This is a genomic window from Actinomadura sp. NPDC023710, assembly GCF_040639875.1.
GTDB lineage: Bacteria > Actinomycetota > Actinomycetes > Streptosporangiales > Streptosporangiaceae > Spirillospora > Spirillospora citrea.
The window spans coordinates 1-57671 of the sequence record NZ_JBFAGB010000040.1 but is presented as its reverse complement, the minus strand read 5'-3'; the positions used below and the strand labels follow the sequence as shown (position 1 = coordinate 57671).

Annotated in this window: 47 protein-coding genes and 6 pseudogenes (1 of these 53 running past the window's edge); 30 read left to right on the top strand and 23 right to left on the bottom strand. The window is 70.3% G+C overall.

Features of this window, described 5'->3' with window-relative positions; translation table 11 throughout:
* Both AB0H37_RS35355 and AB0H37_RS35350 read right to left on the bottom strand, forming a co-directional pair.
* Positions 1-191, bottom strand: the 5' end (the start) of a protein-coding gene (locus tag AB0H37_RS35355; protein ID WP_329092043.1) for an SDR family oxidoreductase. Its footprint begins 568 nt before the window's first position; 191 of the gene's 759 nt are visible here — the first part of the coding sequence; it begins with the start codon at positions 189-191; the stop codon falls past the left edge of the window.
* A gap of 262 nt (positions 192-453) precedes the next feature.
* Positions 454-741, bottom strand: a complete 288-nt coding sequence (locus AB0H37_RS35350) for a hypothetical protein (RefSeq protein ID WP_360617054.1) — start codon at positions 739-741, stop codon at positions 454-456.
* 634 nt (positions 742-1375) lie between these two features.
* Here AB0H37_RS35350 and AB0H37_RS35345 point away from each other — a divergent pair.
* Positions 1376-1645 (top strand): hypothetical protein, encoded by a 270-nt coding sequence (locus tag AB0H37_RS35345; protein ID WP_360617053.1) that lies wholly within the window; start codon positions 1376-1378, stop codon positions 1643-1645.
* Between the two features lie 1011 nt (positions 1646-2656).
* Here the strand turns inward: AB0H37_RS35345 and AB0H37_RS35340 are convergent.
* The 14 genes from AB0H37_RS35340 to AB0H37_RS35275 all read right to left on the bottom strand — a co-directional run bounded on the left by AB0H37_RS35340 (position 2657) and on the right by AB0H37_RS35275 (position 18381).
* Positions 2657-3925, bottom strand: a complete 1269-nt coding sequence (locus AB0H37_RS35340; RefSeq protein ID WP_360617052.1) for an MmgE/PrpD family protein — start codon at positions 3923-3925, stop codon at positions 2657-2659.
* Complete coding sequence (locus tag AB0H37_RS35335; RefSeq protein ID WP_329092035.1) at positions 3922-4926, bottom strand: LLM class flavin-dependent oxidoreductase; 1005 nt, start codon at positions 4924-4926, stop codon at positions 3922-3924. Before AB0H37_RS35335 ends, AB0H37_RS35340 begins: the two co-directional genes overlap by 4 nt.
* Positions 4923-5774 carry an alpha/beta fold hydrolase gene (locus tag AB0H37_RS35330; protein WP_329092033.1) on the bottom strand — a complete coding sequence of 284 codons (852 nt, stop codon included), beginning with the start codon at positions 5772-5774 and terminating at the stop codon, positions 4923-4925. The genes AB0H37_RS35335 and AB0H37_RS35330 overlap by 4 nt, the downstream gene beginning before the upstream one ends.
* Complete coding sequence (locus AB0H37_RS35325; protein ID WP_360617051.1) at positions 5771-6724, bottom strand: hypothetical protein; 954 nt, start codon at positions 6722-6724, stop codon at positions 5771-5773. The genes AB0H37_RS35330 and AB0H37_RS35325 overlap by 4 nt, the downstream gene beginning before the upstream one ends.
* Positions 6725-6818: 94 nt before the next feature.
* Positions 6819-7505 carry a TetR/AcrR family transcriptional regulator gene (locus AB0H37_RS35320; protein WP_360617050.1) on the bottom strand — a complete coding sequence of 229 codons (687 nt, stop codon included), beginning with the start codon at positions 7503-7505 and terminating at the stop codon, positions 6819-6821.
* Positions 7506-7562: 57 nt separating this feature from the next.
* Positions 7563-8885, bottom strand: coding sequence for a peptidase dimerization domain-containing protein (locus AB0H37_RS35315; protein ID WP_360617049.1), 1323 nt, complete (start codon positions 8883-8885; stop codon positions 7563-7565).
* Complete coding sequence (locus AB0H37_RS35310; RefSeq protein ID WP_360617048.1) at positions 8882-12244, bottom strand: molybdopterin cofactor-binding domain-containing protein; 3363 nt, start codon at positions 12242-12244, stop codon at positions 8882-8884. The genes AB0H37_RS35315 and AB0H37_RS35310 overlap by 4 nt, the downstream gene beginning before the upstream one ends.
* Positions 12241-12720, bottom strand: a complete 480-nt coding sequence (locus tag AB0H37_RS35305; protein WP_329092022.1) for a 2Fe-2S iron-sulfur cluster-binding protein — start codon at positions 12718-12720, stop codon at positions 12241-12243. Before AB0H37_RS35305 ends, AB0H37_RS35310 begins: the two co-directional genes overlap by 4 nt.
* A 40-nt stretch (positions 12721-12760) precedes the next feature.
* Positions 12761-13720: a substrate-binding domain-containing protein gene (locus AB0H37_RS35300; RefSeq protein ID WP_329092020.1), complete on the bottom strand. Its 960-nt coding sequence runs from the start codon at positions 13718-13720 to the stop codon at positions 12761-12763.
* Positions 13721-13769: 49 nt separating this feature from the next.
* Positions 13770-14777 carry an ABC transporter permease gene (locus tag AB0H37_RS35295; RefSeq protein ID WP_329092018.1) on the bottom strand — a complete coding sequence of 336 codons (1008 nt, stop codon included), beginning with the start codon at positions 14775-14777 and terminating at the stop codon, positions 13770-13772.
* Positions 14774-16270, bottom strand: coding sequence for a sugar ABC transporter ATP-binding protein (locus AB0H37_RS35290; protein WP_360617047.1), 1497 nt, complete (start codon positions 16268-16270; stop codon positions 14774-14776). The genes AB0H37_RS35295 and AB0H37_RS35290 overlap by 4 nt, the downstream gene beginning before the upstream one ends.
* Complete coding sequence (locus AB0H37_RS35285; RefSeq protein ID WP_329092014.1) at positions 16267-16395, bottom strand: hypothetical protein; 129 nt, start codon at positions 16393-16395, stop codon at positions 16267-16269. The genes AB0H37_RS35290 and AB0H37_RS35285 overlap by 4 nt, the downstream gene beginning before the upstream one ends.
* Positions 16383-17273 carry an alpha/beta hydrolase gene (locus tag AB0H37_RS35280; RefSeq protein ID WP_360617046.1) on the bottom strand — a complete coding sequence of 297 codons (891 nt, stop codon included), beginning with the start codon at positions 17271-17273 and terminating at the stop codon, positions 16383-16385. The genes AB0H37_RS35285 and AB0H37_RS35280 overlap by 13 nt, the downstream gene beginning before the upstream one ends.
* Positions 17274-17433: 160 nt before the next feature.
* Complete coding sequence (locus tag AB0H37_RS35275) at positions 17434-18381, bottom strand: PDR/VanB family oxidoreductase (RefSeq protein ID WP_360617045.1); 948 nt, start codon at positions 18379-18381, stop codon at positions 17434-17436.
* A 104-nt stretch (positions 18382-18485) separates the two neighbouring features.
* Between AB0H37_RS35275 and AB0H37_RS35270 the strand changes: the two genes are divergently transcribed.
* Positions 18486-19637, top strand: a complete 1152-nt coding sequence (locus tag AB0H37_RS35270; protein WP_329092007.1) for a Rieske 2Fe-2S domain-containing protein — start codon at positions 18486-18488, stop codon at positions 19635-19637.
* Between the two features lie 42 nt (positions 19638-19679).
* Positions 19680-20327, top strand: coding sequence for a TetR/AcrR family transcriptional regulator (locus tag AB0H37_RS35265; protein ID WP_329092005.1), 648 nt, complete (start codon positions 19680-19682; stop codon positions 20325-20327).
* A gap of 69 nt (positions 20328-20396) precedes the next feature.
* On the opposite strand, the gene AB0H37_RS35260 is transcribed toward AB0H37_RS35265, so the two are convergent.
* The gene (locus tag AB0H37_RS35260) at positions 20397-20702 is read right to left on the bottom strand and encodes a hypothetical protein (protein WP_360617044.1); all 306 of its coding nucleotides are present in this window, start codon (positions 20700-20702) and stop codon (positions 20397-20399) included.
* A gap of 100 nt (positions 20703-20802) precedes the next feature.
* On the opposite strand from AB0H37_RS35260, the pseudogene AB0H37_RS35255 reads away from it, so the two are divergent.
* From AB0H37_RS35255 to AB0H37_RS35225, 7 genes and pseudogenes are all read left to right on the top strand, one after another.
* Positions 20803-21396: pseudogene (locus tag AB0H37_RS35255) on the top strand (dihydroxy-acid dehydratase); the annotation flags it as partial.
* An 80-nt stretch (positions 21397-21476) separates the two neighbouring features.
* Positions 21477-21677, top strand: coding sequence for a hypothetical protein (locus AB0H37_RS35250; protein WP_360617078.1), 201 nt, complete (start codon positions 21477-21479; stop codon positions 21675-21677).
* A pseudogene (locus AB0H37_RS35245) lies at positions 21664-21762 on the top strand (ketoreductase); the annotation flags it as partial. The gene AB0H37_RS35250 and the pseudogene AB0H37_RS35245, both read left to right, overlap by 14 nt.
* 115 nt (positions 21763-21877) lie before the next feature.
* Positions 21878-22225: an SDR family NAD(P)-dependent oxidoreductase gene (locus tag AB0H37_RS35240; protein WP_360617077.1), complete on the top strand. Its 348-nt coding sequence runs from the start codon at positions 21878-21880 to the stop codon at positions 22223-22225.
* A pseudogene (locus AB0H37_RS35235) lies at positions 22177-22317 on the top strand (transposase); the annotation flags it as partial. The gene AB0H37_RS35240 and the pseudogene AB0H37_RS35235, both read left to right, overlap by 49 nt.
* Before the next feature lie 823 nt (positions 22318-23140).
* Positions 23141-24324, top strand: a pseudogene (locus tag AB0H37_RS35230) (IS110 family transposase).
* A 35-nt stretch (positions 24325-24359) separates the two neighbouring features.
* Complete coding sequence (locus AB0H37_RS35225; RefSeq protein ID WP_360617043.1) at positions 24360-24731, top strand: DUF6086 family protein; 372 nt, start codon at positions 24360-24362, stop codon at positions 24729-24731.
* A gap of 854 nt (positions 24732-25585) precedes the next feature.
* Here the strand turns inward: AB0H37_RS35225 and AB0H37_RS35220 are convergent.
* Positions 25586-27907, bottom strand: coding sequence for a hypothetical protein (locus tag AB0H37_RS35220; RefSeq protein ID WP_360617042.1), 2322 nt, complete (start codon positions 27905-27907; stop codon positions 25586-25588).
* 638 nt (positions 27908-28545) lie between these two features.
* A complete protein-coding gene (locus AB0H37_RS35215; RefSeq protein ID WP_360617041.1) occupies positions 28546-31827 on the bottom strand; it encodes a BTAD domain-containing putative transcriptional regulator in 3282 nt (1093 codons plus the stop codon).
* A 106-nt stretch (positions 31828-31933) separates the two neighbouring features.
* Here AB0H37_RS35215 and AB0H37_RS35210 point away from each other — a divergent pair, with 106 nt between their 5' ends.
* The 10 genes and pseudogenes from AB0H37_RS35210 (at position 31934) to AB0H37_RS35165 (ending at position 43955) form a co-directional block, all read left to right on the top strand.
* On the top strand, positions 31934-32389 hold the full coding sequence (locus AB0H37_RS35210) for a DUF4267 domain-containing protein (RefSeq protein ID WP_360617040.1): 456 nt from the start codon (positions 31934-31936) through the stop codon (positions 32387-32389).
* Positions 32390-32440: 51 nt separating this feature from the next.
* Complete coding sequence (locus tag AB0H37_RS35205) at positions 32441-32590, top strand: hypothetical protein (RefSeq protein WP_360617039.1); 150 nt, start codon at positions 32441-32443, stop codon at positions 32588-32590.
* A 183-nt stretch (positions 32591-32773) separates the two neighbouring features.
* Positions 32774-34069: an FAD-binding oxidoreductase gene (locus AB0H37_RS35200; protein ID WP_360617038.1), complete on the top strand. Its 1296-nt coding sequence runs from the start codon at positions 32774-32776 to the stop codon at positions 34067-34069.
* 225 nt (positions 34070-34294) lie between these two features.
* Positions 34295-34513: pseudogene (locus AB0H37_RS35195) on the top strand (hypothetical protein); the annotation flags it as partial.
* A 117-nt stretch (positions 34514-34630) separates the two neighbouring features.
* On the top strand, positions 34631-35428 hold the full coding sequence (locus AB0H37_RS35190) for a hypothetical protein (RefSeq protein WP_360617037.1): 798 nt from the start codon (positions 34631-34633) through the stop codon (positions 35426-35428).
* Between the two features lie 82 nt (positions 35429-35510).
* A pseudogene (locus AB0H37_RS35185) lies at positions 35511-35771 on the top strand (3'-5' exonuclease); the annotation flags it as partial.
* Between the two features lie 64 nt (positions 35772-35835).
* Positions 35836-37383: a TIGR02677 family protein gene (locus AB0H37_RS35180; protein WP_360617036.1), complete on the top strand. Its 1548-nt coding sequence runs from the start codon at positions 35836-35838 to the stop codon at positions 37381-37383.
* Positions 37380-38609: a TIGR02678 family protein gene (locus AB0H37_RS35175; protein ID WP_360617035.1), complete on the top strand. Its 1230-nt coding sequence runs from the start codon at positions 37380-37382 to the stop codon at positions 38607-38609. Before AB0H37_RS35180 ends, AB0H37_RS35175 begins: the two co-directional genes overlap by 4 nt.
* A complete protein-coding gene (locus AB0H37_RS35170; protein ID WP_360617034.1) occupies positions 38606-42724 on the top strand; it encodes a TIGR02680 family protein in 4119 nt (1372 codons plus the stop codon). The genes AB0H37_RS35175 and AB0H37_RS35170 overlap by 4 nt, the downstream gene beginning before the upstream one ends.
* Positions 42711-43955: a TIGR02679 family protein gene (locus AB0H37_RS35165; RefSeq protein WP_360617033.1), complete on the top strand. Its 1245-nt coding sequence runs from the start codon at positions 42711-42713 to the stop codon at positions 43953-43955. The genes AB0H37_RS35170 and AB0H37_RS35165 overlap by 14 nt, the downstream gene beginning before the upstream one ends.
* A 104-nt stretch (positions 43956-44059) precedes the next feature.
* On the opposite strand, the gene AB0H37_RS35160 is transcribed toward AB0H37_RS35165, so the two are convergent.
* The 3 genes from AB0H37_RS35160 to AB0H37_RS35150 all read right to left on the bottom strand — a co-directional run bounded on the left by AB0H37_RS35160 (position 44060) and on the right by AB0H37_RS35150 (position 47534).
* On the bottom strand, positions 44060-44683 hold the full coding sequence (locus AB0H37_RS35160; protein ID WP_360617032.1) for a hypothetical protein: 624 nt from the start codon (positions 44681-44683) through the stop codon (positions 44060-44062).
* A gap of 70 nt (positions 44684-44753) precedes the next feature.
* Positions 44754-46277, bottom strand: a complete 1524-nt coding sequence (locus tag AB0H37_RS35155) for a hypothetical protein (protein ID WP_360617031.1) — start codon at positions 46275-46277, stop codon at positions 44754-44756.
* Between the two features lie 267 nt (positions 46278-46544).
* Positions 46545-47534, bottom strand: a complete 990-nt coding sequence (locus AB0H37_RS35150) for a serine hydrolase domain-containing protein (RefSeq protein ID WP_360617030.1) — start codon at positions 47532-47534, stop codon at positions 46545-46547.
* Positions 47535-50025: 2491 nt separating this feature from the next.
* On the opposite strand from AB0H37_RS35150, the gene AB0H37_RS35145 reads away from it, so the two are divergent.
* Together AB0H37_RS35145 and AB0H37_RS35140 are read left to right on the top strand one after the other, a co-directional pair.
* The gene (locus tag AB0H37_RS35145; protein WP_360617029.1) at positions 50026-50949 is read left to right on the top strand and encodes a hypothetical protein; all 924 of its coding nucleotides are present in this window, start codon (positions 50026-50028) and stop codon (positions 50947-50949) included.
* 73 nt (positions 50950-51022) lie between these two features.
* On the top strand, positions 51023-51856 hold the full coding sequence (locus AB0H37_RS35140; protein WP_360617028.1) for a hypothetical protein: 834 nt from the start codon (positions 51023-51025) through the stop codon (positions 51854-51856).
* A 56-nt stretch (positions 51857-51912) separates the two neighbouring features.
* Here AB0H37_RS35140 and AB0H37_RS35135 read toward each other — a convergent pair whose 3' ends face one another.
* Positions 51913-52578, bottom strand: coding sequence for a GntR family transcriptional regulator (locus AB0H37_RS35135; protein ID WP_360617027.1), 666 nt, complete (start codon positions 52576-52578; stop codon positions 51913-51915).
* 166 nt (positions 52579-52744) lie between these two features.
* Here AB0H37_RS35135 and AB0H37_RS35130 point away from each other — a divergent pair, with 166 nt between their 5' ends.
* The 8 genes from AB0H37_RS35130 to AB0H37_RS35095 all read left to right on the top strand — a co-directional run.
* Positions 52745-52891 (top strand): hypothetical protein, encoded by a 147-nt coding sequence (locus AB0H37_RS35130; protein ID WP_021593495.1) that lies wholly within the window; start codon positions 52745-52747, stop codon positions 52889-52891.
* A gap of 6 nt (positions 52892-52897) precedes the next feature.
* A complete protein-coding gene (locus AB0H37_RS35125) occupies positions 52898-53317 on the top strand; it encodes a WhiB family transcriptional regulator (protein ID WP_360617026.1) in 420 nt (139 codons plus the stop codon).
* Between the two features lies 1 nt (position 53318).
* Positions 53319-53786 carry a transcriptional regulator gene (locus AB0H37_RS35120; protein ID WP_360617025.1) on the top strand — a complete coding sequence of 156 codons (468 nt, stop codon included), beginning with the start codon at positions 53319-53321 and terminating at the stop codon, positions 53784-53786.
* On the top strand, positions 53786-54043 hold the full coding sequence (locus tag AB0H37_RS35115) for a hypothetical protein (protein ID WP_360617024.1): 258 nt from the start codon (positions 53786-53788) through the stop codon (positions 54041-54043). The genes AB0H37_RS35120 and AB0H37_RS35115 overlap by 1 nt, the downstream gene beginning before the upstream one ends.
* Positions 54040-54453 (top strand): RRQRL motif-containing zinc-binding protein, encoded by a 414-nt coding sequence (locus AB0H37_RS35110; protein ID WP_360617023.1) that lies wholly within the window; start codon positions 54040-54042, stop codon positions 54451-54453. Before AB0H37_RS35115 ends, AB0H37_RS35110 begins: the two co-directional genes overlap by 4 nt.
* Positions 54450-54731: a hypothetical protein gene (locus AB0H37_RS35105; RefSeq protein WP_360617022.1), complete on the top strand. Its 282-nt coding sequence runs from the start codon at positions 54450-54452 to the stop codon at positions 54729-54731. The genes AB0H37_RS35110 and AB0H37_RS35105 overlap by 4 nt, the downstream gene beginning before the upstream one ends.
* Complete coding sequence (locus tag AB0H37_RS35100; protein ID WP_360617021.1) at positions 54728-56023, top strand: DUF2637 domain-containing protein; 1296 nt, start codon at positions 54728-54730, stop codon at positions 56021-56023. Before AB0H37_RS35105 ends, AB0H37_RS35100 begins: the two co-directional genes overlap by 4 nt.
* A partial coding sequence (locus AB0H37_RS35095; RefSeq protein ID WP_360617020.1) for a cell division protein FtsK occupies positions 56020-57671 on the top strand: 1652 nt, incomplete at its 3' end. The genes AB0H37_RS35100 and AB0H37_RS35095, both read left to right, overlap by 4 nt.

Here is a 57671-nt window from a genome sequence, read left to right as displayed (position 1 = left end):
TCGAAGGACGGCGAGTTGGACACGTCGATCACCACGGACGCGCCCTCCAGCGCCTCGGCCAGCCCCTCGCCCGTGAGCGTGTTCACGCCCGTGTTCGGCGCGGCCGGCACCGCCTCGTGCCCGTGCTGCCGGAGCATCTCCACGGCCTTCGAACCGATCAGGCCGGTGCCGCCGATGACCACGATCTTCATGAGTCCCCTCCCTGTCCGCCGGGCCGTCGGTCACCGCCCGGTCGCCAGCTAAGACAGGGCACCCGTCCGGGCTGTGACAGCTCCGGCGAAGATTCCCCGGAGGCTGCCCGCTTCGGACCGCAGCCGTCACAAGCCCCGGCCTTCGGTCGTCTTCGCAGCCGGACGAGCCATGCGACGAGGAAACCAGAACCATGCGGCCAAGCAGGTCCCGCATGTATTGCTACCGGGCCCCTGGCCGCGTCGATGACTCGCCGCGTTCTCGTTAACGCGCGGGGCCGGGTTCGCCGGCCGCGACGAAGGCGCTGTTGAGCCCCTCCTCGAAGGAGGCACCACCGGACTCCCGGGTGCGGACGACGGCTCCGAGCACCGCTACGCCGAGGACCGCGCCGATCTGCCGGGTGGTGCTGCTGACGCCCGACGCCAGGCCGCCCTCCTGTGGGCTGACCGACTGGATGGCGGCGCCGGTCAGCGGGGACATGGTCAGCGCGAAACCGATACCGACGACGGCCAGCCGCCACCAGACGTTCGCGTAGCCGGTGTCGGCGTGCACGAAGCCCAGGGCCAGCGTCCCAGCCCGGCCAGCGTCAGGCCGATGGTGACCATGATCCGGAAGCCGTACCGGGCGGCGAACCGGCCCGCGAACGGGCTGATGACGACCATCGCGAGCGTGGCGGGCAGGGTCTGCACCCCGGCTCGCTGGGCAGGGCCCTGCGATTGCCAGCGTGGCCCGGCTGGGACGCAGACGGCCAACAGCGCGGATGTCGGGCCGCAAAACGATGAGCTCCGGCCTGCGGCCGAAGCCCCCTTTCCCTCCCGACCCGAGGCCGGACGGTCCGCGGGCCGCAGAACCCGTCAAAGGTGCATGCGGCGTCGCGAAGTACGGGCGGCCGAACTGGGAAGCGATTCGGCGGCGGAACGCTCGCATTGCTGATCCGCGCACGTCACCACTGAGACATCGTATTGGTCAGGGAACTGCTAGGTCGAATGAAATGGCCGTCGACGCCGACGAGGCTGTGACCGGCCGGAGAAGAAGTTTCATGTCTTCCAGGCACCTCTTGGCTGGGCGTCCTGATGTAGTCAGCGACCGAAACTTTTGACACGATTGCTACCAAGTGCCCCCACCAGGTGGGGCGCGCCCTCGCATCGCGCGAAAAAGACAAAACCAGAACGAAGGTGTGAGCAAGATGCCCGAGCCCGCTAAGAACGACTCACCGAACAACCCCGACGAAGCCTTGATCTATGCCATCTTCGGCATCTGGATCGGTGGATTCGTCTGCGGCGTCCTCGGCGTCGTGATCGGCATCGTTGGTGTTGTCGGCGGCTTCATCACGCACCCCCAAGGCCCCGAGACCGCCATCGTCGCCTACGGGATGACGGGCACCTTGGTCGGCGCCCTCATCGGTCTGATCGTCGGCCTCCTGAGCGGTTCACGAGACCACCCAGGCCAACGCTGAACAAAGGTCTTCGCCGAACCGGCGAAGACCTCCGACATGAAGCGGCCTCTCAAGAGAGGCCGCTTCTTGCTCCCTGTTCCTGTACCCGCAGATCGTCCAGGCCCTGGACCGCGCCTAACCGGCGCTGCGCAACCGGGTCCGCGCCGAACTGGCCGAGACCGACGCCGAGAGCGCGGCCGAGTACGGCGAGGAGGACCAGCCGCGGCCCGACCGGTTCGTGCCGGGGGTCTGGCCGGCCCTGGTCGCCGACGTGATCAGTATGTCGAGCCAGGCCGCCGAGCGGCCCGACCAGCGCCCGCCGCTGCAGCATCTCAGCGGATCGTTTGTGATGCTGCCCCACTACATGCGCGGAGATCGGCAGCGACCTGAACCCCCGATGACGTGGTCTCGACCCTGGAGTGCGGACTAGAACTACTGCCGCCCCTGCTACGCGCCCCCGTACTCAACACGCACCTGGAGCGGAGCAGCGTCGGCAAACCGTCTCCACCATGCCCCTGCCCGCACCCGGCCCCAGCGTGGTGATCACTGACACCGATCCGCAACCGACCATGAGCGGCCAGGACGAGCCGCACTCCGGTCACCCCGACGACTTCCAGCCGATCACCCCCGACGTCCCGTGGGCCTTGGACCCGGTTCCACCGGGAGAGCCAGAAGGGTAGGCCCCCGCTCGCGCCACGACCGGCCGACAGCCCCGCCGGGCACATGCACGGGCTGGCCGCGATCGAAGCCTCCCGGCGGCCTATCGCCAGGTCTTCGAGAACGCGCGGCGCAGGGCATCGTCCGGCGCGGGAAGGTACTGACCTGGGTGTCCTCGGTGGGAGGAGCGCGGGCGCACCCTCGTTCTTCAACGACCTCACTGCCTGGGAGTGCTCCGACGCCTCCTTCCACCTGGATGTCTTTGGCCTGCTCGGTCAGCCGCCGAGCCCGGCTGGGCTCTCCAGCCTCTATTAATTCCCCGGCCGGCACGGCCGGCATCCTCGCCCGACTCGGCGGATATGCCACAGGGGAGGCTCAGGTCGACTGGCGGCCCCGGGGTTCTGTGGCTCGTGCGATGTCCTGGGTCAGCGCTGCTGCGTCGGCGAGGTCGTCCAGGGCGAGGCACCGGTCGCGCCAATCGGTGAGCGCACATGCGGTCAGAGTGTCGAACTTGCTGAGCACCGCCTCCCGCGAAAGGGGGCGTGCCGGGGAGCCCAAGGCGTCCACCACGCGCCGGGAGGCCCGTCCGGAGGGCGTTTCGACCGTCACGCGGGCGGCCCAGTGGTCGGGGAGGAGGGTGTCCAGAGCCGGGTCCGGAACCAACGTCACGGCCGGGACATCGTCGGCGATGCGGGCCCGGCGGAACGTCGACACGTCCTCAGGGGTACCGGAGAGGGCGGCGGCGACCGCGAAGGCCGCTCCGGCGGAAGCCTCGGCCGGGCCCGGCACCTCCCGGTCCGCGTTGACGAACGACATCAGACCGGACGGGAGCGCCACCTCGACGTGGGTGGCGTTCCGGGCGTCCAGTGCGCGCAGCGCGTCGATCACGGCGTGCAGTGGACGGGCGCACGGGTACGGTTTGAAGCCGCATTGCTCCAGGTGGACGCCCGCGGCGGGAGGGGCCGGTGCGGGCGGCCGGGCGAGCGCGAGCGCGGCCGGGCGGTCCAGCAGGGCGGGGCTGCCCGTCGCTCCGGCGCGGGCCAGGTACGCCGCCTCGACGCCGTCGGCGGCGGCCCGGCCGGGGAGCAGGTAGTGCGCCTCGCCGAAGCGGCCGGACGAGAGCAGCCCGCCGAGACCGGCCGCCGCCACCGCGAGCGCCGAGGCCGTCCGCTCCTCGTCCAGCTCCAGCAGGACGGCGGTCGCGGCGGCGGCGCCGATCGGACCGAACAGGGCCGTCGGCCACCAGCCGGACGCGTACAGCGCGGCACCGCCGAATCGCAGGCCGGCCTCCACCACCGCCTCGTAGCCTGCGAGCACCGCGTCGACGACCGCCGCGCCCGGCCGCCCCTCATTCTGAGCGACCAGCAGGGCCGCGGGGACGACGACCGCCGCGGGGACGACGGCGGCTCCGGCGTGCAGTGCGTCGAACTCGTCCAGGTGCGCCTGGGTCGACCAACGCAGCACGCGGTCTCGCAACGAGTCGCCGAAGTACCGGGCCGGCGGCCCGGCGATCGGGTGCGTGGCGCCGGAGACCACGCAGCCCAGCGTGTCCAGGACGTGCAGGGCCGCGAGCCCGCGGGCGTCGGGCGTCGCCGCCCGGGGGGCCCGCGCGGCCCGGGCGGCGAGGTCGTCGAGCGTGCTCACAGGCGGGGGAGGACGTCGCCGCCGACCGCCTCGATGAGGTCGTGCGGCGGGTCGTAGGAGCCGACGTGCTGGAGGAACACGCCGGACGCTCCCGCCTCGAACGTCTCCCGGAGCCGGGTCGCGACCTCCTCGGCGGTGCCGACCAGGCAGAAGGCGCGGGCGAAGGCGAGCGCGTCGTCGTCGGTCACCCAGCGGTCCGCGACCTTGACGGCGCGGTCCCAGTCCTCGGCGTGCCCGATGTCCGGGTACACCTCGTCGATCCGGTCGGGGACCCGGAGATGGATCCCCGCGAGAGCGAGGAAGGGGGCGCCGCCGTTCTGCGCGATCGACGCGCAGATGGGCTTCAGCTTCCGGGCAGAGGCGAGGACGTCGTCGGTCACCTCGCAGAACGCCGACACCGTCAGCGGCACGTCGCCGGACCGCCCCGCCTCCCGGGCGCCCTCGCGGACCTGCGCCGCCGCAGCGGCGAGGGTCTCGGGCGAGACGCCGCTGAGCAGGACGACGCCGTCTGCGACGGCCCCCGCCAGCCGCAGGTTGCGCGGCCCGCTCGCGGCGAGGTGGACGGGCACGGACGGCGCCGGGTCACGCAGCCGCGACCGCACCGGGCCGTAGTCCCATTCCTCTCCGGCGAGCAGCACCCGCAGCTGGGCGAGCCCCTCCCGAAGTTCCGCGCGGGTGCTGGCGCGCAGCCCTATCGGCACGACGGAGCTGTTCCCGACGCCGAGGCCGAGGGTGAACCGTCCGGGCGCCAGCTCGGCGACGGTCCGTGCCGCGGAAGCCACCACGGACGGGTGCCGGGTCGCGACGTTGGTGACGGCCGTTCCGAGCCCGATCCGCTCGGTGCGCAGCGCGGTCACCGACAGGACGGAGAAGACGTCCCGCCACAGCAGCTGCGAGTCGGGGAACCAGACCTCGTCGAACCCCAGCGTCTCGGCCCTGGCAGCGACGGATGCGAGCCGGTCCGGACGGTCGCAGGCCGGGACGCGGATGCCGACCCTCACCGCGCCTCCCCGAGGAAGTCCAGGTTGAGGCGGTTGAAGCGGGCGGCGTGCTCGTGCTGGGGCCAGTGCCCGCACTCGCCGAAGATCTCCAGCCGGGAGCCGGGGATGCTGTCGTTCATCCGGTGCGCCTCCGGGATGTCGCCGAACGGGTTCTGCGCTCCCCACACGATCAGCGTGGGCGCGGCGATCCTTCCCATCTGCGCGGCACTGAGAAGGTCGGGCTCGCGGTTCTCCATCTCCTGGAGGCAGAGCAGGTTGTCGACCCGCTTGACGAACTCGGGCCGGTGGTAGATCGCATGCCGGACTTCGACCAGTTCCTCGGACACGTCCTTCGCCGGGTCGTGCATGAGGAGCTGGAGGCGCTTGCGGGTGAGGCCGATGTCGTCCTCGGCGACGGCCTTGCGGGTGCTGGTCTTGATGCGTTCCATGACCTGGGGGTTGGCGACGGTTCCGCCGGGGGCCACGAGCGTGAGCCGGCCGACGCGGTCGGGGTGGTCGGCGGCGAGGCGGCCCGCGACCCAGCCGCCCAGCGACTCGCCGACGAAGTGGGCGCGGTCGATGCCGCAGGCGTCCAGGTAGGCGAGGACGTGGTCGACGTAGCGGGGGATGCGGTACGGCTCGTCCACGCCGTCGGTGTAGCCGTGCCCGAGCATGTCGACGGCGTGGCAGGCGTACCGTTCGGCGTGCGCAGGGATGTTGCGGACGAACGCCTCCAGGTGGCCGCTGGTGCCGTGCAGGAACACCACGGCCTCTCCCGTCCCGGCCTGGAGGGCCCGGGTGCGGACGCCGCCCGCGTCGACGAAGCGGATGGCGTGGTCGACGCCCGTGAGGTCGGTCCAGATGCTCATGCTTTCTCCTTCGTTGTTGCGGGCTCGACGACGGCGACGCCCATTCCGGTGAGCCATTGGGGGACGGCGGCGTAGGCGAGGGTCTCGCCGCGCGCGCCGGGTCCGAGGGCGGCGAGCATGGCGATCCAGGAGCGGATCTCCTGTGCGCCGTTGCCGGCCTCCTCGTCGATGTCGGTGGTGGTCCGGTCGAGGAGGGGGCCGAGGTCGCCGTTCTCGACGAGATCCAGGAAGGCCGCGTCGAACGCGGGGTTGAGGTCGGCCTCGGCGGCGCGGATGATCTGCCGTCGCCGGACCTCGTAGTCGCCCCACGATCCGCGCCCGTTCAGCCACGCCTCGACGAGGAAGCGGTCGTCGTCGGAGAGGGTCTCGAACCACTTCGGCCACGGCAGGCGGTGCGACAGCCCGCCGGACGCGATGACGGCGACGCGCTTCCCGGCGCCGTCGGCGGCGATGGCGCGGCCGAGTGCCGCGCCGAGATCGTGGCAGCGCCGCAGGGACGGCAGCGGCGGCGCGAACATGTTGATCACGATCGGGACGATCGGGACGTCGAGGTCCGGCACCAGGTGCTGGAGCCCGTGGGTGATGCCGTGGTCGACGGTGAGCCGCAGGGAGAAGGCCGGGTCGAACCCGTCGTCGACGAGGGACGTGGTCAGATGGCGCGCCAGGTCCGTGTCGGCGGGCAGCGGCCCCCTGGGCGTCAGGGCCTCGCCGGCTCCGAGCACCTCGCCGACGCCGATCGTGAACGCGGGCATCATGTCGAGGAAGAATCCGCGGAAGTGGTTCGACCCGATGATCACGATCGTGTCGGGGGCGGCGGCGCGCAGCCGCTCGGCGGCGCCTTCCAGCCCGTCGCGGAAGCGGTGGGCGTCCTCCAGGTGGTCGACCTTGGCCCAGTCGGTGTTCATCAGCGTGCTGTGGGAGGCACCCACGCCGAGCACGATGTCGCTCATCAGTTCCTCCAACGCAGGGCGGACGAGGCGACGGCCCGCCCCGTCCTCGGGGTGGTCGTCGCCGTCCGCCCGCGGAGGGCGGCCGGAACCGGGGTCAGGGCCGCTCGGCCGCGAGCCCTCTCAGCAGGACGTCGAGTCCCGCGTGAAACTGCCGGTCCGTGGGGAGCCAGGCCAGCTCCGGAGACAGCTCGATCATGTTCGGGAACTCGTCGGCGGGCAGCGCCGAGTAGAAGTGGGCCCGCTGCCTGCGCAACTCGGCGGCCTCCTCGTCGTCCCCGCCCCACGGGCGCGGCATCTGGTAGGCGGCGAAGCCGAGCGTGTACGTCAGCAGGAGGCCGTAGACGCAGACGGCGTCCGCCGGGGGCAGCCCGCTCTGCCGGAGCCGTGCCAGGACGCGTTCGAACGCGCCGCCCAGCGAGGTGCGGCTCGCCGTGGTCCGGGTGGACAGCAGCCGGACCACGCTCGGGTGCTCCCGCATCATGGCCAGGAGCGCCTCGGCGATGCGGCGCGCCTCGGTGACGGGGTCGGGTCCGATCTCCTCGGGAAGCCGCAGGTTGCCGAGCACCTGGTCCGCCATCCCGTCGAGGATGTCGTCCTTGTTCTTGAAGTGCCGGTACAGGGCCATCGTGCTGAAGCCGAGCTCGCCCGCGAGCCGCCGCATGGTCAGCCCGTCGAGGCTCTCCCGGTCGCCGATCGCGATGGCGGCGTCCACGATGTCCCGCGCCGTGAGCGCCGCCTTGTCCGGACGGCGTCCTCGGGGCGGGGGCCGCCGTGTCGTCACTCTTCGCTCCGTCTCGCCCAAGGTCCTGAACTCTCCTCCACTCGATCTTCTCCCGGATCACAGGCCCACGTCCGCCGTTGCCCGGGTGCAGGTGTTGATCGTGGTGCGCATCACGTGCCGGGTGAGACGGACCATCTCCCTGAGGTCGACCACGTTCATCCCCATGGGGAAGTCGACGGGCAGCGGCGCCTCCGCCCCCGCCCTGGCCATGCCGATCCGAGCCGTGGGCAGACCGCGGTTGCGCAGGATGTTGGCGTCGGTGGCGCCGCTGTTGCCGAGGATCGGCTCGTGCGCCCGACCCTCCTCCGCCTCCCACGCCTCGATCGCCGCGCGGACGATCCACGCGTCGGGATCGGTCGCCGTCCCGGGGATCGCGAGGGTCATGTCCCAGCCGATCTCCAGCCGCGGGTGCGCGGCGGCGATCCGCGCGACGGCGGCGGCGAACTCGCGCTTGACGCTCATCGGCGTGGACGCCGGTGACGTGCGGAGGTCCAGGACGAACCGGCACGAGGCGGGGGAGACGGCCGGCATCCGCATGAAGCCGCCCTCGATCGCGCCGATGTTGCCCTGCGGGGCGACCGTTCCGGACGTGTGCCGGGCGGTGTACTCGGCGAACCACTCCTCCAGGGCCGCGGCGACGGTGCCGGCGCCGAGGATCGCGTTGCGGTAGTCGATGCGGTGACGGCTGCCCGCGTAGGAGTAGCTGCCGCCGACGGTGACCTCGAACCAGCACAGGCCGACCTCGTCCCACGAGACGGCCCATCCGGGCTTGGCGATCAGCGCGAAGTCGGCCCAGACGCCCTGTTCCAGCATGAACGAGGCGCCGTTGCCCTGGCCCGCGTTGTACCGGCGGACGTGGGGGGCGGTGCGCTTGTTCGTCGGCATCCCGCCCGCGCCCAGCCCGAGGACGACGTCGCCGCGCAGCGGCGTCCCGGCCCGGTGCAGGATCTCCAGCGCGGCGACGAGGCACGCCGCGTGGCCCTTCGGGTTGCTCGCGCCGAGGCCGATGACGTAGTCGCCGTCCCGGACCGGTTCCGGGACCATGTCGTAGCGCAGCGTCGTGCCGACCCGGGGCAGGTCCTCTTCGGGATTCCCCGTCGTCAGCGTGTCGATCGGGGCGTAGAGGAGTAGGTCGGGGCCCGTTCCGTCGCCGTGGAGGCGGGCGACGGCGTTGCCCTGGGCATCGTCGATCGGCTGGTAGACGGCGTCGATCCCGGAGGCGGCGAGGGTGGAGACCGCCCAGCGGGCCAGTTCGCCCTCCTCGCCGGTGGGGCTTGGGATGCCGGTCATGCCGGTGACGAGTTCGGCGAGGCGCTCGGGGTCGATGAGCCTCTCGGCGTCCCGCAGCAGTGCCAGACGCGCGTGGTCCAGCGCCGTCATACGGATTCCTCCCTGTCATGGGTGAGTCGTTCGGCGGCGCGTTCGGCGAGTCCGGCGGCGGCGTCGAGCTTCCAGGCGTTGCCGGGCAGGGGGTGCCCGTGCCGGGTGAGTTCGGCGTCCACGGCGTCGCGGAGCGCGGCGGGGTTGAACGGCCTTCCGTTGAGGGCGCGTTCGGCGTCGGCTGGCCGCCACGGCGTCGGGGCCAGCGCGCCGAAGACGATCCGGCAGTCGTCCCACCGCTCCGCCGACCGGCTGGACGCGGCGACGGACACCACGGCGAAGTCGCCCTGCCAGAGCGCGAGCTTCTCGAACACGCAGGGCCGGCCCGGCTCGGGGATCCGGACGGCGACGACCAGGTCCGTGTGCTTCAGGGCCGTCTCACCAGGGCCCGTGTAGAGGTCGCCGACGGGGATGCGGCGCCCGTCCGACAGTTCGACGACGGCGTCCAGCGCCGCCAGCACCGTGGCCAGGTCCGACGGCGTGACAGCCTGGCAGCGGTGCCCGTCGACGGCCGCGTGGTAGAAGCGGTGGTCGCCGAGGATCGCGTAGCAGGGGCTGGAGGCGCCGTTGCGCTTGTAGCAGGGGAACTCGTTGCGGAAGAACCAGCAGCGCTTGGCCTGCAGCAGATTCCCCGCGACCGTCGCCGCGTTCCTGACCTGCGGCGACGCGATGGAGTCGGCGGCCTCCGCCAGCGCCGGGATCGACTCGGCGAACCAGGCGGACAGTTCGGCCAGCGTGACGGCCGCGCCGATGACCGCGGTCCCGTCCGGCTCCTCGGTGATGTCGCGCAGGCCCGGAAGCAGCGCGGTGGAGACGAGGCGTTCCGGCGCGGCCAGCCGCTGCCGGCGCTGGAGCAGCACGTCGGTGCCCCCGCCCAGGGCGGCCCCGCCCCGCAGCGCGGCGCCCGCCTCCGCCAGGCTCTCCGGACGGACGATCTCGGCGATGTCCGGGACGGCCGGCGCCAGGCCCGGGTACCGGCCCTGCCGGCCGAGGTGCGTCCCCCACCGGTGCAGCAGTGCGTGGACGCCGCGCGGGTAGGCGGCCCGCATCAGCGCGATCCACCAGCGCGTGGGGCGTCGCCGCAGCCGGTGGTCGCGGACCCTGCCCTCCTTCTCCGCCAGCGCCCGCAGCACCTTGTCCGGAGTGATCGGCAGGTCGCGGATGCGGACGCCGACCGCGTCGTGGACGGCGTTGGCGATCGCCGCGCCCGGCGGGACGATCGGGATCTCGCCGACGCTCTTGGCGCCGTACGGCCCCGCGTCGTCGTGGCCCTCGACGATGAACGGCCGGACGCGCGGGACGTCGGCGGCGCGCGGCAGTGCGTAGTTGATGTAGGCGGGGTTGACGACGCGCCCCTCGGTGCGGATCAGCTCCTCGCCGAGCGCGGCGCCGATCCCGTGCACGGCCCCGCCGATGATCTGGCCTTCGACCATGACGGGGTTGATGGCCCGCCCGACGTCGTGCGCGGCGACGTAGTCGAGCACGGTGACCTTGCCGGTCCGGACGTCGACCTCGACCTCCGCCCCGTGCGCGGCGAAGGAGTAGGTGGGCGACAGATTGGCCTTGTCCTCGCCGGGCGTGATCGTCTCCGTCCCCTCCAGTTCGTAGCGGGACTCCAGGCTGAGACCGCCGTGCGCGCCTGCCAGGTCGCCGAAGCCCATCGCGGCGTCGCCGTGGCGGGCCGCGCCGTCGCGCAGCTCGACGTCCCCGGGGGCGCAGCCGAGCTTGTCGGCAGCCAGCTCGCGCAGCCGGTGGGCCATCTCCCGGGCGGCCTGGCCGGTAGCCGTCCCCGACATGTGCGTGGCGCGCGACGACCAGGCGCCGAGGTCCAGCGGCGTCAGCTCGCCGTCCATCGACAGCACGTCGACGTCCTCGGGGGCGACGCCGAGCTCCTCCGCGGCGATCTGCGCGAGGATCGTCTTCTGGCCGGTGCCCGCGTCCGACCCGCCGAACCGGACGCGCACGCGGCCGTCGGCGTCGACGTCCACGCCCGCCTCGCTGACGTTCGACAGCGGGTAGGCGTAGGCGCCCGACCCGTGCGCCGCGCTGGACACGCCGACGCCGCGGCCGTAGGTCCTCGCGGCCCGCTTGGCGTCCCAGTCCAGCTCCCGCCGGACGGTCTCCAGGCAGTCGACGAGCCGCGCCGTCGTGAGGCGGTACCCGCACAGCGTCTCGGTGTCCGGCTCGACGGCGTTGCGGACGCGCAGGTCGATGGGGTCCATCCCGAGCCGCTCGGCGATCTCGTCGAGCTGGGACTCCATGGCGAGCGCGACCTGCGGCGTTCCGTACCCGCGGTACTGCCCGCCGGGCTGCGTGGCGGTGTCGACGAGCCGCGCGTCGTAGCGGACGCCGTCCGCCCGGTACACCGACCCGAGGGCGATGACGCCGACGCGCATCACCGACGAGCCCATGTGGGAGTAGGCGCCGTTCTCGACGTTCAGCTCGGTCTCGAACGCGCGCAGGTTCCCGTCCGCGTCGGCGTAGGTGCGCAGCCGCGTCTCGAAGCGGTGCCGGGGCTTGTTGGAGGCGAACTCCTCCTCCCGCGTGAGCGAGATGAGTACGGGTGTCGCGGTCTTGCGGGCCAGCGCCGCGGCGAGGATCTCGTGTTCGGACGCCTTCGACTTGGAGCCGAAGCTCCCGCCGGTGGCGACCTCGCGGCACACCACCTGGTTGTGCTCCAGCCCCAGCAGGTGCGAGACCTCCTTGGCGATGAAGTAGGGCGCGTGCGTGGAGGTCCACAGCTCCATCACCTCGCGGTCGGCGTCCCACCGGGCGAGCGTGACGTTGGGCTCCATGCATGCGTGCGCGACGCTCGGGTAGACGAAGTCGCCCTCGACCATCACGTCCGACGCCGCGATCCCGGCGTCCGGGTCGCCCCACACGCTGTTCCACCGGATCGCGACGTTGTGTTCGGACGGGCGTTCGTGGAGCGCGCGGGAACGCGGCGCGAGGGCCTCGGCGATGGTGAGCGGTGCCCGGAGCGGCCGGATGCGCAGCCGGATCGCCGCGACCGCCGCCCTGGCCTGCTCCACGGTGTCGGCCGCGACGGCCGCGATCTCCTGCCCGACGTAGCGCACCACGCCCGCCGCCAGGGGCGGCCGGTCGGACATGTGCCCGCCGCGATGGAGGTAGGTGATGCCGGACGGGAAGTCGTCGGCGGTGATGACGCCGCGCACCCCCGGCATCCGCAGCGCGGGGGCGGCGTCCAGACGGGTGATCCGCCCGTAGGGGACGGGGGAGCGCAGCACCGCGGCGTGCAGGTGCGGCGGCTCGGTGAGGTCGTTGACGTAGTCAACGCGTCCGAGGGACCGGTGCTGCCAGTCCAGCGGCCTGATGCTGCGCCCGATTCGTTCGGTCATAGCGAATCCCCCCGCGCCCCTGCCCGCGCGCGGGCCGTCGCGCACACCGCCTCGACGATCGCCGCGTAGCCGGTGCACCGGCAGATGTTGCCGGACAGTTCCGCCCGCGCCCGGGCCCGCGCCCGCTCCGCGTCGGCGGGGAGGCCGGCGCGGAGCAGGGCGGTGGCGTGGACGACCTGGCCGGGCGTGCAGAATCCGCATTGGAACGCGCCCAGGTCGGCGAACGCCGCACGCAGGTCCTCGGACTCCTCCGCGAGGCCCTCCGCCGTCGTGACCTCGCCGTCGACCAGTTCGACGGGTGTCACGCAGGACAGCCTGGGGCGCCCGGCGACGAGCACGGTGCAGGCGCCGCACTCGCCGCGCTCGCACGCGAGTTTGACGGACGTCGCCCCGAACCGCTCGCGCAGGAGCGTGGCGAGGACGGTCCCGGGAGGCGCGGCGGCGTCGCCGGTCCGCCCGTTGACGGTGATGTTCATGAAGGACCCCAGACGGAGGAGGTGCGGACGGGACGGCGTGCTACTCCAGGTCGGCCTCGGTGAGGTCGCCGGAGTCGTTCTTGTCGAACGGCCGGGTCTCGATGTTGACCACGCTGGGGGTGTCCTTCCCGCCGAGCTTGCCGACCATCGTCTGGAGCGCCGTGGCGCCCCACTTCTTCGGCTGGAGCGCGATCTCGTAGCCGACCCGCCCGTCCCGCACCATCGCGAGCGTGGAGGGGATGCCGTCGAAGCCCGTCACGGTGATCTGGCCGGTCTTGCCGGCTTCGTTGATCGCCTGCACGACTCCGGTGAGGAAGTCGTCGAGGTTGGCGTAGACGACCTTGGCGTCCGGGACCGCCGACAGCGACGCCTTGGCGGCCTTCAGCCCCTCCTCGGAGGTGAGGGCGGAGACGTTGACCTCGTGGGCGACCGACATGCCCGGGCACTCCGCCGAGCCGACGACCGCCTTGTAGGCCTTCGTCATTTCCTGGACGTAGGGCGCCGCGGACGGTCCCTTGATCATGATGATCTTGCCCTTGCCGACGTTCTTGCAGGTCCACTGGGCGATCTGCGTACCGGACTTGCCCCAGTCGTTGCCGATGTAGGACGCGCGGCTGGACTTGTCCTCGACGTCGCGGGCTACGGTCATGACCGGGATGTGCGCGGCCTTCGCCGCGTTGAGCGGCGCGACGACGGCCTTGGCGTCGATCGCGGAGACGAGGATGCCGTCCACGCCCTTCGCGATGAGGTCGTTGATGTCGTTGGCCTGCTTCAGCGGGTCGCCGCCGGCGTCGGTGAAGACCACCTTGACGCCGAGCTTCTTCGCCTCCGCCTGGATACCCTTCTGGATCCCGGCGTACAGGGCGATCCTGGGGGCGGCGAAGCTCACGCCGATGGTCTTCCCGCCCTTTTCGGACGCGTCCGAGCCTGTGCAGCCGGTGGCTGCCAAGCCGATACACAGCGCCGCCGCGGCGATCCCGCGAAGTCGGGTCATGCGCATGATGGGTCTCCTCTTGCGGGTTTCGGTGAAGGCGGGGGGCTGAGCGCGGTCAGGTGACGGTGGCCTTGGCAGGGGCGTCCGCGACGGTCGTGCGCGGCGGTGCCTCCTTTCTCCCGGTGCGCAGGCGGGAGAACCGGCGCAGCAGCTCGGCCGACATCGCGAGGATGAACACGATCCCGACCGCGACCTCCTGCCAGGCGTCGCCGACGCCGTTGAGGTTGAGGCCGTTCTGGATCACGGAGATGACCAGGACGCCGAGCAGGGTCCGCCACATCGCGGCCCGCCCGCCGTGCAGGGCGCTGCCGCCGAGCACGACGGCGGCGACCGAGAACAGCTCCAGTCCCTCGCCGACGGTCGGCTGCGCCGACTGCAGCCGCGCGGTCGTCGCCATGCCCGCCACGGCCGCGAACGCCCCGGCGAGCACGAAGGTGGCGACGATCGTCCGCTCGACGCGCAGGCCCGCGAGCCGTGCCGCCTCCCGGTTGCCGCCGCTGGACAGCACACGCAGCCCGAACGGGCTCACGCTCAGCAGGAACGCCGAGACGGCGAAGCAGACGATCATCAACCAGACGATCCACGGGACGCCCAGCGGACGGCCGACGCCGAACCCGGCGATGCTCGCGGGCAGCCCGCCGACCGACTCGGCGTGGGTGAGGATGAGCGTGACGCCCACCCCGATCACCGACGTGCCCAGCGTGATCATGAACGGGTGGACCTTGAGCGCGATCACGAGCAGCCCGTTGAGCAGCCCGAACACGATCCCCGAAAGCACCGCCGCGGCGAGGCCGAGCGTGATGCTCTGCGTCTCCCGCATGACGATCGCGCCGACCGCGCCGTGCAGCGCGACCTGCGCGCCCACCGACAGGTCGAACCCGCCGCCGGCGATGACGAAGGTCTGCCCGAACGCGACGATCGCGAGGATCGCCATCGAGCTGAGGACGTTGAGGATGTTGCCGCTGCTGAGGAACGAGTCCGTCGAGAACGTCAGGACGACGGCGAGGACGACCAGCAGCAGCGGGACGAACGCGTCCTCCAGCGCGGGGGCGGTTCTCTTCATGAGGCAAGACCTTCCGAATGTTCGCCGAGGCACGCCGTCATCAGTTCGGCGTGCGTGACGTCGGCCGTGAGTTCGGCGACCAGGCGTCCCCGCCGGAACGCCAGGTAGCGGTCGGTGATGGAGCGGAACTCCTCGCTCTCCAGCGCCACGACCACGACGCAGCCGCGCTCGTCCGCGAACGCGCGGAGCTGGCGCAGCACGTGCTCCTTCGCCCCGATGTCGATGCCGTGCGTGGGCTCCTCCACGACCAGGACCCGGGCGCCCGCCGCGAGCCACCGTGCGATGAGGACCTTCTGCTGGTTGCCGCCGGACAGCAGCCCGGCGGGGAACGCCGGGTCGGCCGGGCGGACGTCCAGGTCCGCGATCAGTCGGAGCGCCGTGGCGCGCATCTTGCGCCGGTCCAGGGCGCCGAACCGGCTGAACGCCCGCACGTCGCCGAGCGCGATGTTCCGCTCGATGCTGAGCAGCGGCTGCACGCCGTCGCGCTTGCGCTCCTCGGGCACGAACCCGATCGCGGCGGCGACGGCAGCGACGCGGTTGAGTGGCCTGACCCGCCGTCCGCCGACCGTGACCTCGGCGCGCTCGCGCCCGGGCGGCCGGGCCGCCCCGGCGAGAGTGCGCGCGTAGCGGCCGGCGCCCGAGCCGAGGAGGCCGGTCATCGTGACGACCTCGCGATGCCGCAGGTCCAGCTCGGGCGCGCCGGGCAGATCCGCGTGCACGAGCACGTCGCCGGGCTCGTGCGGCTCGCGGTCCGGGGCGTTGGCGAGGGTCCGGCCCGCGACCAGCTCGACCAGCCCGTGCGGGGTGGCCTCGCCGCGGCCGAGGCGGGCGACGATCCGGCCGTCGCGCAGCGCCGTGATCCGGTCGCAGAGCAGGCGGACCTCGTCGAGGTCGTGGCTGACGAACAGGACGGCGAGGCCGTCGCCGGCGAGCCGCCGCACCAGGTCGGTGATCAGCTTGGACTGCCGCGGTTCGAGCGCCGCCGTGGGCTCGTCCAGGATCAGCAGCTTCGGCCGGGCGCGCAGCGCCCGCGCCACCTGCAGCAGCTTCTTCTCGGCGAGGTCGAGGGTGCCCGCGCGGCGTCCTGGTTCGAGGCCGGTGCCGAGCGTGCCGAGCAGCTCCGCCGCCTCGGCGTGGTCGGCGCGGCGGTCCCGCATCAGCCGGCCGCGCCGGTTCGGGGCGGCGACGACGATGTTGTCGGCGACCGTCAGCTCGGGGAACAGCTGCGTCTCCTGGTGGACGACGGTGATGCCGGCGCGTTCGGCCTGCGCGGGCGTCGCGTTGCCGATCCTGCGGCCTTCGACCTCAAGGCGTCCGCCGTCCGGCGCGTACGCGCCGCACAGCACTTTGATGAGGGTCGACTTGCCGGCGCCGTTGGATCCGATCAGTCCGTGGACCTCGCCCGCTATGAGGTCGAGGTCCACCCCGTCCAGCGCGGTGAAGGGGCCGAACCGCTTGGTGACGCCGTGCGCGGCGACGGCGGGCGCCGTCATGACGCGGGCTCCGTCCGCACCGCCGTCCCGGTGCCGCGGACGAACGCGGCCAGGACGCGGCGCCGCACCGGCGGGACGCCGAAGACGGCGGCCAGCAGGACGGCGAGGATGATCAGGATGCGCATCGGGTGGCCTCCACAGGTGCGAGCCGGGGGTCGGTGGGACGGGTGTCGGTGGGAGGGGAGTCGCGCAGGAACGCCTCGGCGAGCCGGGCGTAGTCGCGGGGCCGCTCCTCCTGGGGGTGGTGCGCCGTGTCCGGCAGCACCTCCAGGGCGGCGGCGGGCAGCGCCGCGGCCAGGCGGGTCGCGTAGCCGATGTCGGCGAACGGGTCGGCGGAGCCCCACAGCAGCAGGACGGGAGCCGCCACCTCCGGCAGCAGAGGAGCGAGATCCTCGGGCCAGCCGCGCGCTTCGATGTCCGTTCCAAAAGCAAGAGCGGTCGTAGAGACACTATTTCGGAAGCGTTCAGCGACAGTTGCCTTCGGAACGATCGCGGGATCGTTCCACTCATGAAGACTGATGAGATCGCGCATCTTTTCCGGGGTCGGGCCCTCACCGCCGTAGTACGCCGCGCGGATCTCCGCCCCGCTCACCCCGGGCGTACCGCCGAGTTCGGCGGGGCGGCTGCCGGTGAGGACGATGCGGCCGACGCGGTGCGGGTGGCGTGCCGCGATCAGCAGCGCGACCGCCCCGCCGAGCGACTGGCAGACGAAGTCCGCGCGCTCGATCCCGAGGTCGTCGAGGAGGGCCGTGACGTACCGCGCGTGGAAGGAGTACAGCGGCAGGTCGGCCCGGGGCGCGTCCGAGTCGCCGTACTGCGGCAGGTCCACCAGGACGAGCCGGCGGCCGGGCAGTTCCGGCACGAGGGCGGCGAAGTCGGTCCAGGCGGAGCAGCCGGGGCCGCCGCCGTGCAGCAGGACGGTGGGCGCGCCCTCGCCGGTCGTGCGGACCCGCAGCGCGGTCCCGAGCACGGTGTGCCAGGTGCCGGCGATCGATGCGGTCATGGAGTGTTCTCCGGTTCTCCCGGCCTCCTGGCGGAGGCTCCCGGCGGCTTGACGAGCGGGGGAGCGCTCCGAGAAAGCCGAGCTTATGCCGTGAATCACGGTGATGCGTACTATGTACACTACTTAGGCCCGGAGTCAATGCCCGGACACGGACCGCGTCTCAGAGATCCAGCACGAGCCGGTCCGAGAGGCAGCGCGAGACGCACGGCATCATCGTCGCCCCGGCCTCCCGCTCCGCATCGGTCAGCAGGCCGTCGCGATGGTCCGCGACCCCCGCCAGGACGGGCGTCTCGCAGCTTCCGCAGATGCCCTCGCGGCACGCGTTCGGAATCTGGACGCCGGCCTGCTCCAGCGCGTCCATCACGGTCTCGAAGGCGCCGACCTCGACGGTCACCCCGGACCGCGCGCAGTCCACCTCGAAGGCGGTGTCCTCGCCGTCCAGCACCTGATCGCGCGCGGCGGCGAACCGCTCGACGTGCAGGCTCCCGTCCGGCCACGCCTCGCACCGCCGCTCCACCGCCGCGATCAGGCCCTCGGGCCCGCAGCAGTAGACCGCCGTGCCCGGCTCGGGCGCGCCGAGCAGCGCGTCGAGGTCCGGACGGCCGTCGCTGTCCTCGGGGACGATCGTCACAGCGTCTCCGTACCGTGCGAGTTCGGGCAGGAACGCCATCGAGTCCCGGCTCCGCCCTCCGTAGACCAGGCGCCAGGGGATGCCGCCGTCCGCCGCCTGCGCGATCATCGGGAGCAGCGGAGTGATCCCGATGCCGCCCGCCAGGAACAGGTAGCGCGGCGCGTCCTCCAGGGGGAACCGGTTGCGCGGACCGCGCACCCGCACCGTGCGGCCGGGCCGCAACTCCTCGTGCACGTAGGCCGAACCGCCCCGGCCGTCGGGTTCGTACAGGACGGCGATCCGGTAGGCGCCGGTCCCGCCGGGCGCTCCGCACAGCGAGTACTGGCGAACCCATTTGCCGAGGTCGATCTCAAGATGGGCCCCCGGCTGCCACGCAGGCAGCGGCCCGCCGCCGGGAGCGGTCAGCGTGACCGACAGGACCCCGTCCGCCTCCCAGGTCATCGAGCGGACGACCAGTTCGCGTTCGTTCTCCACCATGGGTCCGTACTATGTACGGTACTTTGCATACCCGTCAAGGGGGCGGGGGTTGACATGGCAGAACTCGCCGTACAAAGTACGTAACATTGTTAAAGGAGGTACCGTTGACCACCAACGCCACGTCCCCCGGCCGCTCCCGGCCGGAGCGGCGCCAGCCCGGCCAGGACTGGTCGTCCTGGCCGACCTACGAGAGCGCCGCCCTCGGGTTCCGCGACCACTGGTACCCCGTCCTGTGGACCGAGCAGGTCGGCAAGAAGCCCGTCGCCGTCACCCTGCTCGGCGAGAACATCGCCCTCGTCCGCGAAGGCGAGGAGATCCACGCCCTGCACGACCGGTGCCCCCACCGCGGCGTGCCCCTCTCCCTGGGACGGCGCCAGTTCCCCGGCACGGTCTCCTGCCCGTACCACGGGTGGACCTACGACCTGAAGGACGGCAAGCTCTGCGGCGTCCTCACCGACGGCCCGGACTCGCCCATCAAGGGCCGCGTCAAGGTCCGCACCTACCCCGTCCGGCAGCGCTTCGGCCTGGTCTGGGTCTACATCGGCGACGGTGACCCCCACCCGCTGGACGACGACCTGCCCGAGGAACTGCGCCACAACGCGCTCGTCATCGGCGGCCGCACCGACGTCCGCAAGGGCAACTGGCGGTTCGCCGCGGAGAACGGCTTCGACGAGGGCCACGCCAAGTACCTGCACAACACGGCGCTGTGGCGTTTGTTCAAGGTCATGCCTGCTTGGAACAAGACCCGCGTCGTCGAACGCGGCGAATGGCTCGTCCGCGTCCAGGACGAGGTGCACTGGGAGGCCCGCATGCCCGGCCTCGGCCTGTGGACCAACAAGCGCTGGTGGAAGCGCATGCCGCTGCCCGATGCCCCCGGCAAGGCCCAGAAGGCCAACCCCGTGATCAAGGGCCTCGACCTGCCCGGCTTCGTCTCGATCCGGATGCCCGGCATCCTCCGTGTCGCCTACCCACAGTTCATTCACTACGAGTGGTACGTCCCGGTGGACGCCGACAACGTGCGCTACGTCCAGCTCATGGTGCGCTTCGAGACCGGTGCCCGCGCCGGCCTCTTCAAGCTCAAGTACCTCGCCGCCATCCGCTGGCTGTTCCACGGCCAGTTCACCGCGCAGGACGCCTGGATGGTCGACGTGATGGACGCCCCGCCGGAAAAGCTCTACCGGCCCGACCTGTCCCTCACCGCGTGGCGGCGCAAGGTCGAGCAGAGCGCTCCGAACGTCCAGCCGTACAAGCGGTAGGCACTACCCTCGCTCGAGGAGACCGACGAGACACGGAGCGGCATGGCCAAGAGGGACGCGCGGACGCTCACCCGCGAACGCATCGTCGAGACCGCTGTGCGCATAGGCGACTCCGAGAGCCTGGACACACTGACCGTCCGACGCCTGGCCGGCGAGCTCGGTGTCGGCGCGATGACCCTGTACAGCTACTTCCGCAACAAGGAAGAGATTCTCGACGCGATGGCCGATCACGTCCTCGGCGGGATGGAGGTCCCTCCCGCCGGGACGGACGACCCCATCGACCTGCTTGTGGGATGCGGGCGGGCCTTCCGCGCGATGATGCTCGCCCACCCCTGCGTCGTCCGGCTGCTCTCCACCCGCGTCACCGACAGCATCGACGCCCTGGACGGCGCCATGGAAGCCGTCCTCGACCGGCTGGAGTCGGCGGGGCTCAAGGGGGCGGACGCCACCCGCGCCTACGGTGTCCTCATCACCTACGCGCTCGGCTTCTCCGGCTACCAGACGCCCCGTACCTGGGGCGACGACCCGGAGGGCCGCCGCCAGCGCCACCACTTCTATGCCGGCCTCCCCGCCGACCGCTTCCCCAGCACGGTGAGGCTGGCCCCGGAGCTCCCCACGCTCGCGTCCTCGGAGCAGTTCGAGTTCGGCCTCCGCCTGATAGCGGAGGGGCTGGCCGCCGCCACGCACTGACGGCCCGCCGTGCCCCCGGCGCGGCAGCATCCCGCACCCTCTGGTCTGCGGGGTGCCGTTGACGGGCGGTCACCGGCCGCGGACGAGCGTGGAGTTGCGGTGCGGCCCGGTCGGCTCGCCGAAGCGCGAGTCGCGGGGGAGCCGCCGGAAGTCGCGGCGCACCAGATCGGGCGCGGCCGGCCGCCGTCCCGGCCGGTCAGCGACCGTTGCCACTTCCTTCACCCGCGGGACCACTGATCGCTTGAAGCCCTCACGCTCCATCTCAAGCTCAGCGCGTTCCTTCGGCCACTCGGCCTTCTGCCGGCGCAACCGAGCCAGCTCCTCGCGTTCGGACTCGCCCAGCGCCTGCCCCGCCCCCGATCGGCCTTCACCCAATTGTGCAGCGTGTAGGGATTGATCCCTAGCGGATAGTCACCCGTGCGTCCTTCGAGAACGCCATCAAGGTCAACGCCGCGGTCGGCGGTCGACGAACGCGGTGGTGCACCTGCTGGCGCTGGCCGGGCGGCTGGAGATCGATCTGGAGCTGGACGACTTCGACCGCATTGCGGAGGGCGTCCCGCTGCTGGGCGACCTGATGCCCGCCGGGCGGTCCTGATGGAGGACTTCCACGCGGCGAGTGGCCTGCCCGTCGTGCTCAAGGAACTGGGCGACCTCCTGCACACCGCCGCGCCGACGGTGAACGGCCGGACGCTCGGCGAGAACGTGGACGGCGCCGTCGCCTGGGACCGCGAGGTCATCCGCACCGCCGATGGCCCGCTGCTGCAAGATGCCCGCATCACTGTGCTGCACGGAACCTGGCGCCCTCTGGAGCCGTCATCAAACCCGCGGCCGCGTCGCCGCACCTTCTGCGCCACACCGGAACCGGGCTGGTTTTCGAAGGCATGGACGACTTCCGGGCTCGCATCGACGACCCGGACCTGCCGGTGGAAGCCGGCACTGTCCTGGTGCTGCGGAACGTCGGCCCGCGCGGATTCCCGGGAATGCCCGAGGTCGGGAACCTGCCCCTGCCGAGGAAGCTGCTGGAGGCGGCGTCACCGACATGGTCCGGATCGCCGACGCCCGCGTGAGCGGGACGGCGTTCGGCACGGTCGTGCTGCACGTCACGCCCGAGGCCGCAGCGGGCGGCCCTGGCCGCATCGCGACGGCGACCTGGTCTCCCTCGACGTCGCGGCCGGCACGCTGGATCTGTCGGTCGACGCCGAAGAGATCCAGCGGCGGCTCGCCGCGGCCGTGCCACCGACCGGCTACGCGAGTGTCTACGTCGAGCACGTCCTGCAAGCGGACCGGGGCGCCGACTTCGACTTCCTGGTCGGCCGGCGCGGAACGGCGATGCACGGTGAAAACCACTGACCCCGTGCGCGCCTTGGTGGCCGTGGTGACCGGCGCGGGCAGCGGACTCGGCAGAGCCGTCGCCCGCGCGCTGCTCGACGACGGCCACGCCGTCGTCCTCGCGGGCCGGACGAAGGCGTCTCTAGAAGAGACCGCCGCGAACCGTCCCCGCGCCCACCCGGTCGCGGACCGACGTCCCGTCCGCGTCGCCGGTCCACGCGCTGTTCGCGTCGCTGGCGCTGCACGGACGCATCGACGTCCTGGTCAACAACGCGGGGATCTTCGGCTCCCAAGGCGCCGTCGACGAGGTCGGAGACGCGGACTGGCACGAGGTGCTCGCCGCCAACGTCACCGGCTCCTTCCTCTGCGCGCGCGAGGCGGTGCGCATCATGAAAACGCAGCGGCCGCGCGGCGGCAGGATCATCAACAACGGCTCGCTGTCGGCGCATTCTCGACATGCGCAGGGGCGATGTCGTCCACGACCAGCACCCGTGGTCCGCCCCGATGAGCGGGGGCGTGGGGTGCGGGCTGGGTGGCGTTCCTGCACGGGCTGGTCGCCGACGGCCTGACCGGCATCCAACTGATCAACTCTGACGCGCACGCCGCCCTGGTCGAGGCGATCGGATCGACGCTGACCGGGTCGGGTTGGCACCAGTGCCGCCCCCCACTATCCGCCCCCCGCTGCGTCCCCCAGCCGTGGATCACGCGGGAGTTGGTACACCAATCCGCTGGACGTGACCGGTGGCGGACGCGCGGGCCCGTCAGCGGAGAGGGGCGTTGGTTTCTTCGCGGCCGGCTGTGCCCCGGCTTTCGAGCGTGCCAAGGTTCGCGGCGGCCATGCAGCGAGGCTGCTGGGCATGTTCGCCCAGGGGTGGCGCCAGCGTGGTGAGGTCTCACAGGGTGATGGGGGTGAGGAGTGGAGCACCATCACCTCGGTCAGGTGTTACTCGTGGTGGCCGATGATCGCACGCGAGAAGATGTCCACCGCGAACGCGATGTAGACGACGGCGGCCCAGGTGGTCACGTGCGTGAAGTCGGCCACCTCTCGGCGGTTCGGCGCAGTTGCGGTGAAGTCTCGGCGCAACAGGTGGGCCGCAGGTTCGTGCCTATCCGCGCGCACGGTGGACTACGGCATGGTGCGTCCCCATGGGCGGTGCGCGCGCCGGCTGTCCGTGGGGGACCTCCTCACCCCAATGCGGGGAATCGTGCCCCGTTACCTTTTTGATCGTCCCCGCTCGCGTGGGTGGGGAGCCTGGTCACCCGGCCCGGTATGACTCAAGCCCCCTGTCGTAGGCATGATCCGGGGGGTGTTGTCACCGGGTTCGGGTGGCGTCGGTGGACCGCTCATAGGGGCAAGGCAGCCTTCTGTGACGAAGTGATCGTCTCGCCGTAACGTGGATGCCGGCAGCCGTCGCCAGACCTTCCGTGGCCAGGCCAATCAGCTTGAACCCCGAACGAGGTAGGGCACGACGCCCGAGTACGCGGTGTTTCTGGGGCTGGATGTCGGCAAGGGCGAGCATCACGCCTGCGCTCTGGACCCCTCCGGCAAGAAGCTGCACGACAAGGCATTGCCGAACGATGAGCAGCGGCTGCGGGACCTGTTCGTCAGGCTCGGCCGTCATGGCCGGGTGCTGGTGGTGGTCGATCAGCCCGCCTCGATCGGTGCGCTGCCGGTCGCGGTCGCCCGCGCTGAGGGCTGCCAGGTCGCCTACCTGCCTGGGTTGACGATGCGGCGGCTGGCCGATGTGCATCCAGGCAACGCCAAGACCGACGCCCGCGACGCATATGTGTCGCCGATGCAGCCCGGACCCTCCCGCACACCCTGCGGCGGGTGGATGCCGGTGATGAGACTCTGGCCGAGCTGGAGGTTCTAGTCGGGTACGACGACGACCTGGCGGGCGAGGCCAACCGGCTGGCCAACCGGATCCGCGGCCTGCTGGTCACCATCCACCCTGCCCTGGAGAAGGCACTGGGGCCGCGGCTGCACCACCCCGCTGCCCTGGAGTTGCTGATGCAGTACGGCGGCCCAGACGGGCTGCGGGCCGCCACCACCGACCATTTGCTGGCCACCGCCAAGCCACTGGCACCTCGGATGGCGCCGCAGCTGGTCCAGGCGGTGAAGACCGCACTGGAGGCTCAGACCGTCGTCGTCCCCGGCACCTCCGCGGCCGGCACGGTGCTGCCGCGCCTGGCCCGCTCGCTGCGCTCGGTGCATGAGCAGCGCGCCCAGGTCGCCGAGCAGGTGGAGAGGATCCCTGATGCGCTCCCTCTCGCCCGGGTCCTGACCACGATGCCGGGGATCGTGGTCAGGATCGCCGCACGAATCCTGCTGGAGATCGGCGACATCGCCGCCTTCGCTACTCCCGGGCATCTGGCCGCCTACGCCGGCCTGGCCCCGGTCACAAAACGCTCCGGCTCCTCGATCAAGGGCGAACACCCGCCCAAGGGCGGCAACAAGGCCCTCAATCGAGCCATGTTCCTGTCCGCGTTCGCCTCCCTGTCTGACCCCGTGAGCAGGACCTACTACGCCAAGAAACACAACGAAGGCAAGAAGTACAACGCCGCCCTCATCTGCCTGGCCCGCCGCCGCAGCGACGTCGTCTACGCCATGTTCCGCGACAAGCAGCCCTACCAACCCGATCGCAAACCTGCAGCCCAAGCGGCATGATCCACCCAAGGAGCTGACACTGCTCAAGGAGGGCAATGAGCCAGTACTTCCAGATCGGCGAACGAGTCCTCTGGAATCCCGCCACAGGCGTCGCTCAAGTCTTCCTGCGGGCAGCAGAGTCGCTCGCCACGCTCACAGGCCTTCCACCAGGACTGGGCCCGATGCAGGCAGACGAGTGCGAGATCGACCTTGAGGTCTTCAGCACGTTCGTCGACACCCTCATCGACCGATACGCGCGCTCGAACCACGTCATCCTCCGGTCCCTTATGGAGGGATTCACCGCCACCGCCATCGTCCTGGTCGACCGCGGCGGTGGTCAGCTACCAGCACTGGAATCCTCGAACGACCCCAGCATCACAGCGCTGGTCGAGCTCAGCCGACGCCACCACGTTGCGATGGTCACCTGAGACAGCCCACCCGAAGCTCGGCGAAGTTGACGAATCCCATAGGGACACCCCCCGCAAACAGCCCCGCCCGAGGTGGCCGGGGCGCGCGAGCGCGAGCCGCCGCAGATCGTCCTGAACTCGCAGGCGCCGCATCGCCCTGTCAGCCCGCATCAGCCAGGCCGCGATCACAACACATGGATGCGAACGGGCGACGCCCTCGCACCCCATCGCCCCCTGGACGCTCAGCGCTTCGTGGTCTTTTGAATCGATATATCCGGCCAGGGCGGCCGACGTAGTACCGCCGCAGTCGCCAGCCCCGCGGCGATGAGCCCGATCAACCCGCCCAGTAGCGCCGTCCGAGTTCCGTCGACCGCTGGCGTCCAGGACGCCTTGCCGTCGCGGACCACGAAAACGCCGAGGGGCGTGGCCCGCGGGCGCCTGCCGCCTCTGACGTTGGCGACCGGAATCACCGTGGCACCATCGGGCCTGTCATATGGCTCACCGAAGACACGCTGCGCAGCCTCACGGCTGCGCAGCCGTTCCAGGTCTTCTCCTGCTCCCATTCGGCCTCCCCGCCTCGCGCCCACGCTAGTCGAGCCCTGCACATCTGGTCCCCCGTATCCAGGACGCTCGGAGGCGGCGCCAAGCTCCGGGCTGAGAGCGGTCGATGAGGGGTGGCTTGATCACAAGCCGGAGACACCCGCAGTGCGACTCGCCGCGCCACGTCAGCATGGCAATGGCATGGGGCGGGCCGACCGAGGAAAAGCTTCAGCGGGCACTCGATATGACAAGTTCTGCGTCTGACGCCGATGACGATTCGGTGGGGTGGAGACCCCGGTCAGAGCCGAACGCCGTGAAGATTGCGAATAACCGCATCAGGACTTCACCTCGTAGGCGCGAATGAACGTCTGGGTCACGGTGTTGCCGTCGGCATCGGTCGCCTTGATCCGCAGGGAGACGAACCCGGGGGCGTCCGGGTTGCTCACGGTCGCGGTCCAGGTGCCGTCCTCTTCGGCGGACGAGGCCGTCTGCCAGGTGTTGCCGTCGTCGTCGGACGTCTCGACCGACATCGAAGTGATCTCGGGCGTCGGCAGGTCTTGAACCGGCTGCACCTTCACGGGGATCCGCAGTTGGGAACCCGGCGCGGCGGCATTCGCGTCGTTCAGACCGGCGATCGCGAGCCGCAGCAGGTGCAGCGGAAGGGTCTGCTCCTCCCAGTCGATGTGGTGCGATTCGAACGACCACTCGGTCTTGGTCGCGGTGGAGAACTTGGCGATCTCGGTGTTGGCGGTGCGGTCCCAGGTGAGGGTATAACGCTTGGACTCGGGCGGAAGGTCGGCATACAGCTGCCCTGTACCGGTGGCGATCGTCTGGCCGTCGGCGGCGAGGGTGAGCTCGTTGGTCGTGCGGTCCATCGAACCGGTCCGTCCGGACGAATCGACGTACCCTCCTGGGGCGATCACCGAGAGCTGGCCGCCAGAGGTGCGCCGCGGTTCCGCTCCCACGCCGAAGTCACCCGTGGTGAGGACCGCGCCGTTCCAGACGTCGTCGCGTTCCCCCTGTTGTGCGGCGGTCCGGTAGTCGGCGATCTGCGCCCAGTTCCCGTAGCCGATTCCGTAGCCCAACTCTCGGCTGTAACTCAGTCCAGGCTCGATGTAGGTGGTGACCGTCTGCGGGAAGGTCACGTTCATTCGCATCTCGTCGACGTAACCGCCCGTCACGTTGAGGCCGCCGGACCTGGAGAGATTCACCGAGCGGAAGTGATTGCGGGTGACACTCAGCTCGCCCGGGCTCGGGTGCCACACCGTGGCCGGCGGTATACGGCCCGCGAAGTACCGGCTCAAGATGTAGGCCGCGCCCGGCCCATCGGTCGCGTCACGCTTGCCCCACCCCGTGACCTGGAAGCCGACGTTCTCCTCGACCTCGTCGGGACCGTGCCAGACGGCGAAGACCGAGCCTTCGGGGCCCTCGGCGGTGAACCGGTACCACGGGGTGTCGTACCAGGCCTCGACCATGCCGGAAACGCCGATGCCCTGCGGACTGAGCTCGACCGGCTCGCCCTCGCGGGCGTCCATCCTCAGGTCGAAGTCTCGGTCATCGACCGTGATCCGGTGGTTGATCAGGGTCTGGCCCGCACCGGTGGCGATGGCAGTGGTGACGTCGTAGGTACCGGGCGGCAGCTCGAAGACGCCGCTGCCGTTCTCGACCTTGCGCTCCCAGCGGCCGCCGTCCGAAATGCTCCAGGCGTAAACCCAGGTCGGACGCGTTGGAGCGGTGCCGTTGCGGTCGATCAGATTGACCGCAACGTTGTATTGCTCCTGGCCGACCTCGGCCCCAAGCGTGGTGGTCACCTTTGTTGCGCCGTCGGTTCCCGTGGCCACCAGCGCCCCGAGATAGCGGCCTTGGGGGATCCCGGCACCCCGAAAGGTCAGTGTCACCTGCGCGCTTCCCTGGGCGGGAACGGTTACATGGTCAGGCACCTCGAAGAGCCCGGCGTGGGCCTTGGTCGCTTCCCCGTCGGGACCGTTCAGGGTGGCGGACAACCGCAGTCTGACAGATGTGGTCCCGGTGTTGCGGTAGGTGAGGGTGTGGCGCCGTGTCAGGTCGGGGATGCCGGGCGAGGCCAGGTCGGCGTTGACGGAGTCGGCGGAGGCGGTGACGGACCCGACCGGAGGAGCGGGGGCGGGGGCGGGGGCGGGGCCATGGAGGTCGACCGATACCGCCGTGGAGCCCAACGGCTGACCTGCGGCGGAGGTGACCTGGACGGTGCCGTGATACGCGCCGGGTTTGACCCCGTGGCCCCGCAGTTCCAGGTTCGTCCTGGCCTCTCGACCGGCGCGCACGGTCACGGAACCCGCCGACAACTTCGCCAGCGCGGCAGGGGCCGCGTGTCCGGAACGGTCTCGCAGCGCGACCCTCAATCGGATTCTTAGGGTACTGCGTGTGTTGTTGCGGTAGGTGATGGCCCGGCTGACCGGCTCGACCGTGGTTCCGGACCAGGTCAACGGGACGAACATGCGACGCGGAGCGACCGTGAACGGGGCCTTCGAACGTTCGGAGGTCACTTCGTACGGTCGCGGCGTACGGTCTGTGGAGGTCGTTCCCGCGACGGCCGGACTCGCTCCGGAAACGGCCGCCAACGTGTTCACCACCAGGGTCAACGTGACCGAGACGGTAATGCTGGCACGACTTTTCACGCCATCACCTCATCGGGGGAAAGAAGCCCAAATGATCAACGTACAGAAAGCAGGACGCGGGAGTGAATACTCCGGTTTACAGCGGATTTAACCTGCTTCCAGGTGGCCTGTTAGGGCGCGATGAAACAGGCGTCCCCCGGCACCTGGCGGCGGGCTTGCGCTGGTGTTGCTCCGTTCCTGACAGGCCGCAGCCTGGAGGCCTGGACGAGCTATGGTCCGGCGCATGGCATCTCGCTGCTCGAATGCCCGCCAAGCCCGGTCAGCGCCTACCTAGGGAAAGCGGGCCTCTTTGCCCTGCTGCCCTACGCCAGCGCGTGACAGTTCCTTTCGGAACCGCTGAGCCGACAACGGGCCGACACTGACCGTCGACGACCTTATGGCTTCATCTCCAGCGACCCGACCTGAGCTGCGTGGACGGAGTCTTTCGGCATGCGCGGGCTTCGTAGGGCCGCTCGTCTGCGTGCGCGGGGGTGCTGCCGCGCTCGTCCTGGTGACAGCAATGATCCCGCGTCCAGGCGAGACTCCGAACAACTGGTGAGCGAACAGCGGGCCGCTCCGCCCCGCGAATCCCCGCCGGCCCGGCCTCAGCCCTGATCTGGGCGCCGGACGCTGTGGATGTGCGGCGGCGGCGGGCAGAGTCAGGCGGTCGCTCGCGAGCGTGCTTCGGCGGCCCAGTGGGGTGCGTTCCATTGGTCGGCGATGGCGGCGGCCTGGGCGAAGTGGTCGGCGGCCTCGTGGTCGCGGCCGAGGAGGACGGCCAGCTCGCCGAGGGTGTGGGAGACCGGTCGCAGCGCCACCGCCGTGCTCTCGGCGCCCGCGGGGGGACCGTTGCGGTGTGGGAGCAGCGTCGCGTAGACCTCCTCGGCCGCGTCGCGGTCGTTCAGGGCGACGATCGCCATCGCGCGCAGCGTTGTGAGGAAGGTGAAGAAGAAGTCGGGGCGGATCGGGCCGGATGACGCGCGGACCTCGCGGGCTTCGGTGTCCAGGCCGTTGGCGTGCAGGGCGAGGGCGAGCAGGTCGGTGGTCATGGGGTCGAGCACGGCGTGGACGGCGCGCACGTCGTCCAGATGCGCTCCGAGCGTGCCGTCGTTCAGCCAGATGACGGCCAGGGCGAGCTGGAGAAAGCCCGCGGCGTGCACCGATCCGGTGCGCCGCATGCCCTCGCCGGCCTTGTTGTAGAGGTGTGCGGCGTCGGCGAACCGGCCTTCGATGACCGCCAGGGCCGCCAGCGTGATCTCGGCGACGGCGATCGCCTCGGGCATCCGGTAGGTGTGTGCGAGCTCCAGGGCCTCGGCGGTCACCCGGCGCATGGTCACCGGGTCGTTGGCGGCGGCGGCGACGGCGGCATGGTTGAGCCGCCCGGTGACGCGGTACACCGGCAGGTCGTGCTCCGTGCCGATCTCCACGAGCTCCTGGGAGAGCTCGGCGTCGCCCTGGACTTCGGCCAGGATCTCGAGTGCCGCGGCCCGCAGGTGGGGGCCGGTGGCGAGGTCGAGGGCCTCCTGCGCCGCCTCCAGAACGGTCGGGTCGTCCTCGCCGATCAGCTCGTTCGCGTACGCCGTCAGGAGGCGGGACCGCACCGACGGGGCCAGTTCGCGCTCGAGCAGGCGGCTCAGGCGGTCGACGATGGGCCGGTCCACCGTTCCGTACGTACGGGCCTGCCAAGGGGTCGGCTCCGTCCACGCGGTGAATGCGGCGATCATCAGGTCGTCGCGGCCCAAGGACTCCGCGTACTCCACGGCTTCACGGCGTGTCTCGCGGGCGGCCGCGATGGCTCCCGCCCTGATCTGCGCGCGCAGGAGCCTGCCGAGCAGTTCGACGTGTTCGTCCGGTCCGGTCGAGTTGGCGACGGCGTCGCTGAGGAGGCAGGCCGCCACGTCGTGGGCGTAGCGGGCCTCGGCGAGTTCGGCGGCTTGGACGCAGTAGCCGACGGCCTTGGGCGAGCCGGCGCGCGCGTAGTGGTGGGCCAGCGCCGCGATGTCGTCGGTGCCTTCGAGAGCGGCGGCGATCCGGGAGTGCATCCGGGCTGCGCGGAGGCGGCTGAGGTCGGCGACGAGCGTGTCCCTGACGAGGGCGTGGACGAAGCGGACGAGGCCTGGGCGGGGCTCGTCGAGGAGCCCGGAGATGACGCCCGCGTCGAGCGCGTCCAGCACGCCGTCCTCGTCGGTGTCGGCGGCCTTGACGAGGACGTCCACCGGGCTCTCCCGGCCGGCGACCGCGGCGAGCCGGAGGATGGACACGGCTCCCTCGGGCAGGCGCGCGAGCCGGCGGCGGAGGACGTCCCGCACGCCTTCGGGGACCTCGGAGAGGGCGACCAGCGCCCCTTCGCCGTTCAGCAGCCGGGCGCTTTCGCGCACGTAGAAGGGGTTGCCGCCGGTGCGCTCGGCGATCCCGGCGATGGTCTCCTCGTCCGCTTCGCATTCGGTCCGCACGAGCTCCGCGACGGCCTCGTCGCTCAGACCCGGCAGCGCCAGGCGGAGCGGTGCGGCACGCGCGAGCGAGGCCAGCATTTCGGTGAGGTGCCCGCTCTCGTCCGCGCGGTACGCGGCGACGACCAGGATCGGGGCCCGCAGGCCGAGGCCGCCGCCGAGCAGCTCCAGCGTCGCGGCGTCGGCCCAGTGCAGGTCGTCCAGCACGACGGCGACCGGGCGTTCCGCGGCGACCTCCGCGAGCCACTTCCATATGGCCTGGCGCAGGCGGAACCGTCCGGCGGTGGCGTCGGCGTTCACCGGTCCGGTGTCGGTGAGCAGCGGCGAGAGGTCGTCGGCGAACTCGCCCGGGGCCGTGGTCGCGGCGACGGCTCTCAGCGCCTCGGTCCAGGCCCACGCGGGCGGCGCGCTGTCGACCTCGAGGCAGCGGCCGACGGCGACCAGCCACCCCTCCCGTTCGAGCCGCTTGCCCAGGTGCTCCAGCAGCGTCGACTTGCCGAGCCCGGCCTCGCCGGTGACGAGGGCGACGCGCACGCCGTCGGTGACGGCCTGCGCGGCAGCCGTGACCAGCGCCGACACCTGTGCCTGGCGTCCGACGAACGGAGCCTCGCCGATCGGAGCCGGCTCCGGGGGAGGGGCCGTCCGCGGCGGCGGGGCGGCGAGCGGTGGGGTGGGCGCCGGCGGTGTCCGGGGCACGATCGCGCGCAGGACGTCGGTGCGCTGGGTGAGGATCGCCTTTTCCAACGCCGTAAGGTCCGGGCCGGGGTCGAGCCCCAGCTCCTCGGCCAGGACGCCGCGGGCGCGGCGGAGAGTCGCCAGCGCGTCGGCCTGGCGGCCGCTGCTCCACAGTGCCAGGGCGTGCAGCCGCCAGCCCTCCTCGCGCAGCGGCTCGTCGCGGGTGAGCCGCTCGGCCTCGGGAACCATCGCGGTGGGGTCGCCGATGCGCAGACCCGCCGCGACGTGCAGCTCGGTGGCGGTCAGTCGCAGCTCGTTCAGCCGGGCCGTCTCGACGGCGGCCCACGGCTCGTCGGCGACCTCGGCGAACGCCGGTCCCCGCCACAGCCCTAGCGCCTCGGCGAGCCGGGCCTTCGCGGTGCGCGGGTCGGTGTCGGTCCGGGCACGGTCGAGTAGATCCTCGAACCGCCATGCGTCCACCGACTCCGGGGGAAGCCGCAGCGCGTACCCGGGTGCGGCGCTCACCAGCAACCGGGCCGGTGTGCGCGGCGGACGTCCGGGCTCCAGCAGCCGGCGGAGGTTGGACACGTAGGCCTGCAAGGACATCAGCGCCCGCGCGGGTGGCTCCCCCCGCCACAGATCCTCGATCATCCGGTCGACCGGCACGACCTGCCCGCGAGCCGCCACCAGCAGGGCCAGCACGCCCCGCTGCCGCGGGCCGCCGAGGTGGACGGACTCACCGTTCACCTCGGTCGCGAACGCGCCCAGCACCCGGATGAAGACCATGACCCGCACATCGTACGGGGACCGCTCCAAGTCGGCTCCAAGTCCCCTCCAAACGCCCGGGAGCAGCCTGAACACCTCGCCACCGGCCGGGTGCGGCCGGTGGCGAGGCCCGTCCGAACATCAAAGGAGAAGAACGATGTCACTGAAGCGCATCAACACCGTCCTGGCCATCGCCGTCGTCCTGTTCACCTTCTACCTCGGGGTGTCCTTCCTCCTGTCCCCCGAAACGCAGGCGCCGGGCTTCGGCCTGCCGAGCTGGCCTTCCGGCGACGGCGGCGGCTTCCTCGTCGTGAAGGGCAACCGCGAGAACGCGATGGGCCTGGCCATGGGCCTCCTGCTGGTGACCGGTCACCGCCGTGCCCTCGGCCAGGTCCTGTTGATGGTGGCCGTCGCCCCGTTCAGCGACATGATCACCGTCCTGGCCCACCACGGCTCCACGTCCGCCGCGTTCGGCATCCACGGCCTGACCTCGGCACTGATCGCGACCACGGGCCTGCTGATCCTCCGCGAGACCGGCAAGGCCCGCAAGGTCCCCGAGAGCGCCGCGGTCCCCGAGGCCGTCGTGCCGGTGCCCGCCGCGCACTCCGTCTGACGCCTGCACGTCGCCCACCACGCCCAGTCCCGTCCCTGAAAGGGAGCCACCATGACCGTGGAGCTGAATCACACCATCGTCCCCGCCCGTGATCCGCAAGTTTCGGCGCAGTTACTGGCCGACATCCTCGGCCTGAGCGTCGAGCCGCCGGTGGCGCACTTCACGCCGGTCACGCTGGCCAACCAGGCCACCCTGGACTAGGACCGGTTGGACGACTTCGAGCCGCACCACTACGCGTTCATGCTCAGCGAGCAGGAATTCAGCGCAGCACTCGCCCGCATCCGCGGAATAACCCATTAAGACGTCCCTCTGACAACTGCACCAAGACCCTCTCCAATACGCACTGAGAAATCGAAGAGGAAGACGACGATGACGATCAACGATGTGCGCGGCGTGCTCAAAGGGCGCGTGCTCCTGCCTGATGACGACGGCTTCGAGCAGGCGGCCACCGCGTGGAACCTCACGGTCAGGCAGCCGGTCGCGGCGGTCGTGGAGGCCGCGGACGCCGACGACGTGGTGGCGCTCGTACGTTACGCCCGGCGGGCGGGTTTGACGGTGGCCGCGCAGCCGACCGGGCATGGCGCCTCGGGCGATGTGGAAGGCCTGATCCTGCTGCGTACCGGTCTGCTGAACGAGGTGGTGGTACGCGCGGAGAAGCGAGTGGTCCGGGTGGGCGCGGGCGTGCAATGGGGGCAGGTGCAGGCGGCGGCCGGTCCGCTGGGGCTGGCCGGCCTGTCGGGTAGCGCGCCGGGGGTCGGTGTGACCGGCTACACCCTGGGCGGCGGGGTCGGCTGGTTCAGCCGCAAGTACGGCCTCGCCTCCGGCAGTGTGCGGGCCATCGACATCGTGGACGCCGACGGCGAGCCCGGCCGGGTGACCGCCGAGTCCGATCCCGAGCTGTTCTGGGCGCTCCGCGGCGGGGGCGGGGACTTCGCGATGGTGACCGCCCTCGAACTCGAGTTGTATCCGGTGCCCACCATGTACGGCGGGCGCGTCGTCTGGCCCGAGCACCGGACCAGTGAGGTGTACGACGCGCTCCTGGAGATCACCGCCGAGGCACCGCGTGAGCTCAGCGTCTGGTTCAACCGGTTCCAGGCGCCTGGCGCACCGCCGATGGTCACGCTGGATCTGGCCTACCTGGGTGAGGCGGCTCCGGCGAAGGACCTGCTGGTGCGCCTCGACAAGATCGAGGGCGCGATCTCCGACAGCCGTGGTGTCGTCCCGGTCGCCGGCCTGGGTGCCATCTCTCCCGAGCCCATCGACCCGACCCCCTCCATCAGCCGCGTGGAGCTACTCACGGGCCTGGGCGCCGACGCGGGGGAGCTCCTGCTGTCCAAACCGGTCGAACCGCTCATCAACCTGCAGATCAGGAACCTGGGCGGGGCGCTCGCCGAGCCGGGCGTCGGAGCCGGGGCGAGCGGCGCGGTGGCTGAGCCGTACCTGCTGAGCCTGGTGGGGCTCGGCCTGCCGCACATGGCCGACGCGACGCGTGCCAAGCAGGCGGAGGTGGTGGCGGACCTGAAGGCCCGCATCAGCGGCCGCAAGCCGTACACCTTGCTGTCTCCCGGTGAGACGGCGGCCGAGTCCTTCTCCGGCGGCGCGCTCGCACGCCTGCGAGAGATCAAGCGGGCCCGCGACCCGCATAACGTGTTCCGCGCCAACTACCCGGTGCTCGGATAGACCGGTTCCCAGCAGGTCACGGCTCTTCCGCCCTCCGGGGCGGAGGAGCCGCACCGAACCCGCGCGACCGGCGCCGCCCTGTGCTTGCCGAGAAGTACATCCGCGCAGCGGCGCGGAATGGATATGGAGGACGTGGGTCGCCCAGCCGTGGATCGCACGGGGAGTTGGACACCATTCCGCTGGACGTGCCCGGGGAAGACCGTTTGACCGGAATGCGACAGGCTCCTCCGCCATGGCCTGCGCCTTGACTACTTGCGACACGAGGAGGCGCTCCGGGTCGTCCGCGGGCGCCTGCTCGTGGATCGGCAGTTCACACGCCGCTTCGGACTCCTGGACCGGCTGGAGTGCCGCTACGGCGAACGCAGCGGCGACATCGATGACAACCGTCTGTGCGCCGCCGCACTCCAACTCGCCGCTCGCACCGCCCAAGCCGAGCAGCACTGACGACCTCCTGATCCGCAGCGCACCTATCTCTCTTCGGAACCGACATGTCGGTTCCCGACCCCAGTGTCGGTGCTCCGGGTTAATCTTTGCAGCAACCCCCGACCGACCGTCAGGCCCATGGAACGACACGAACGACAGCAGTTACGTAACATCACCGACGAGGTCACTGGCTGGGTCGATCAGGCCCATTTCGCGCTGGCGCACCGTGACGAGGTCACGAGGGGGGCCGACGAGGCCGTCGAGTCACTGCGTCGTGCCGTCGTCGCTCTCCGGCGAGACGGCACGGTCGACTGGGGCGCGATGCCGCTGAGCCCCGGAGACGGCCGGCTCCTGGGGCAGGTCGCGAGGCATGCGCACCTGCCCTCCCTCGCCCCCGCGGAGGACCACACGCTGAGGCATCTGACCACGCAGGTCGCCAGATCCCTGCACGACGCCAGGTCGGCGATCGGTGCTCGGCGCTTCCTCGCCGGCCGCGCAAAGCGCGACGCCGGCCAGGCCGCCGCGCAGTTCGTCGCCGATTTTCGTGAGTGGGGCGTATCGTCCGGACTGCCACAGCTTCTGCACCGCCTGACCAGCCACGACGACAGGATGTTCGAGGTCGGTGTCGCCGATGTCCTCAGCGACTGGGTCGGCTTCGGGGCGCGGGTCGCCGATCTGGGACGAGCGGCGGAGGTCATCCCCAGTGCGGTCGTCGCCGATCTCCCGGCCTCGATCAGGAAGATAGAGAAGGCGCTCCAGGAAGAGGTCCGTTACCGTGCCGCCGCCCTGTCCGCCGGTCAGGCCGTGCGGAACTGTGAGGTCCGGCGGATGCTCGTCGAAATGCCGGTGGAGCGGCTCAAGGAAGCCACCCGGGACCGGCTCCGTATCGGTCCCCTGACCGATTCGGGCATCACCACGGTCCAGGCCGTTCTCTAGGGGGCTATTCAGTGGTTGCGGATAAGTATCGTGGTGATAGTGCTTGAATGGTCGACGCGCTGGTGGAGCATGTCAGGTCCTGGCTCGACGATGCGTGCGGGTCGGCACGATGCACCGCATGAAAGGACTGGAGTTCCGCCGCGTCGCGGTGACCGGGGCAGACGCCGAGGCCCTTCCCGCCGCAGCCGCGCTCACCGACAAGGACGAGGATCCGACGGCGCACGCCCACGACCTCCAGCGGGAGCGCTGCTTGTTCTGCGTCGCCTCCACCCGGGCACGCGACACGTTGTACGTCTCCTATACCGGTGCACCAAGCCCGTTCCTACCCCACCGTGGCGTCTGAGCGGGCCGGGCGCGCCGGTTCCGGTGAAGGCTGACAAGAGCCATATCGGCGGAAGGGGGAACTGATGGCGCCGCCGCGCATCCCAGCGGAGATGTTCCAGTTCACCACTACTGAACGCAGCGATCTGCACACCGCTGTCATGTACGCGTTCGGAGACGCCAACGAGCGTCTGGAGACCTTCCTGACCTTCGACCAGGTCCGCGAACGGTTGCGGGCGATCGGCTGGTACGCCCCGTTGGACGATGCCGGCCTGAACCGGACGCTCGGGCAGCTCGTCCAATGGAAGCTCCTCGACGTGGTGCAGAACCACGCCGGCGCCTACGCCACCGCCCAGGAGTACGAACGCAAGAACCTGCAGTACTCGCTGACCCGCCGCGGAGAGGCGGCGTTCGCAGGAGTCCAGCACGCCCTCACCGTCCTCGAGTCCTCGGGTGCCCTGCAGACGGCCGTCCTGGATGCGATCGCCGACCGGCTCGGCGAGCTCGACACGCTGCTCGGTACAGGCGACGCCGCGATGAACCGCCGGATCTTCACGACGCTCCAAGAACTAGAGGGCCACCTGGACGCGCTGCGCAACAACACCAAGCAGTTCAACGGAGAACTGCAACGGCTGATGCGGGCCGAGGGAGCCGACCTCGCCACCTTCCACGAGGTCAAGAGCGCGACCATCGTCTACCTCCAGGAGTTCGTCATCAACCTGGACTCGCGTGCCGAAGCGGTCAGGGCCGTTCTCGCCCAGGTCGAGCTGCGGGGCGTCAGCGTCCTGCACCAGAGGGCGCTCATCGGAGCCGAGCTGCCGCCCAGTCCGGGAGCCGATCCGGCGGTGCCGTGGCTGACCGCCCGCCGAGCCAAGTGGGACGGCCTGCGGCTGTGGTTCCTGCCCGAGGGCGACGGCGTCCCGCGCGTCCGCCAACTGCACGACGTAGCACGCCGGGCGATCGTCTCGCTGCTCCAGGTGCTCGACCGCATCACCGAGTCGCGACGGCGCTCGTCCAGCGCGGCCGCGGACCTCCGGGCGCTCGCCCGCTGGTTCGCCAACGCCCCGTCGGAGCAGGACGCGCACCGGTTGTGGGGAACGGCCTTCGGACTGGCACCGGCCCGGCACGCCCACCTCGCCCACGAGGACGCCGAACTGATCCCCACCGGCGCCCCGTGGGCGGAGGCGGCGCCCGTTCATGTCTCCGCACATCTGCGCACGAGCGGCCGGACCGAGCACATCGGCCGTACCGCGAAGGTGCGCGATGTGGCGGCGGTCCGCGCCGCGCGGAGGGAACGCGCCCGCCGCGAACGGGCGGAACTCGAGACGGCGTGGCGGCGGCTCTCCACCGGCGGGCGGGTGAAGCTGTCCGCATTTGGCACGCTCGAGCACGACACCTTCCGGCGGCTCCTCGATCTCCTCGGACGGGCCCTGGCGGCACGCCCCGACGCGAGCGGCCTTCGCCGCGCCGTCACCACAGACGGACGAATCGAGGTCATGCTCTGGCCAGCTCCCGACGGTCCCGGCGTCGAACTGCACACCGTGCGGGGGCGATTCACCACCCCGGACTACCCGGTCGAGATCCGCTTCGTCGGTGGCGGCCCTGCAGCGGCACGGGAGGCGTCCCGCGCATGAGCACTCTGGCGAACCAGCTCGTCAAAGCTGAGAAAGAGGAACTTTCCAGGGCGATCCGGGTCCTGCTCGGGCGGCCACTGGTCTCCCTGCACACCGACCCCGAGGACTTCGACCTGATCCGCAGGCGCCACCAGGCTCTCGCCCGCTGGTTCGACTACTACTGCGGATGGCGGCTGCTCGTGGAACCCCGCCTCGGCTACGCGCGGCTGGTCAAGGTGAGGGAGACGGCGGACCCGAGCCGTCCGGCCAGACGACGGCGCTCGACCCGGGCCCCGTTCGACCGGCGCCGCTACACCCTGCTCTGCCTGATCGCGGGCGAGGCCCTCGCCGCACCCGTGACCACGATCGGGATGCTCGCGCAACGTGTCGTCCAGGCCGCGGCCGCCGATGAGCACATCCCCGGGTTCGATCCGGTGCGAGGTGACGAACGCGCGGCGTTCGCGGACGCCTTGCGGCTGCTCGAGCACTACGGGGCGGTGACGGCCGTCGACGGCGCCACCGACTCCTACGTCGACAGCGCCGAGGCCAAGGTGCTGTACAGGGTGGACACCACCCGCCTGCTCCGCCTGCTCGCGGCGCCGGTGGCACCATCGGCTGTGGCGGAGTCCTCAGACGACCCCGTGGCCTGGCCCGACCTGCGGGACCTGACCGTCGAACGCAGGTACGGGAGCGCCGCGGCCCCCGGTTTCGCCGACGGAGCCTCGGAAACCCAGCGCAACCTCTGGGCCAGGCATTCACTGCTGCGCAGGCTGCTCGACGACCCGGTGGTGTACCGGGCCGACATGACCGCCGCGCAGCTCGCCTACGCAGGCTCACTGACCGGCCGGCAGATCCTCCGCCGCGCGGCCGAGGAGGCGGGCTTCGAACTCGAAGAACGGGCCGAGGGCTACCTCCTGATCGACCCGGACGCACTCGCCTCCGATGGCAAATTCCCCGACGAGGGCGCCCACGCCAAGGTGGCCGCGCTGCTCCTGCTCGACGTACTGGCGGCTTCGTCCGGGACCCGCGCGTTCAACGGCCTGGTCGAGGAGTCCGGCCGGCTCCTCGAGCGCTTCCCGAGGTGGGCCAGGGCGTACCAGTCGGACGGGGGAGCCGGACGTCTCACCGACGACGCGGTCGCGGTGCTCCGCGATTTCGGGCTGGCGCGCCACTCGGGCGGGGCTACCGGATCCGTCCAGCTGCTGCCCGCGGCCCTCCGCTATACCGTCGACCGCGAGGAGACATGATCGTTACCGTATCCGGGGAGGACGAGGCGAGCCCCGCCCGATGGCAGCCCACGCGGGCCGGCATCCTCAATGTCTGGCGCTACTACGACGAGGTCTTCGAGTTCCACCGCGGGCGCCTGCTTCTGCGCGGCCCGAACGGGAGCGGGAAGTCCAAAGTCCTGGAGCTGCTACTGCCCTACCTGCTGGACGCCAGCCTCAAGCCCAACCGGCTGTCCACGTTCGGCGGCAGCGAACGGACCATGCACTGGAACCTCATGGGCGACGGCCATACCGGCAGTACGAGAGTCGGGTATGTCTGGCTGGAATTTGCGCATCCAGGAGGCGACGGGGAGGAGCCGAGCTGGTTCACCTGCGGTGCCCGCCTGCAGGCGACGGTCAACACCAAGAGCGTCACCGCAGCCTATTTCACCAGCGGGCAACGGGTCGGAGGCCACGGCGGCCTGAGCCTCACCGGTGAGAACGGTCAGCCTCTCACGCGAGCCGCGCTCGATGAAGCGCTCGGCACCCTCGGAATGGTTCACGGGGCGGCCGACGAATACCGGACGGCGGTGCGTCGGACCCTCTACCGGGGGCTGACCGAACAGCGCTACGACGCATTGCTGACGGCACTGCGGCAGCTCCGCACGCCCAAGCTCTCGGAACGGCTCGATCCCGGCCTGCTCTCCCAGCTGCTGTCCAGTGCCCTGCCACCGCTCGGCGAGGGCGAGATCCACGAGATCGCCGAGGGCTTCGAGCGGCTGGACCGCCAGCGGGAGGAGCTACGCCGTCTCGACGAGCACGTCGCGGAGGCCGGACGGCTCGCAGCGCGGCAGCGAACCTACGCTCAGCGAGTGCTGCGCGCCGCGGCCGCATCCCTCATCTCGGCGACGACGACCATGGACCGGCTCACCGGCACGGCCCGCGTGGACAAGGAAAAGCAGGCCCGTGCCGTCGCCGAGCACGCCGCTTCCAGCGCACGCCTGGAAACGGAGGAGCACCGGGAACAAACCCTCGGAGCCCGGATCGAGGGGCTCCTCGCGAGCCCGGCCTACCAGGCCGGTCACGAGCTCGATGAGCTGCGGGAGAACGCGCGCAAGGCCGAGGACGCTTCCGGGGAGGCGCGCAAGATCGCTGAGCGTCATGCCGCCGACGCGCGACGCAGGCGGGAAGAGGCCGAGCAGGCCGCATCCGATGCGTCCCACCGACGGGCACTGACCGAGAAGGCCCGCGAAGAAGCCGCCCGCGCCGCGGAGCGCGCAGGCTTCGCCGCCGCGCACCAGGAGGCGGCGGACTGTCTGGCTCCGCTCGTACGCTCGCCGTCCACCGTTGATCCGGACGATGCCGCAGGCGCGACGAGCCGGGCACGCGAACTCCTGCGCGCGGCGACGACCAGCCGCGAGAAGCAGATCGCCGAAGTGCGGAAGGCGATCGAGGCCCACGAACGCGCCCGCGAACGCCGCGCCGAGGCCGAGGCCGAGCGCGACCGGAGCGGGACCCGGCTGGAGAGATCGGTAGAGGCGCGCGAGACGGCGCGCAGCGAGTACACGGCGATCCGGAAGGCCCTGGCGGCCGAACTGGCCCGGTGGGCGAGCGCCTGCCGGCACCTCGCCCCGCTCGACCCCGAGGCGCTCGCGTCCGCCGTCGAGAACGAACGCGACTGCGACGAGATCATCTTCACGGCCCGCGCGTCCGCGATCGAAAGGAGGGCCGCAGAGGAGAACGCGCTCCGAACCCGACGGGGCGAGGAAGCCAAGGAGTTGGACGTCCGTGTTCACCGCCGCGCCGTTCTCGCGGGGCACACGGCGGTCGCACCTGAGCTCCGGTACACGCACACCGCCGACCGAATGTCGAGGCAGGGCGGTCCGCTCTGGCGGCTCGTGGCCTTCGCCGGCGGGGTTCCACTGCCGGCCCAGGCCGGAATCGAGGCCGCCCTCGAGGCCTCGGGGTTGCTGGACGCATGGGTGATGCCGGACGGTGCCGTCCTGACCGACGAACCGGACACGTTCCTGTCCGACCGTCCAGCTGCCCCCGCCCCTGGCATGAGTCTCGCCGACGTACTCGTCGCCGAACCGGACACCGCCGTCGCACCCAGGGTGTTGCGAACCGTACTCTCCGCCGTCGCCCTGGAGATCAGTGCGCCGGACATCGATCACCCCGCCGTCGTGGGGACGGACGGGTCCTGGCGGCTCGGTCCCGCGTCGGGCCGGTGGAACAAACCCGAGCCCGCGTTCATCGGGGCGACCGCCCGGGAACGGACGCGGCGCCGCCGCATCCAGGAGCTCGACGCCGAGATCGAGGAGCTGACCGCGCGGATCACCGAGATCGACGGGCTCCTCGGGCGCCTGCAGGAGGCCAAGGCGGCGCTCGGCGCCGAGCTCGGCGACAGGCCCTCCCACCGGCCGCTCAACACAGCAGCCCGGGCGTTGGCCGAGAAAGAACGCAAAGTCGCCGACCATGGCGACCAGCTGAAGCGAGATGAGGAACGGCTCGGCGATCGGGAGGCGTGCCTCAAGTCGGCGCTGAACGCACTCGCCCTTCTGGGCGCGGAGCACGATCTGCCCATCCAAGCCGGCGTCCTCGACGGTCTCGCCGACGCGGTGCGCGACGCGCGCGAGGGCGGCACCGTTTGGATCGAGCACTGCACGGCTCTGCTGACCGCCGATGCCAGAGCACGCTCCACGTCCCAAGCGTCGGACGACTACGCGCATACAGCCGCCGAGTCCGCCGAGAGGGCTGCGGAAACGGCCGCACGAGCCGAGGCGCTCGCCGAGCGGGTCGCCACGATCGACGCGTCGATAGGGGTCGAGCACCGTCAGGTCCTCGAACGGCTCACGATGACCAGGCAGGAGCACGGCGAATGCCGCCGCACCTGCCAGAGCATCCGGACCGAGCTCTCTGACCTGCGCGAACGCATCGGCGTGTTGAAGGAGTCGGTCACCGCCGCGGAGCAGGCACGCGACGACGCCGTGGCCGCCAGGGACCGGGCGGCCGCGCGTTACCGCCATCTCGCCGCAGGGCACCTGGCCGCCGATGCCGGCCTCGGCGCGAAGCCGTCGCCCGACGGTGGTGTCAAAGCGACCTTGGAGAACGCCCGCGCGGTCGCGGCGACGCTTGAGCGGACGCCGCACGAACCCCAGCATGTGAGAGATGCCGGAGCTCGCCTGTCCGAGGCCATGCACCATGCCCGGGACGTCCTGGCGGACCAGGCCGACCTGGAACTCGTACCGGATGAGGACGTTCAGATCCTCACGGCGACGATGAGCGGGGTCCGCGTCGGAGCGGCCGAGCTGAGCACCGCCCTGTCCGAGGAGCGAGACCGGCGACGCACCGACATCACGGACAAGGAACGCGACCTGTTCGACCGCACCCTTGCAGGTGACACCCGGCGCCATCTTGCCGACCGGATCCGGCAGGCCGGTGACCTCGTGGACGGTATGAACCGCCGCCTCGCGCGCGTGCGGACCGCGTCCCAGGTCGCCGTGCGACTCGTCTGGGAGGTCGACCCGCAGCAATCGGCCGGTATACGCACGGCCCGGCAACTCCTTCTCCGCGACCCGGCCGGGCTGGGAAACGAGGACAAGGAGGCCCTGTACCGTTTCTTTCGAGACCGGGTCGAAGAGGCGAGAGCAGCGAACACCGCCGCGAGCTGGGAAGAGCAGCTGATGCAGGTGCTCGACTACACCGCCTGGCATCGTTTCACCGTGCGTCTCGAACGCGCCGATGGGAAAGGCTGGCAGGACCTGACCCGCAAACTCCACGGAGCGCTCTCCGGCGGAGAGAAGGCGATCGCGCTCCACCTGCCGCTCTTCGCCGCCGTGGCCGCCCATTACCAGACCGACCCCCGCTGCCCGCGGTTCATCCTTCTCGACGAGGTGTTCGTCGGCGTGGACACCACCAACCGCGGTCAAGTGTTCGACCTCCTGGTCAGCCTGGGCCTCGACCTGGTCCTGACCTCGGACCACGAGTGGTGCGACTACCGGGAACTCGACGGCATCGCGATCCACCAGCTCATCACCGGCGCCGACGGCGATGGCGACAACGCGGTCACCACCGCCCGTTTCATCTGGGACGGGCACCGCACCCTGCCCGCCGACGACGGACTGTTCCCGATCGAGGACCTCGATGGCGATTCCTGACCGGCTGCGCTCCTCCGACCTCCTCCCGTTGTGGAAGGAACTGCACCGGCGGTTCTCCTCAGGCGCCGCGGTGAGCAGAGTCACGCTCAGCGGGCTCGGCGAGCATCACCGTGCCGCGCTCGCGGACCTGCTCGGCATGGACAGGTACCCGCCGTCCACCCTGACCATCGCGGTCGCCCGGCTGGACACCGTCCTGGGCGAGGCCGCCGGCTGCGACACCCGAACCGTGACCGAGGCGGTCATCGGGCCGATCGGAGACCGGGCGGCCGAGCGCCGTGACAGGGAGCGGGAGCGCGCCGCACTCTGGACCTGGCTGGCCGGGCATCCGGTCGTCGCCGCCGAGCCGGCGCTCCTCGACTGGGTCGCCGACGTCCGGCGCCGCGGCCTCGTCGCGGGCTCCCTCGAAGACACCCGTAGCATGCTGGAGCAGGTCCTCTCGGTGCTCGTCGCGCTGCCCGCCGACGGCCGCCCGCTCGCCGCCTTCGCGAACGACGCACTCGGCGATCCGCACGCGCTGGATGCCGGCCGTCGCGTGTCCGGCACCGTCCTGAAAGCGCTCGCCTGCCTGTACGGCATCGACCCTCCCGGCGACGCGTCCGAACGCCGGGCGCTCTGGGAAAGGGCCGGGGTCGCCTGTGACTCTCTGTCCACAACGGTGCTCGTCGCAGGACTGCGCCCGAGCGGCTCGGGTCCTCTCGCGCGCTCGCTGAACCTCTGGGCGGATGCCGGACAGGCCTCCGTTGTCACGCTCGCGCAACTCGTCGAGGCACCCGGCCTGGAAGGCGTCGGATCTTCCGTATGGGTGACGGAGAACCCCACGATCGTCGCCCTTGCCGTCCAACGCTTGGGCGAGCGATGCCCGCCGATGGTGTGTTCGTCGGGCTGGCCCAACAGTGCTGCCGTCAGTCTCCTCCGAGGCCTCGCCGCCTCCGGCTGCGTGCTCCGGTACCACGGGGATTTCGACGGTGAGGGCCTCCGCATCGCCGCTTATGTCATGGCCAGGACGGGCGCGCTGCCCTGGCGGATGTCCGTAGCGGACTACCAGGCCGCCCTGGCCGACGCGTCGGGGCCCTTCTCTCCGGCCGGCCGTGTCTCGGACAGTCCCTGGGACACCGAGCTCGCCCTGTCTCTCGCCACTCACGACGTCGCCATCGCGGAGGAGGCCATGGCCGAGTGCCTCCTGGACGATCTGGAGAGAGCGGCGGGCAACGTCGGGAACCCGGCGGCGTGAGCAGCGACGGAGGTCGCCGCCGCGGAGGCAGTCGGTGACCGGCCCATCGCCTCAGCAGGGCCGGCGACCGGACGGAGTTTTTCGGTCCGGCCGGGGGCCCGCGGTCATCGGTGCTCTGCCCCTGCCAGCGACCACTCGAACCTCGTCCCGCCGCCCCGCAGGCGGCGGCGCCCGGCCCGGCGGGTGCCCTCCAGCGTCTGCACGTGGTGTGACTCCATGAGGAAGTTGCGCGCCTCGTCGGCCTCGACCAGGTCGCGGCCGACCGCGATGGGAGCGAACCCGTGCTTGGGGATGTAGACCCATCGGCCGCGATCCCAGTCATAGGGATCGAACCAGTGGTGACGGACCGTTCCCGACACCCGAACCTGCGCCCCCGTCCGGGTCACCACGAACGAGCCCCGCGAGCGCAGCAGGCTCACCCTGCTGACGTAGAACAGCTCGGTGCCGATGAACGCGTTGATCCGCACGTCCCAGCGGTCGTGCACCCACGACGAGGCGCCGTCGCCCAGCCGCCTCGCCGCCCGTTCGATCTGCCGCTCGAACCGCCGCTGGTTCTTGCGCTCGGCCCGCTGGATCGCCCTGAACGAGCGCAGCCAGCGCAGGGACATCCTCCTGGGGGCCCCGGCGCCGTCCATGAAGTGCTCCAGGAAGTCGCCGGCGACCGGGTGCACCTTCCTGCCCTCGGCGATGATCGAGCGGAACAGTGTGACCAGCTCCGGGGCGGACATGCCGGTCCGCCGCCGGAAGCCGATAAGGAACAACCTCGTCCGTCCACCCATCAGCGGTCCCGCCCCCCTGTCAACCGCATGCCCGTGGATATGGCCGCGCCTCGGGCGTAGGAGCGTCTCGCCGCGCCGCGACGGCGAGGATGGCGGCGGTGACGGCGAGGACCAACAGCACCGCCATGCCTCCTATGACGAGGCCGCGGCGGCGCTTCGCCTTCCGGGCGGCCGTCGCCGAGGCCGCGACGAACTCCATCACGGTGGGGCCGGGAGTAGGGAAGCTGTCGGGATCGCGTTCCCAGCGTGGCCCGGCTTCCTGGACCGCCAGCAGCCGGGCGCCCCGGTAGAGGAACGCGGAGTCGCGGCCGTGGTCGGCCCACCGTCCGGCCTCCTCGACGAGCCCGTCGTACAGCGCCTGCGCGGTCAGGTCGGGTTCGAGCCACTGGCGCAGGGGCGGCCAACCGGAGAGCAGCGCGTCATGGGCGATCTCGGCGCCGTCCTCGTCCAGCGTGAGCAACCGCCGCCCGGCGAGCACCGACAGCAGCGCCCCCACCCGCTCCCGCCGCTCCGCCGAGCCCGCCGCCGCGGCGGCGTGGATCTCCGCCAGGGTGGCACGGCGCCGCTCCGCCCGCCCGCCCGCCGTGAGGACCATCAGCCGCCGGAAGACCCTGAGCGCCATCTTGCGGTCCTCCGGCGGTAATCCGGCGAGGACCTCGTCGGCCGTCCGCCGCACCGAGTCGCGGACCCGGCCCGACTCCTCGTAGCCGCGGATGGTGAGCCGGCCGTTCTCGCGCCTCTCCCACGTGCCGAGCAGCGCCCGCGACAGCCACGGCAGCGCTCCGGGCTCGTAGCGGTCGTCCGCCGCGCGGACCTCGCCCAGCTCGCTCAGGGCGAGGTCCACCAGGCCGGGCTCGATCTCCAGCCCGGCCGCGGCCGCGGGACCCGTGACGGCCAGCCGCAGGTCCGAGCCCGTCATCGGCTCGACGATGACGTGACCGTCCTGGAGGGCCTCGGCGAACTGCGGGTAGGCGGCGCACCGGTCCCGGTGGGCCGCGCGCACGCCGATCACCACCCCGGCGCCGCGTGGGCCGTCGGCCATGGCGTGCAGGGCGTGGACGAACACCTGGCGCTCCCGCTCGTCGTCCACCAGGGTGAACAGTTCCTCGAACTGGTCGACCACCAGGATGAAACGCCCGTCCGGTGCGTCGGTACCGGAGAGCTCGGACGGCAGATCCCGGGGATCGCGGCACAGCCGCTCACGCACCGCCTCGACCTGGCCGCCGAAGGCCCGCACCCAGACCTCGGCCAGGGCTCGCAGCGGGTCCGCCGTCGGCGTCATGAGCAGGCACGGCCAGCGTGCCGATCCGGTGAGCGGCGGCGCCCCCTCCGCCAGGGCCGGCATCAGCCCCGCTCGCAGCAGCGATGACGTGCCGACTCCGGAGGAGCCCGAGACCAGCAGGATCGTTCCGTGTTCCCCGAGCCGCGGGCCCAGGCGGCCGAGAAGGTCGCGGGTGGCCTGCGCACGTCCGAAGAACACCTCGCTCCGGTCGGGCTCGAACGGCGCCAGACCTTGATAGGGGGAAACGTCCACCTGACCCATCGGCCCATTCTTTCACCACGCGCCGCACCTGATCGATAAACGTCCGAATTCCGTCCGGAAATCGACGTTGTCGAACAGAGCGACCGCGGCCACGGATTCTCAGGTCATCGACGATTCCCGCAAGCGGTCGGGCGCCGAGCCGCTGGTCGCCGAAGAGATCGCGGGGTGTGCTCCTGCGCGGCCGGTTCCCAGCAGGGCACGGCTCTTCCGCCCGCCGGGGCGGAGGAGCCGCACTTATGACGGCCGTCCAACCGGCCGACTCTGAGCTCACGCCGTGGTCTTACCTCTCGACCTGGTCGTTCGAGTCCCCGCACAGCGCTTGCCCCTTGAAGGCCGAGAGCGCTTCGTCGACGGGGCTGTGCTGCGGCACCCCGTCGAGTCCAGTCTGTTCCATCGGACGAGGTTCATCGCGATGGACAGCTGTCGTTCGCCGTCGGCACGGGTCAGGGAGAGTGTCTGGGCTCCCCACGCCGTGCCGTCGTGGCCCCAGAAGGTACCGCAGCCCGGGATCTCGACCTTGTGCAGCCCGAGACCATAGTCGATCTTGCTCTGGCCGTCCCGGGTGAGGACCAGCACAACGTGCTGCATCTCCGTCAGGTAGGACCTGTCGACCACCTTGCCCGCGAGCAGCGCGCTGTAGAAGCGGTTGAGATCCCCGGTGGTCGACACGAGGTCGGCGCCCATCCATACCCAGGACGTGTCGTAGACGCTGTAGTCGCCCGGCGGGTCGATCAGGCCGTAGAACGACTCGTACATCCGCGAGTGCGGACCTTTCAGACGCGGTCCGTCCGGGAACCCCGTGTACCTGAGCCCGGCTCGCCTGATGACGTTCTGGGTGATGTATTTCTCGGCCGTCGTACCGGTCACCTTCTCCAGGAGCCGGCCGAGGAGCACGTAGTTGGTGTTGGAATACACACCCGTGGGCCCTCCAGGTTGGCCGACGGCAGGGGCGCCGAGCCCCATCTCGATCAGTTCCTCCGGGCTGAACTGCCGGAATCTGTTGTCGTCCAGGCTCGAGACGTCCGGATCGGATGGGAATCCCTGGAGGGACTGGAAGGCGTAGGGCAGGTATTCAGCTATGCCGCTCGTGTGATTGAGCAGCATCCGAACCGTGATCCTTCTGCCGCGCGCGCCCGGCACCAGCTTCGGCAGGTAGGCGCCTATGGGCGCGCCGAGCCGGATCCGTCCGGCCGCGACCTGCTGCACGATCGCGGCGGCGGTGAAGGACTTGGTGACGCTGCCGACGCGCTGCCGCATCTAGGGCGTGACGGGACGTCCCGTCCTGACATCGGCGGCCCCCGAAGCACCGCGCCACACCTGGCCGCCATCGCGTACCTCGGCGTACGCGCCCGGCATCCCCGAGCGATGGAGATGCTCCAGGGCGGCTTTCATCTCCGCGGGCTCCAGGCTGGTCGACGAAGTCGTGTCACTGGCCCGCGCGGGTTCGGGCGTGCCGCAGAGGCGGCGTTCGGTTCGGTCGCCGCGGCGGAGTCGGTCGGTGAGGGTCGCGCCGTCGGAGCAGGAGTATGCGGTTTTGGCGGCTGCGGCGGCGAAAGAGGGGTTGGCGCTGGGAGCGTTCGCCGCGCAGGCGAGTTGCGGCGGCGCGGGGGCGAGCGGCTTCGGAGTACGCCGTGGTGCGGGAGGCATCGGGGGCTCGGGTGGTCGCACGTCGAGAGGGGCGGGCAGACGGGCGCCGGGACGTGTGAGCATCCGGTGAGCTGGAGCGGGCGGATGCCGGTCTTCCTGGTCCCGTGTGAACCGGTCGAGTGCCGCGAGGGGCGGCCGGGTTCGCTAACGAACGGCTAACAAACGATCAAGAGGCCGGTTCTCCGTGGTGGAGAAACGGCCTCTGAGCTGGTACTTCTTGTCGGGACGGCGGGATTTGAACCCACGACCCCTTGACCCCCAGGCATCTAAAGCCATGTTGGACCTTGTTCAGAGTCGGCACCAGCACGCAGCAACGGTGCACACCAGTCCACGGGCGTCCAGAGGCGTACTGTGGCGTTGTCACTCAGTTGGTCACTCAGCGCCTGCTCTGTACTTTTTATATGACAAGCGATTGGACTCGAACTGGCCACACCACGGACGATCGGACGCCGCACCGCCTGGCGGCTCCAGGTAGCACGCCCCAGCCACACCCGCGTGGGTCCACGCGCGTCCACCGCGGTCGGTACTCGCTCCGGTACTCGAACCGAATCAGGTCTGGCCCCAAGTCCGGCTGTGGCCAGAGCTTCGCATGCTGGTCATAAGGTCGACGGGTTGGCGCATGCCGACCGGCGTCGCTACCTGCTCTCATCGCCGATGTGTACGCGACTCCGGGGCTAAGGGGCGACCTGATGTGGCCAAGCTCCCTCGTGAAATTCTGCCACTAAATCACTATCTATGCTATTACACTTTGCTCGTGAGTAGAAGGAATAGAAGTAGAAGCCGGGGGCGTCAACAGCATGCATCCTCGGGGCAAGAAGAGAGATTTTTAACATTCGACCGGATCCTGAGCATAAGTTCACTCGCATTGACCATCATTTTTGCCATATGGGCAATAATCGTTGCCTATGAGATTGCCGATAAGCAAGAAGCGCTCACGAAGCCCAGTGTTTCTTTACAGGGCTGGTATTATGGGCTCTGGGATCCGGGACAAGAACCTGGTGGCAGCCATTCGCGCATAAAACCCAGTGCGCCCTACAAGTGCGCTGCCGACTATCTAGTCGGAATCTACAACTCAGGGCGATCCCCAACTTCTATCGTGGGCGCACAGCCTTGGCGAGAGGGTGAGCCCTTTAGATTTGACGGATCAAACAAGGCCGTGCCGATCTTTTTGGATATCGCATGGTTCAATCACGATGGTGATCACATCGCTAACCAGTTACCAACCCTCCTGCCGCCAGGTGAATTTCGGTACGCAATGATCCGCATGATAAGCGCAGATACGAGTGGCTGCATACTGCCACGATTCAATATGTACGACGCTAGCGGTAGAGCCATCGCGATCTCTTCTCCAGGGCCTAGAGATCCTGATCTGACCTTCTTGCGAGACGCGATCTATCCTCGTTGTCCCGACGGTCCAAAGAGTTGCAAATAACGTCCGCTCTTGGAATGCATAGGCAAGGGAGGACGGGAACCGATCCTCATTTCTAATGAAAACTCCCCACGAACTCGGTGTGCGACGTCGACGTTGGTCCCTGTAGTCGACGTGCTGGCGGCGAAGTGTCCGGCGCCGAATCGGTACCGGGTGTGGCCCTTGAACGTCGGGCCGCTTTGGAGTCGCAGAGAAGGCTGCGCAAGGGCCGAAAACGAATGGAGCTTTCTGTGCACGGCTCCGGAGACCAGCACCGCTCAGGTTGCTGACCAGGAGATTCACCTGCATGACGGCGGTGGCTGGACGCAAATGGAACAGGCCATGCCTCTGGGAGTCGTTCCGACGTAGTCATGACCTGATCAGCCCCTTCGCACCGCGGTGCATCTCGCACGGCTCTCAACCTCACGGTTGCGCGAGTCCTGGCACACCCTACGAACGCTGCGGCACCCCTAGATGCTTCAGAAGCGTGCGTGCGATACCCCAACTGACCTCGGCAGCCCGCGTCTGACGGCACGGACCTGCCGAGGGACTGTGAGCGCGCGGCGGCACGTGGCGACCAGGCCAGTATGAGGACTTTTACCCTAATCTCACCAAGTTCTTCGTTCGTGTGGCGCGCTGGTGACGGATCGTTAATCTGGACCTCAACCTTGGGAGGGAGGGGGCTAACCCGTCATGCAGCTTCCACGAGCAGTTATCGGCGCGGTCTTCGTGGTGATTGGTGCGTTGATTGCAATGCCAGCGATAGGACACGATTATTCTACGAGAGAAAAATGGATAGTGGCTATTTTTGCCGCTTCTGTTCTTCTTTTGGTCTCTTTCGATTCCTTTTTTGGTGAAGAGCGACCCAAGAAGCCAGAGAAAGATGTCGAAGCTGAACGGCTTAGGCGTGCTGCGGGGCTGCCGCCAACTCGTAGCGACGAGGAAATAACCAGACGGCAAGAAAAAGCGCTTCGTAGGGATATGCAGAGACTTGAAAAGGCTTTGGAGGATATTCAAGAAGAAAAGAAAAAAGATGGAGATGTCAGCGAAGAAATCGCCCTTCTCAAAGAAGGGCTATCTGAGATACGGGGAAGGCTTGGTCGGAATCAATCAGAGGAAGAGTTGCTTCTGGATGATCATCGTCCAGGTTGGGCAACTCTCGTCGAAGTGTACATCCAGGCTACCAGGCATCTGGGGAGTAGTTATCGCATAGGCCAATCCTTCGCCGTATCGGGCGGCTTGCTCTTTTTGTTTGGTGTTGGTCTCGCTCTATTTCGGCCACATGGTAACCAGACGGCTGCGATTCTAGCGGCGGTAGGCGGATCGATAACCAACATCACATCCGGGGTGTTCTTTGCTCAGACAAACAGGGCGCGCGATTATCTCGAAAGACAGGCGAAATCGTTGCGCGAGGATATTTTGATTCGCGAATTTGTCAAGCAGTCGGAAGAGGTAATTGCCAGCGTTGATGACGTCGCGCGCCGAGACGAACTAAGGGCGCAAGTGGTTCTCCGTATACTTGGTGGTGCCAATGCAGAGCTGATTGCCCCTGATAAGTTTCCAGAAACACGTCAATCTTTGATGGGGCGCCTCCGGTGGCCCTTTCGGGCCAGCTAGCCTGCGCTGGCGCGCTGCGATTGGTCCGCAGGCCACCTGGACAGCAAGCAGTGGAGTGCGGGAGACTGGCATCATGGCCGAGTTGACCATGACTCCAGATCGATGGAACGAACTCACCGCGCTGTTGGCGGATGAACAGAGACTTCGGGCCGATTACCCCAAGGTGGCCGAATATCTGGAGATGGCGCCAGGCCTGACGGGGACTGGTAACGAGCAGGCCGATGCACAGTTCGATTTGCGTTTTGTGCATTTTATGATCGGTGGCAGCGCTGTGAGCTCCAACCCGTACTGGGACATCGTTGAACCGTTCGTCGTGGCGGATAGAGGGCGCCGCGTAGTTAATGGTGGCCGAAAGGAAGGGGCTGCGCGACTAGCCTTTGCGCAGATGCTCTTGCAAGCAACTTACGCATACGCGATACCCGCCCCCCAGACCGTCGAATGGATGGCTAGCTTTTGTGCGGGTCTTCCGATCGTGGAGCTGGGAGCCGGGCGGGGATATTGGGCCGCGCAGTTGGCTCACTCGGGGCTGAGTGTTGACGCGTACGACTCGGATCCACCGGATAATGCCGGGAATGCATCGTTCCCCCAGACGGCTGGTCAGGCGGACGTATGGCACCCTGTGGGAGGGCTGACTGAGTTCGCGACTCGTTCCCAGCTTGCGGACTGTGTGCTGTTTCTTTGCTGGCCCCCTGGCTGGGGCGACAGCATGTCGTCCGAGGCGCTCACGTCGTATGAGGACGCTGGGGGGAAGCGACTCGTATACATCGGGGAGCCGAGAGGCGGAAAGACAGGCAATGATGCCTTCTTTGACGCCCTGTCAGATCGTTGGCGATTGGACTCGGTAGATCCACACTTCGTTTCGTGGTGGACGGATGCGGACGTGGCGCAGGGCTGGGTCCGAATCTGAGTCCGTGCATGACAAAGGGGGTGCCGACTCGTTCGGGCACCCCCTTTGTCATGCCTCTACTTGAGGGCCATGCGGAACACGAACGCGTCGTAGCGGTCGCGGGGATATGAGATGTCGGAGAGCATGATGATTCGGTCGTCGGTGGACAGGAATCGCTGGTGAACCGTCTTGACTAGGTCGCCGGGCGTAGTCCGCAGCCACTCGGCGTGTGTCTCTGCCGGTAGTTGGTCGGAGATCGTCTCTTCCAGGTAGGCAGCCTCCGAGATGCCGGTGACGTTCAGCGGCTGGTAGGTGTCCGAGATCGAGATCGGTCGCCCGTTCTCAGTGGCTCGGGTGATGACGTGGTTGATCTCCTGCCCCGCCGGCACACCGAGGGCTTCCGCGAGGTTCGTGGTGGCGGGGATCTGCCGAGTCTCCCGCTCTACCTGGACCTGTTGGTCCGACTCGTTCTCGAACGACCGTTCGGCGCTCTCCATCTGGCGTTCAGGAGACACGCGAACGAGGTTCGGGCGATCGGCGACGAAGTTGCCTCGCCGCCGGACGGAGCGCACGAGGCCCTGGCTCTGGAGGAGTTCGAGGGCCTTCCGAACCACGATGTCTGAGACGCCGTGCTCCTGGGCGATCTCGGCGTAGCTCGGTAGCTGGGTGCGGGGTGCGAGCTCACCCCGTCGGATGCGTCGGGCGTACTCGCCTGCGATGCGGACGTAGGCCGGTTCTGCCACTGCGTGATCAACCCCTCGCGTCTTCGGTGACTCCTTTTCAGCGTATACGCATCATCGTATGCCTAGAGGCTTGTGCGTATACGAAGCTACGTATACGCTGTAGCGCAGTGACCTGCTTCACACGGCAAGTCGCCGCAGTACTCGGCAGGTGACCAGGAGGTTCCAGGTGTTCCCGCAGAAGTCCAGCAGCATCCCGCAGTGGCTCGCCGGCATCGCGGTCGCGATCTTCGCGATCAACAACCCGGAGAAGGCGGCCGCGCTGGTCAATCAGGTGATTCACGCGATCACGACGTTCTCGGGCTCGCTGGGCTGACTAGCGATGACCGCCCACCACTCGTTGACGGCTGCCCTCGGCGCACAAGCCACCAAGCCCGCCGCCGAGGGCCGCTCACCCCGATCACTCACCAACGCTCACGAGGTGCCCGTGTCCCGCTCCCTGACCCCGTTCGCCGCGCTGACTGGTATCGACCTGCGCGGCAAGCCCATCACCGGCGCTCAGTGCCGGTTTGACCCCGATCTGCACACCGGCCCCGAAGTGGCCGAGTCGCCGGATGAGCTCGCGGCTCGTGAGCTGGTGGCCGCCGAGGTGTGCCAGTCCTGCCCGCTGCGCGGCGCCTGCTTTGAGCTGGCGACGCGGATCCGTCCCGAGTACGGGGTGTGGGCGGGCTTCACCGCCGCCGAACTGGCCGCGCTCACCGACCTCGACCCGACCGTCAGCGACCTGGGAGAGGTGGCCTGAGATGTTCGGTGCTGACCCGATCGTGTTCCCCGCGGTGTTCGCCGCGCTGTACGCCGCGCACGAGGTTGGGGACCACTGGTTGCAGACGCACGGTCAGGCGTGCGGCAAGGGCGCGCCCGGCTGGCGTGGTCGGATCCTGTGCGCGCGGCACGTCGCCGTGCTGACCGCCGTCAAGGCCGCCGCCGTCGCGCTGGTGGCGGTGGTGCTGGCGCTGCCGGTCAACCCCTACGCCGCCGCTGCCGCGCTGGTGGTGGACGCGGCGTCGCACTACTGGGCGGACCGGCGCTCCACGCTGCTGGCGCTGGCCGACTGGCTCGGCCGCCACCTGATCCCCGGCAAGGAAGAGTTCGCCCGGCTCGGCGACGGCGCGACCGCGCCGACCGGTACCGGCACCTACGCCCTCGACCAGTCCTGGCACGTCGGATGGCTGCTGGCCGCCGCGCTGCTGGCCTCGCTGGGGGTGGCGTGATGACCGCTCTCATCCTCGTTATGACCGTGCTCGCCGCGGTGTGCTGGCTGTGCGTCTCCCCGGTCCGGCTGCTCGCCGCCGGCGGGGTGCTGGCGGTCGCGCATCCCGCGCCGACCGTGGCCCTCACCGCCCTGGCCGTCGCGGCTCTGACGGTGACCGCCGCCGTGTCGGTCTACCGGACGCTGCGCGCCGAGGGCTGGCACCTGGTCACCGTCCAGCGCCCGAACCTGGCCCAGGCGGGAGGTGTGACGGCATGACCCGCCGACGCAGCTCCGCGCGGTTCTTCGACCCGACCGGCGCCCGCTTCGGGATCCCTACGTGGCCGTGGCGCATGGCGCCGCGGCACCTGCTGACCCTCCGCCAGCTCGCCGCCGAGGGCCTGCGCCCGGGCGGTCAGCCGGTGGTCGGTCAGGTGCTGTGGAACTCCCGCCGCTACAACGCGCCCGGCGGGGTGCGCACCGCGTACCTGTACGACGTGCGCCTGGCGCTGCCCAAGCGCGTCCCGACCGAACGGCAGCGCGAGGCCCTGGGCAAGGCGCTGGCCGCCCGCCGGTTGTGCCCGACCTGCCGACGCGACGCCGGTTACGTCCTGCCCCGCCACCTCGGCGAGTGCCTTGAGTGCGCCGAGGGCGCCGACCTCGGCGAGGCGGAGGTGACCGCGGCATGACCTCGACCACGCCCGCGACCACGCCCGCCCCCGTCTATGCCGCGCCGTGCCGGACGCTGACCGCCGGTCTGGTCAAGCGCTGCCCGACCTGCCGCACGCGCTTGGACGGTGGCCCGGTCCGGTTCCGCTGCCACCCGTGCGGCGCGCCGGTCATGGCCGCCGACCTCGACACCGAATACCACCCCGCCGACGACTCGACCGGCCACCCGGCCGGTAACCGTCACGGCGTCGACTCCAACCCGGTCCGGACCGCCCCTGATGGGAGGTACACCGCATGACCGCTCCACCGCTCCCCGTCTCGGCGGACCTCGGCGCACAGGCCACCAACCCGCACGCCGCCGACCACGCCGCCATCCCGCTCCGACCGCTGACGCCCTCCAACGAGATCCCGACCGACCCGGCCGCCTCGCCGACGACCACGCCCGAGGGCGGCGCGTCGCAGGGGCGTGCGCTCTCCAGCAACGAGTTCACCGCGGTTGCCGTGGTCGCCGCGCTGGTGGGCGTGCTGGGGCTGTTGGGGTTCGTCAACAGCTTCGCTGCGGTCGCCGATGCCGCCCGTCCGTCGTTCGGGGGGTTGGCGTGGTCGGTGCCGCTCGGGATCGACCTGGGTATTGGGATCTTCGCCGCGCTCGACATCGTTCTTGCTCGGCTGGACATGCGGGTTCGGTGGCTGCGGTTCATCCCGTGGGCGCTGACCGCCGCGACGGTCTATCTGAACGTGGCCGAGGAGTCGACGGTGTTCGGCCGCATCGCCCATGCGGTGTTGCCGGCGCTGTGGGTGTGCGCGGTGGAGATCGCAGCGCACGTGATCCGGATCCGCGCCGGCATCGCAGCCGGAACCCGCATGGACGGGATCCGCGCCTCGCGGTGGATCCTCGCCCCCTGGCCCACGATGAAGCTGTGGCGCCGGATGGTGCTGTGGGAGATCCGCTCCTACCCCGACGCCCTGTCCCGTGAGCGCGCCCGCGTACTCGCCCTGACCGACCTACAGGACACCTACGGCCGGTGGGCATGGCGCCGTAAGGCACCCCGCCGCGTCCGCGCCCTGTACCGTCTCGGCGACCTCGCCCCCGCCCCCGAGACGAGTGGACCGGCCGCCAAGGTGACCGCCCCCCCGTCCACCGGACCGGCGCCGGACCGTCCGGACGTAGTCAATGTGGACCGTCCGGCGCTGGAGTCCGGACCGTCCATCACGCCCACCGGTGGACCGTCCGGCGCCCGGTCCGCGACGCGTAAGCGGATAAGCGCACCCAAGGGGAGCGGCGGTCCCGGGCGACGGTCCACCCGCCCGTCCCGCACCCGCAAGACCGGCACGGCCACGCCGCCGGACGTGGACGACCTCATGCCGCTGGGCTGGCGCATCGCCGCCGACCTCGACGCCACTGACGAACCCCTGACCCGCAACACCCTGGCCGCCCGGCTGCGCGCCGCCGGACAGACCGCCGGCAATGCCCGCGTCGGCGCCCTGCTGGCCCGCCTCAAAACCGAAGCACCCACCGACCCCGCCGACAACCCGGCCGCCGAGGGCACCGCCGCGGCTCCGCCCGCCGAGGGAGAGAACGCATCATGAGCTTCACCAAGGCCATGGGCGAGGTCGTCCGCCTGCCCGTCCAGCACGCCGACCACACCGCCGATCCGGCGCCCGACCTCGACGCGCCGCCCGCCGCGCCCGGTGGCACCGGTGCCGGTGTCCCGCCAACCGACTTGCCGCGCCCCATGCCGTTCGGCGACCCCGGCGACGGGGACGGCGATGGGGACAGCGAGGCGATCGAGGGCCGCGTACTGGTTGACCGCCCCGACACGTTCCGGCCGGACGTGCGCGCCCGCCGGATGTCCGGCGAGCGTGCGCAGCGCCGCCCGATCATCGCGCCATGGCTGCGCGACACCAGCGAGGCCAAGGCCACCGTGCGGTGGGCGGTCGGTTACGCCGGACACGTCACCGGCTACCACGCCGCCCGCGTCCCGCTCTACAGCCTGCGCCTGGCCGGACGGTCCCCGCGGGGCCTGTACCGGGTGGTGGCCGGTACGTGGCGGTGGACGTTCGACATCGAGTCCCGGCCGCTGCGCACCCACGCCATCGACCGCCGCAACGACGACGCCTACCTCAAGCTGATGAGCGAACGCAACGACCGCGTCCGCGCCCGCATGCTCGTCACCGGCGCCGGCCTCGCCGGTAGCGGGCTGGCCGCCATGTCGGTGACCGCCGCCGGCGGCGTCACCCAAACCGCCGTCCTGGCCGCGCTGGTGGCGCTGCTGGGCTGGATCGGCACCCCGACCGACCGGCGCATCCTGGACACCGCCGTCGTGTCGACCAAGGCACCCAAGCTCACCTCGGAAATCGTCGTTCGGGCGCTGGCCTCCCTCGGCAACGCCGAGATCAACAAGGCGGTCGGCAAGGGCGGCACCGGCATCACCTTCCCCGCCCCGATCACCCGCGACGGCCCCGGCTGGCGCGCCGAGGTCGACCTCCCATACGGAGTGACGGCCACCGACATCATGGAGCGCCGCGACCGCCTCGCCTCCGGCCTGCGCCGCCCACTTGGGTGCGTATGGCCCGAACCCGCGCACCACCAGCACGCCGGGCGGCTGGTGCTGTGGGTCGGTGACCAGGACATGAACCAGGTCAAGCCGACCGCCGGCCCCCTGGCCAAGTCCGCCGCCCGCGTGGACCTGTTCAAGCCGGTTCCGTTCGGCACCGACCAGCGCGGACGCCCCGTCACCGTGGAACTGATGTACGCCAACGCCCTGATCGGCGCGATGCCCGGCATGGGCAAGACGTTCGCGATGCGTGTGCTGGCGCTGGCCGCCGCCCTCGACCCGACCGCCGATCTGCGCGTCTACGAACTCAAGGGCACCGGTGACCTGTCGGCCCTTGAGAAGGTCGCCCACCAGTACGGATCCGGGCAGGATGACGACATCCTCGCCGAGTGCCTGGCCGCGCTGCGCGAAGTGCGCAAGGACCTGGCGCGGCGCGCCAAGGCGATCCGCAAGCTGCCCAAGGACCTCTGCCCCGAGAACAAGGTCACCCCGGAACTGGCCGCGAAACGGTCGCTGGGCTTGTACCCGTCGGTGTTCATCCTGGACGAATGCCAGAACCTGTTCGCCCACCCCGATTTCGGCGATGAGGCCGCCCGCCTGGCCATCGACATCATCAAACTCGGCCGCGCCCTCGGCGTGATCCTGCTGCTGGCCACCCAGCGCCCCGACAAGGACTCGCT

Bases quoted from the DNA above. Each gene is read 5' to 3' on its own strand.
- AB0H37_RS35110 (WP_360617023.1), top strand. From the start codon at position 54,040: ATGACCCGCCGACGCAGCTCCGCGCGGTTCTTCGACCCGACCGGCGCC.
- AB0H37_RS35170 (WP_360617034.1), top strand. From the start codon at position 38,606: ATGATCGTTACCGTATCCGGGGAGGACGAGGCGAGCCCCGCCCGATGG.
- AB0H37_RS35100 (WP_360617021.1), top strand. From the start codon at position 54,728: ATGACCGCTCCACCGCTCCCCGTCTCGGCGGACCTCGGCGCACAGGCC.
- AB0H37_RS35205 (WP_360617039.1), top strand. From the start codon at position 32,441: ATGACCGTGGAGCTGAATCACACCATCGTCCCCGCCCGTGATCCGCAA.
- AB0H37_RS35290 (WP_360617047.1), bottom strand. From the start codon at position 16,270: ATGACGGCGCCCGCCGTCGCCGCGCACGGCGTCACCAAGCGGTTCGGC.
- AB0H37_RS35210 (WP_360617040.1), top strand. From the start codon at position 31,934: ATGTCACTGAAGCGCATCAACACCGTCCTGGCCATCGCCGTCGTCCTG.
- AB0H37_RS35310 (WP_360617048.1), bottom strand. From the start codon at position 12,244: ATGACCGAACGAATCGGGCGCAGCATCAGGCCGCTGGACTGGCAGCAC.
- AB0H37_RS35105 (WP_360617022.1), top strand. From the start codon at position 54,450: ATGACCTCGACCACGCCCGCGACCACGCCCGCCCCCGTCTATGCCGCG.
- AB0H37_RS35120 (WP_360617025.1), top strand. From the start codon at position 53,319: ATGTTCGGTGCTGACCCGATCGTGTTCCCCGCGGTGTTCGCCGCGCTG.
- AB0H37_RS35140 (WP_360617028.1), top strand. From the start codon at position 51,023: ATGGCCGAGTTGACCATGACTCCAGATCGATGGAACGAACTCACCGCG.
- AB0H37_RS35115 (WP_360617024.1), top strand. From the start codon at position 53,786: ATGACCGCTCTCATCCTCGTTATGACCGTGCTCGCCGCGGTGTGCTGG.
- AB0H37_RS35165 (WP_360617033.1), top strand. From the start codon at position 42,711: ATGGCGATTCCTGACCGGCTGCGCTCCTCCGACCTCCTCCCGTTGTGG.
- AB0H37_RS35345 (WP_360617053.1), top strand. From the start codon at position 1,376: ATGCCCGAGCCCGCTAAGAACGACTCACCGAACAACCCCGACGAAGCC.
- AB0H37_RS35325 (WP_360617051.1), bottom strand. From the start codon at position 6,724: ATGAGCGACATCGTGCTCGGCGTGGGTGCCTCCCACAGCACGCTGATG.
- AB0H37_RS35145 (WP_360617029.1), top strand. From the start codon at position 50,026: ATGCAGCTTCCACGAGCAGTTATCGGCGCGGTCTTCGTGGTGATTGGT.
- AB0H37_RS35160 (WP_360617032.1), bottom strand. From the start codon at position 44,683: ATGTCCGCCCCGGAGCTGGTCACACTGTTCCGCTCGATCATCGCCGAG.
- AB0H37_RS35155 (WP_360617031.1), bottom strand. From the start codon at position 46,277: ATGGGTCAGGTGGACGTTTCCCCCTATCAAGGTCTGGCGCCGTTCGAG.
- AB0H37_RS35180 (WP_360617036.1), top strand. From the start codon at position 35,836: ATGGCGCCGCCGCGCATCCCAGCGGAGATGTTCCAGTTCACCACTACT.
- AB0H37_RS35280 (WP_360617046.1), bottom strand. From the start codon at position 17,273: ATGACCGCATCGATCGCCGGCACCTGGCACACCGTGCTCGGGACCGCG.
- AB0H37_RS35285 (WP_329092014.1), bottom strand. From the start codon at position 16,395: ATGCGCATCCTGATCATCCTCGCCGTCCTGCTGGCCGCCGTCTTCGGC.
- AB0H37_RS35150 (WP_360617030.1), bottom strand. From the start codon at position 47,534: ATGCGGCAGCGCGTCGGCAGCGTCACCAAGTCCTTCACCGCCGCCGCG.
- AB0H37_RS35175 (WP_360617035.1), top strand. From the start codon at position 37,380: ATGAGCACTCTGGCGAACCAGCTCGTCAAAGCTGAGAAAGAGGAACTT.
- AB0H37_RS35125 (WP_360617026.1), top strand. From the start codon at position 52,898: ATGACCGCCCACCACTCGTTGACGGCTGCCCTCGGCGCACAAGCCACC.
- AB0H37_RS35330 (WP_329092033.1), bottom strand. From the start codon at position 5,774: ATGAGCATCTGGACCGACCTCACGGGCGTCGACCACGCCATCCGCTTC.
- AB0H37_RS35300 (WP_329092020.1), bottom strand. From the start codon at position 13,720: ATGCGCATGACCCGACTTCGCGGGATCGCCGCGGCGGCGCTGTGTATC.
- AB0H37_RS35265 (WP_329092005.1), top strand. From the start codon at position 19,680: ATGGCCAAGAGGGACGCGCGGACGCTCACCCGCGAACGCATCGTCGAG.
- AB0H37_RS35315 (WP_360617049.1), bottom strand. From the start codon at position 8,885: ATGACGGCGCTGGACCACGCGCGTCTGGCACTGCTGCGGGACGCCGAG.
- AB0H37_RS35225 (WP_360617043.1), top strand. From the start codon at position 24,360: ATGAGCCAGTACTTCCAGATCGGCGAACGAGTCCTCTGGAATCCCGCC.
- AB0H37_RS35275 (WP_360617045.1), bottom strand. From the start codon at position 18,381: ATGGTGGAGAACGAACGCGAACTGGTCGTCCGCTCGATGACCTGGGAG.
- AB0H37_RS35295 (WP_329092018.1), bottom strand. From the start codon at position 14,777: ATGAAGAGAACCGCCCCCGCGCTGGAGGACGCGTTCGTCCCGCTGCTG.
- AB0H37_RS35305 (WP_329092022.1), bottom strand. From the start codon at position 12,720: ATGAACATCACCGTCAACGGGCGGACCGGCGACGCCGCCGCGCCTCCC.
- AB0H37_RS35190 (WP_360617037.1), top strand. From the start codon at position 34,631: ATGGAACGACACGAACGACAGCAGTTACGTAACATCACCGACGAGGTC.